The following is a 57,523-nucleotide window of genomic DNA, read 5'->3' as shown; positions in this document are numbered from 1 at the left end:
AAACAGGCCAATGAACTCATTGTAAAGTGCTATTACAAGAAACCTGAAATAGTAGAAAATAACGATTCCGTGTACATAAACGATTTCTGGGAACATGCAATGGTTCCAGTAAGAGAACTTCAATTTGATCACACGGAAGGTAAGTTGTACTTAGTTGATTCAAAACAGTTAAGAAAAGATGCTGAATCCCTAGTTATTAAACGAAGAAATGAGATACGTAAACAAAAAGAGGCAGAAGCAGAAGCATTGAGACAGCAACGGTTAAAGGAAAAACAGCTTAAAGAACAAGCAAGAGCAAGCTTTTCTTACCAAATAAAAGAAAATCTGCCTAATCATTCTCGTCAGTATACACCTTCAGAACGGCGCCAGCGCCTTAAGGCAACGCTCTCAAATAGAATATTTGATAGTCTTGAGAAATCACAAAACTTGGATAGCTTGTGTTGTCCAAAATGTAAGAATAAAGATCACTTCTACCACAAAGCATGTTTTGTTTACTGTGAAGTTTGCCGAAGCGAAGTTAAATATTGATTTTAGCATCGTTCATGTGAACCAAATCAAATAATAGAAAGCCCGTAAGCCTATAGCCTTACGGGCTTTTTTTTGTTTGCCTTAAAACCGAATCGCCTGTTTTGCTAATGCCTCTTTACCACGTTTATGTAACCACAGAGAGCAATAAGCATGAATGCAAAAACAAAAGGCTATGTGATCACCGGAGTGATTGCGTTAATTGTCGCGGCGGGCGTTGTCTGGGCGTCAAATAATGTTGATGCCGTTGAAGAGCAGATCGGTTAAGGGGGCAATATGGAACTATTAAGTACTAACTTTGCACCACGTCCGAAAGAACTTGATCCCATTGAAGGTGTTGGTTGGGGTAATCGTGCCTCGCTGCGTCTGGTATCCGGTCCGACTTATCACAGTATCGAACTTGTGACAGATATTATCGATCCTAAAGACATTGAACGCGTTGAAGTGTCATTGAATGGTTCGGCCAAATACAGCGTAACGGGTGAAACCCTGATTGCACTGCAAGCGCACCGTAAGAACTACGCCCAAGACGGTCGCTATACCATTTCATTTGGTGACGCGACATTGCGTACTAAAATCGGTGTCCGTCAAACAGACCTCGTAACCTTAGCCAGTGAAATTTGGTTTGTTCACATCACATTGAAGAACAAAGACACATCGGTAAAAGCGCCATCAATGCGTGCACGTGCTCATGTTCTGCCAGCACAGTCCGAGCGTTACTACATGCCGCGTTTGTATGAGCTGACTTGGTTTGCGTCTGCTTCTGGCCGTACGCCGTTTGATTTTTCAGAACGCAGCGCCGCACTCAACCTCAAGCGTATCCACTTCAAAGATGATTCGATTCAGCGTATCCGCCTAATCCGCGACAACCTTGAAGAAATGAACATCACCAAAGCCGATAACGCGTTTGATCTCGCGCAATCCAAGAAAGAGCAAACACCTGGTTGGTTCAGCCTCGATTTTATCCGTTACGGCTTTGGTGCCGATGGCATGTTAAACACCGCGGCCCGCAGTCAGTTAGCGTTTGAACTGGATAAAGCCGAAGTGGGCAGTATTCCGGTCATTGTTGAAGCGGTTGAGCAAGTGAAGGCACTTCCGGCCAAAGCATAAGGGGGCGGAATGAGTTTATTTGATAGCTGGGGCGAAAGCCTCAGCGGGTTAACAGATTCCATTGTTAACGGCGGTGAGCAGCTGGTCGATGCATGGTTCGACGGTGAGGCCGACAAAGTGCAGTCAGCCGCGCCGGAAGAAAACCGACCTAAGCAAGAGGCCGCACAACAGCCAACAGGCCAGCCGATTATCTACGGCGGGATGAATACCAATACCATGATGTTAATGGGTGGCGGTTTTGTGCTGCTGATGATGTTCATATTCCTGATGATGAAGGGGAAATAATGCCATTAGCATTTTTATTCTGGCCTGCATTGGCGGGTACGGTGGGGTATGTCGGCGGCCTGTTCAGCGGTGAAGTATTCGCCCGCACCTTCAAGATTTTGATTGCGGTCTTAATGGGCCTTTGGCTCGTCAATATCACGGGAGTGTTGAAATGATCCCCGGTATCGGAGAGTTAGCAAATAGCGGTTCTATGCCGATTGATGCAGGCGGTGGCGCGGCGGGGCCGTCAACGGCTACCTCTGAATCAAACATGGGTTTCAGGGTCGGTGCCATCAATATGGGGGGCAGTTCGCTGTCCAACTGGTTACCTGTTCTGCTGGCCTTGCTTGTGGTCTGGTTTCTAATCAAAAAGGTGGGCTGATGTATTTTCGAATAGTCCGACCGGAAGCCGCCGATTTTGCAGCCAACCTGAATTTATTAAGGCCCGCGTTCGTCGGCTCTGATAACCCCAAGGTGGAATTTAATCAGGTTCAGGAATGGATTCAAACCAATAAGGCCAGCTTTTATCTGTTATCCGGTAAAGGCGTGAAACTCTGGTTTGTTAGCCGGGTGATTGATAACCGCTATCACATTGTTGCGATGACAGGCCGTGGTCTGGTTGATGCTGCCAATTTCATTATTGAGCGCGTCACCACATGCGGTTATGCGTCGATTACGTATCACACCTACCGTCAGGGAATGCGCCGGATATTAAGCCGTTTCGGCTTTGAACAGAAAGAGAAGGTGCGAGATTTTGACGGCATAACAGAAACTGTTCACCAATTGGAATTATTGGGAGGTATGAATGGGTAAGGGAGGTAAAAGCCAAAGTACCAACAACACAACCAGCACCAACGTCAGCGGCCAGAATGCCATTCAAGGCGATAACTTAGGCGTTGCCATTTCTGGCGTTAACAACTCAACTATTAACGCCACCATGACCGACCACGGCGCAATCGAAAAAGCCGCCGAACTGGGAGAGCTGGCACTAAGCAGCAATGTTGACGTTTCCAAAGCCGCGCTAGGAATGGGTGAAAAGGCACTTACCATTAATGCCGATGTGTCAAATAACGCCATGGAACTGGTCACTGGTGCACACGGCGAAAACCTACAGATGATGGCAGGGCTTGCCGGGAATCAGGCCGCGCAAAACGCGGAAAACGCGGAAAACATAGGTGCCATCAAAGAGCTTGCCGCAATGAAAATTGACGGCGGTCAGGTTGCCACCTCTAAACAGATGACCATTGTGGTGTCAGTCGTCGTGTTCATGCTGGCACTGGTATTCATCATGCGAGGGGGTAAATCATGAGTTTCAAGCAACACATGCAGCCGCGCCAGCGGTCACAGTTTCAGGTTGTCGGTGAGTTTATCTATGTTGAGTCGTGCAGCGATACAGTGCTGATTCAAACCGAACGCGGGGAATACCGATTAAAGCCCGGCGCACAGGTTCTTGATAGCCAGCTATCAGGCCGCGTGACCGTCGAGAACCTAGGCGAAGCGGGCAACGTGGAAATTATCTGCGGTTTTGGTCAGTACATTCCACCACAAGACGGTCAAACCGTGACGGTGTCACAAATGCCGCCTGTGGCGGTTGAATCACTGCCAGCGGTCACAGTCAAAGCCTTGCCATCAGTAGCGGTCGAAGCCTTGCCAAAAGTCCAGCTTGAAACAGGGCAAATGGTACGGGTTTATGCAACAACCGCCTTGCTGACCAAACCCGTAGGCGGGGCAACAGTTGAAACCAGTGTATTAACCATTACCAGCGGGCAGGCTGAATTACTGGCTAATTCGTCACGTTGTCACGTTTTATTAAAAGCATCCGCCAGCAATACCGATGTGATCACCATTGGCAACGGTTTTACGTTATCGCCCGGTGAAAAACAGCAGATTGATACCTTTGGTGGCCTGATGTTCTCCGGTACTGATAACAACACAATTGAAATCATTGAGGTCATACGATGACAGCGCAAACATTAAAAGACCGCCTTCCTGCGGGCGACCCGCGTAACAAAATCGAGTTCTTGGCAGAAGAGTTAGACAGGCGTTTGGCGGAATTATTGAAACCTGCTATGCCTAAAAACATCTTACGAAATGCCGCGTTTCTGGCTGCGTGTGATGGTTTTAAAGGTTCGTTATCCCGTTGGGGGCGACCGCACATCGATAAAGATAATCAGAATTCTTTGTCTTATGCTCACTCGTTAGCAGCGCCCGCTTGCCCCAACTGGAACGGCGAAGCAAAACAATTATCAAAGCCGGAGTTTCGTAGTTTTTCGGTGTCTGAAAATGACAGGTTTGGTAGCCGTACTGGAGGTCAGCTTCAGATTTCCTCAGGTTCACATAATCAAGTGTTATATCAGATATTCCGTGCTCCAGCGGCAACGGTAGAGGCACTGAAAAGCACCTGCTGTTATATCCGCCTACGGGGTTCCGGCTATGAGCGTGTGCGCTTTGGGCTGGTTAAACTGAATGAGAATTATGAGGCTACGGGGTATATAGCATCAGAAATCATTCAGGCTGAAATGTGGACTGATGAATATGAAGGATGGATTGACAATGTCACGTTAGAAATGGGGAGCGTGTACGCTTTTTTTGTTGAGCGCTTAGATGTTAAACAGGCGCAGCATACATTCATTGCGAGTGCGGGCGTCTATTTCGGTGTGTCGGGTGAAATCCCCGAGCTGGATACAACTGAAATTGATTTAGATGACCAGTTGTTTTTTAAAATTAAAACCGGGTTAACCGGAGCGGAGTTTGTGGAAAATATGACGTTCCCAATTCCATTGATGAATTATCCGCATGGCATTGAAAAACACCTGACTGTCAACATAGTCGAAACCCATTCCACTGACCGTGTTTTGTCTAAAGATATTCTAATCAGGGCAAATCGGGATACCAATCAATTAGAGCTGACCAATGTAACAGGCGGTAGTGTTGGCATAGGTGGGAAAGAGTTTTCAGTTGAAGCGTATTATTCGAAAAACGTTAACACAATTAACTACTTCAATATGCCAGATTATGTAGCGGCTTAATCATGCGTATGGTTCTTACTTTAACGTTATTTATAGGGATATTAATTTACATGAAGCAAAAACAATCGCCAACTCATACCGATGGCAACTCATTAGACTTGAATGCGCCGCGTGGCGTTCGCAACAACAACCCGCTCAATATCCGAGAATCCAAAGGCGATAAAACAAATTGGATGGGCGAACGGGCCACCAATGACGATTCAGCCTTTGAAGAATTCACCCATGTGAAATACGGCTTTCGTGCCGGGGCGCGAATCCTGCGCAGCTACCAGCGGCGCGGAATCAATACCATTTACGACATCATTCACACGTTCGCGCCGAGTCATGAGAATGAAACCGACCATTACGCCAACTTAGTGAGCGAATGGACAGGCATCAGCAAATACACGCCGATTGATGTGAAGAACGACGACTTAACCGCCAATTTGCTACAGGCCATGGCACGCATGGAAGTAGGGCGCGAATATCCGATTTCTGAGGTTATGCAAGGGGTGAAACTGGCATGAATCCAACAGCAAAACACATAGCCATTAGCGTGGCGGGCGTCGTTATCGGCGCATACACACTTAAATTTTTACGCTATAAGGGATGGTTATGATAGGAATCATTGCATCGCTAATCTCTGGCGGTGTATCACTCTACAAGAATCGGCAAGAAACCAAGGCCAAAGAATCCGAGCGTAAAGATCGTATCAGTGAAGCCAAAACCACCGCGACTATTGAACGTATTCAACAGGGTGACAACAACGCCGCAAAGCTCGACGAACTAAGCATTGCTCAGCGTGGCTGGAAAGATGAATACCTATTGCTCATCACCACATCACCGTTAGTGTTGTGCTTTATTCCTGACATGGCGCAATACGTTGATGCGGGATTTGCCGCCTTGCTTATTGTTCCTGAGTATTACTGGTACGGCTTGTCCATGGTTTACATTGATACCTTTGGCTTTAGACGCATGTTACGGGTAGCGGCTGAGCGTTGGTTAGAAAAAAGGTGGGGGTAGTTAATGGAAACATTTCTGGTTGCAGCGGGAACGGGAATTATCTCTAGCGTTGCAACGGTCGTCGCGTTAAAGGTTGATATAGGCTGGATAAAACAGACCCAGTCTGAACTTAAAGTGCGTATGGACAGCTTTGAAAAACGTTTGCAAAAGTTAGAGCAGAAATAATAAGGCCGCAATCGCGGCCTATCTTTTTAATTAACAGGAACAGTTCCCCAAATCATATTGGTATCATTATAAAGCGCACCTACTAACTGAATAGTTCCGCCATCACTAACAGTAAATGCAGCCCCGTTATAATTCCCGTCATAGCTTGATGGTGTGCAAGCCGTTGCCGTCACAGAAGCCCTGTAATAATGATTATTCTTGGTCAGCGTACCGGAAAAAGTACACATACCATTAATTGCAATATTACCCTCCGAATCAATAGCCCATGTTGAACCGTCATCCGCATTGGTATGTGTGCCGGTGATTTGATTAAGAGCCAGACTGTCCGGTTGTTTAGTGAAAGAATGAACAAATGACGTGCCGTCTATAACCGCCATTGCACTGGCGGTATTACCATCAAATGTAATTGATACAGCTTGCTCAGGATCGTGAACAAAAAGGCCATCAGACCAAAGACGAACACCTTTAAGGGCTAAAGTCTCGTTATTTACCGTGGCCGAATCAAACGAGTAAAGATTGTTAGTGGAATCGGCAGCTAAAACACCGTTAGCAATTGCGGTATCGATAACCATCACAGCATCAGCTGATTTATAGATACCGTTAGGTTGAATCGTTGGAGACGGGCCCGGTCTTGGTGTCGGCGTGCTTGATGAAGAACCACCTCCACATGCAGCCAGTAAAGCGGTAGATATTGCAACAACAACCAGTTTTTTCATTACTATATTTCCTTATATTCGCGCGAAAATTGGCAGGGATCATACCTATAAAGCCAAGAGGGATTAAATCAGTGATTAATTATTTGGACTTAGTTAACACATTGTTTTTACGCTTTTTTCGATAAAGTTTCTTTTTCTCCTTCGTCACAGTGTCACATTCTGGCTGTTGTATCCGGCGGCCACCACGAAACGGCAACGGTGTAACCACATTCGAGCGCACCGGAACATAGTCCAGCTCATACATACGCTTAAGGGCGTGATACTCATCAAACCGGAGCGCCCAAGATTCAAGCTCTTTAGGGCTAAATCGACGTCCTTCGGGGGTGACGATTACGCAATAGTCCTCATCAACACGAAAACCTTTCCAGCGCGTATCGTCCGGCAGATAGCCGCGGGAACGAATCAGCAATAGCTTTTCGGCCATCGGATTGACATCAATTTTACCCGTCAGCCAGCGCTTGACGGTGACGGGTTTTACATGAAACCACGCTGACGCCTGGTGAATATCATCAAAAACACGCCAGAACAACTGGACAAACGATTCATGCAACATGATTTACCTCGCAATTCTATTTTGATTTTTAACGTTTTTTCCGATTGGTGAGGTATGGTTTAATCGATGGAAACGATTAAAGTGTAAAATCCCGCGTTACGTTGTGAAATGATGGCATTCACCAGAAAGTGATAGTAAATGGATACAACCATTTGAAAGTTTAAGTTTCTTTTGTAAGCGACTGATATCAAATCTAATTAGCTTGAGATTTAACAAATATTACAGTGATGACCCAAACCCTTGAAATATTGTTAAATTTACACCTTCCAGTGCGCATTATGTATATTATGTTAAATTCAGCATTAATGATTATATCTTAAGTTACCTCTCAATGCCTCTTATTTTCTCGCACTTCTCTTTCTATCAAACACTACTGTACAATTTAACAGTATTGGCTATTTACCATAAAATAGGTAATTAACACCTTACTTTAAGCTCTTCTGCAAATGGTCAGTTTGCATTGATCTTCAAGTTCGTTGTTAATTACAGAACTTGCAATCAATGCGATCAGTAGATTGGTACAACTCATCAACCATGCTTTGCTATTCCTTTTGGCTATCTTTAGCTGTATCAACACAGCGTTGGCTACTTTGATAATTCGATTTCATGGCATCAGCTACCTTAATTGAGAATATTTAAAGCATCTGGTATTTGCTAAGCACCTGGTTGAGTTCTGCTGAACGTATCGGCTTGGCTAAGAAATCGTCCATGCCCGCTTTTTGGCATTCGTCTTTATCTGATTGCATCGCATTAGCCGTTAACGCAATTATTGGAATGTGAATTTCTCTTTCTCGTAACAATCTCGTGGCTTGTAATCCATCCAGTACTGGCATTGAAATGTCCATAAAGACAATATCAAATTGCTCATGTTCATTTTGTAATGCTCTAACTGCTTCGTCGCCATTATTCGCAATTTGTACGCGGTGACCACGTTTTTCAAGCATGAGTTTCGCGACAAGCTGATTGGTATTACTATCTTCAGCAAGCAAAATGTTAAGCGAGCGTTCTGACGCTGATAACTGCTGTGGTAACTCTTTAATCGTAGTTTCTGTCACAGGTATGATCGGAATCGAAACGGTGAAACAGCTTCCTACACTTAACGCGCTGCAGAGCGATATTTTCCCGTTCATCTTATTAATCAGGTGCTGGCTAATTGCGAGCCCCAATCCCGTGCCGCCAAAGCGTCGAGTAATGCTGCCATCGGCTTGAACAAATGGATTAAACAGAGTCTTCTGGGCTTTGGGCGCAATTCCTATACCTGTATCGCTCACCGCAATTTCAACCTGTTCATCAACAGCTTTAACGACTACTCGAATAGAACCCGAGTTTGTGAACTTGATAGCATTGCCAATCAGATTGAACATTACCTGTGCCACCCGGTTTTTATCCCCAAGCATACTAATGGGTACTGATGAATCTATTTTCGAGGTTAAAGCGATTCCTTTCCTATTCGCTTGATCTCTTAATTGATTAACGACGAGATTAATACTGTCTGCAAGACACATTTCAGCATTAAATAACTCAAAATTACCAGATTCGATACGAGACAAATCTAAAATATCATTGATGATCGTAAGAAGCAGTTGAGCCGATTGATCCATTTGGTTCACCCACGCGACTTGTTCATGATTGAGACCTGAATCAGATAACGTGTCCATCAAACCTAATACCGCATTCAATGGCGATCGGATCTCATGGCTCATCATGGCCAGAAACTCTGATTTGGCGGTGTTGGCGGATTCGGCTTGTTTTCGTGCTTGCTGTAATTCAAACAAACGTTGTTTGCGATGGGTAATGTCTTTGGCTGTTCCCCGATAACCAACTATTTTTCCTTGTTTATTGAAATACGGGGTACCACTCAAACTAATCCACAAGCCACCTTCATGTTCGGGTAATTGCCACTCTAAATCTTCGAAAGCTGCTTTATTTTCTAATTTTTGTAATAGCTGATCCCGTAACTCTAATTGCTCACCAAATATTTCAAAAATGCTATCATCATCAATGATGTGGTTTGCTAAATGAGGTGCTGATATATAGGTAAATTGATAATCGGTATCAATTTCCCAAAACCAGTCACCGACCGTTTTCGCAAAATCTTTGAATCGTTGCTGGCTATGAGTCAGTTCTTGCGTTCGGGCCATGACAAGTGATTGAAGACGCTCGCGATAATCAATATCAATAATTGCACGTTCTAGCAAAGGACGAAAACTGTCCAATACCCGGCGACAATGCGGTGTAAACTGACTTCGCTCAGAATGGAAAAAAAGGAGTAATGCATCCCCTGTACTTACTTTGACCCCTGTCATCAAAGCCGATTGACAGTGATTAAGCATGTCTGAACTCAATATTTTAAATTCATTAACATTTTGGGGTGAAAATAACGCCACACTTTCACCTTTGAGACAGCGGGAAAATGTGTTTTCTACCGTCCAGACACTCGATTCGAACACCTGACAAGTCGTTACTAGCTCTTGTAGCGGTGCCGCTTCATCGTCACGCGTAAGAACCAGAGCATGCTCGAAACCAATATATTTTCGTAGTACGGCCAATAAACTATTAAATACCTGTCGTTTATTGTTGGCTCCGGCCATGGCGGATATTCCAGCAAGAATAGCTGAATTTTCATCCCTTAGTTGCTTTTCTCTGTCCTGACTTCGTAATAAATCAAGCAATGTCTCTTGTAGTTTCTCTGATTCAAAACTTGGCATTTATTAATCCCTATGAAATAAAACGGCTGAGATCATCAAATTGCCGTGTGCATTTTCGCCACCAATAAATTGCCCTTGTTCCCCGTATGTGAATGGACAAACAAAAGGTGCGCTATGCATCGCCCGATTAACATAATGGGCGACTTGATTCATTCTATGTTGTACTTTTAACATGCAACCGGCACAGTAGATGGTAATCCCGCCGATGGGATCTAACTTTTGACTATTATTGATATCATTAGCCGAATCGATAACCCTACCCGCTCTGGTAACCAGGCGTTCTTCAGTGCCTTCCATCAAATAGAGTCGCTCACCTTCCTCGACCGTAGCAAACAGCTCAATTCCCCCTCTTTTTGTGACTTTTCTGGGGTGAGCGAGTTTGAAATAAGGTAAATCATGTACATTTCCCACCACTCGGCCTAAGGGACTTAAGCTACTTTCGCTAATTATGCTCTCGGTATTGTCATTGTTTGAGTTTTTACCCAGCCAACTCTGATACTTTTTAATCGCGGGTTGGTTATCCAGTTCAATAATTTCCCGCCCTTCGACACGAGTCACTATGGCTGACATACCGGTAGTAGCATAACCAGAATGAAACGAATAGCTCACTTGACAGGAAGGATAAAACACACATAAAGCTACACCTTGTTGCGTGCTTTGCTCATGAGTAAATAGCTTCCAGTTCCCTTGTGCAAAGTCATCTGCAGCACTTCCGCCGATAATCGGAACCGAGGTACCAAGCTCATGTTCTATCCCCTTAATAATTTCTTCTTCGTTTCCTGGTGTTGCATGCAGCAAGATTAATGCCGGGAGCTCACCTGGCCGACCACTATTTTCAATTGCACGTAATACCGCTTGGCGAGCCATGTCGAAGGGGGCTTGATTGGTTGAGACGATGGCAGTGCCAAATGCACCGGTGTAGTCATTCATTGCCCATAATGCAATGCCTTTGCCACGGTTATAGCCTTCATCTGTCATTATTCCCTGACAAGATGAACACCCTAATATCTGTGCGTGAGGATAGGCTTCCTGCAAGCTTGTCTGGAGCAAGCTCTCATCATAATTTTCGGAAAAATAGACTAATACCAGCTTAGGGTTCGCTACTTTCAGATTTAGTTTGCTTATAGCATCTGAAATAGCATGTTCTGATAAATGAAAGGCAGAGAAACTGGTGGCTATATCCATTTTTATTTACTGTTAATTATTACTTTGTCCCATAATAGACACTTTTTACTCATCAATCAGTAAGTAATGTCATTTTATGACTAAAGTCTGATGTCTGTTAGCCGCTAATGAATAACATCATAGAAAACTGTCGAAAATGAAGGGAATCAATGACTAGCAAAGTGGTTTTGGTGACTGGTGGTGCTCACGGCATTGGCAAAGGTATTTGCAAAATGCTCGTTAAGAGCAATGCGATTGTCATCGCGATTGACATTAATGAAGAAGACGGATTTAAGTTGGTTGCAGAAGAGCCTCGGATCCGATTTCGTTGTGCTGATGTTACCGTTGAATCAGAGCTTTCTGCGGTGATTAGCGAGATTGGTTCGCAGTTTGGTCAATTAGATGGGCTGGTCAATAACGCCGCAATAGCCAATCCTTATAATCCTCCTTTAGATCTATTAGATATGTACGATTGGAATCGGGTGCTGCAAGTCAACTTAACTGCGCCTGTAATGTTAACCAAACTTTGTCTGCCGTTACTGAGAGAATCAAAAGGCTCGGTGGTTAATATTAGCTCAACTCGCGCACAGCAGTCTGAACCGAATACAGAAGCCTACAGTGCATCCAAAGGGGGGCTGGTTGCATTGACTCATGCCTTAGCAAACAGTTTAGGCCCAGACATCCGGGTCAATTGCATCTCTCCGGGCTGGATCAATACGACAGATAAAACATTACGCTCTGTTGATGAACAGCAACACTTAACAGGGCGTGTCGGCCACGTTGATGATGTCGCTTCTATGGTAACGTTTTTGCTCAGTGAGCAATCTGGATTTATCACCGGACAAAATTTCACCCTGGATGGCGGGATGACGAAAAAGATGATTTATGCCCAATAAACATGATGAAATTAAGGCTTGGAAACCAAGCCTTAATTTCATACGAATTAGTGATGTAACCGTCTCGATTCTGAATCATTTTATCACGGTAAATTTTACAATAACCTTCTTACCACCCTGCTCAAGATTCATCGCCCAGTCCATTTGAGGGTGAACACAAGCCGGAACACTAAAATGTCCTAGCCAAACGTCCCCTTTTTGTTCAAAAACCACTGGTATCGTCCCCATAAACATATTTATACCTTCAACGGTAGCCGTCGGCTTAACATTTACGTTACCAATTTGTACAATAAGGGGAGATTCCGCAATGGCTGGTGTCGGTGACAAAGTGATTTCCAGCTCTTGTTGTTTCTCTTCAAACACACAGGTTCCTGCTTTAATCTGGCATTGAATAGCATTTTCATCTGCTGGTTTCGAATCATTATATGTAATTGTTCTCCATACAAATGCTGCAATTAAAACTGTCATTAAAAATAAAATTTGAATTAATCGAGCTTTGGTTAGTTTTTCTGCTGCCATTATTTTCCACGCTTCCCGTGTTACAGGTGTCAAAGTTTTCACATAAATGTTGCTTAACCGTAAATGACGTGTGGGCATTAAGCTGTCATTCAGTTGTTAAGTGAAGTATTATTGGCATTGAAAATGCCACTTTTACAATAAAATAGCAATTTGATTGTTGAGTTGTTCAAAGAAACAACAAGACATTTAACAAGCTTTGGGTGGCATTGCGACAACTAGTTGTTCGCACAAGGAAAGTAAGAGTGTAGTTGAACAATTCAAAGTGGAAGCATGCAATATGAGCCAAGTAAAGCAGCTTGAAGAAAGCTACAACTATACGGTCGTACGTCAGTTTACCTTAGTTACCATACTATGGGGAATTGTCGGTATGGGCGTTGGTGTATTAATTGCCGCTCAGCTGGTGTGGCCAGCGCTTAATTTCGATACCCCTTGGTTGACATACAGCCGTCTGCGTCCATTGCATACTAATGCAGTGATCTTCGCATTCGGTACCAGTGCGTTATTTGCTACGTCTTATTACGTAGTTCAGCGTACTTGTCAAACAAGACTATTTGGTGGGAAGTTAGCAGCGTTCACCTTCTGGGGCTGGCAAGCAGTTATCCTTTCCGCGGCAATCTCACTGCCGATGGGTTGGACCTCAGGTAAAGAATACGCAGAGCTGGAATGGCCGATTGATATCGCTATTACAGCTGTATGGGTAGCCTATGCCATTGTCTTTTTCGGTACCATGATCAAAAGAAAGACCTCGCACATTTATGTTGCGAACTGGTTCTTCGGTGCCTTTATTTTAACGGTAGCAGTACTTCACATTGTGAACAGTTTGGCTATCCCCGTCTCTATGACTAAATCCTATTCGGTTTATTCAGGCGCTGTGGATGCGATGGTTCAGTGGTGGTACGGCCACAACGCGGTAGGTTTCTTACTTACAGCGGGCTTCTTAGGCATGATGTACTATTTTGTCCCTAAGCAAGCGGGTCGTCCGGTTTACTCATACCGCCTATCTGTTGTGCACTTCTGGGCACTGATTTCGTTGTATATCTGGGCTGGTCCCCACCATCTTCATTATACTGCCCTGCCTGACTGGACTCAGTCGCTAGGTATGGTGATGTCGCTGGTTCTGTTTGCACCATCTTGGGGTGGCATGATCAACGGTATCATGACGCTTTCCGGCGCATGGCATAAGCTACGTTATGACCCAATCCTCCGTTTCTTAGTGGTTTCATTGTCTTTCTACGGTATGTCTACCTTCGAAGGCCCTATGATGGCGATTAAAACGGTCAACGCCCTCTCTCACTATACTGACTGGACCATCGGTCATGTTCACTCTGGTGCGTTAGGTTGGGTTGCAATGGTATCTATCGGTTCTGTTTATCACCTGATCCCTAAACTGTTTGGCCAAGGTCGTATGTACTCAGTAAAACTGATCAACGTTCACTTCTGGCTGGCAACGATTGGTACGGTTCTGTATATCGTAGCAATGTGGATTTCAGGTGTTATGCAAGGCCTGATGTGGCGCGCAGTCAATACAGACGGCACCCTGACATATAGCTTCGTAGAGTCTCTACAAGCATCCTATCCGTTCTACTTTGTTCGTTTTGTTGGTGGTTTCATCTTCCTGAGTGGCATGTTCCTAATGGCGTACAACGCCTATAAGACCATTTCTGCGCCGGAAGAAAGCCTACAAGCAACAGAACAACCAGCATAAGGAGTTCGACATATGAGCAATCGTCATGAAATTGTAGAAAAGAATGTCGGCCTTCTGGCGATCCTTATTGTTATCGCCATCAGTTTTGGTGCGCTGGTAGAAATTACGCCGCTTCTTTATCAGGAGCAGACGACAGAGTCTGTTGAAAATTTGCGCCCTTATACGGCGTTAGAAATGGAAGGTCGTGATATTTATATCCGTGAAGGCTGTAACGTTTGTCACAGTCAGATGATTCGTCCTTTCCGCTCCGAGACAGAACGTTATGGTCACTATTCCGTTGCGGGTGAAAGTGTATGGGAACACCCGTTCCTATGGGGCTCAAAACGTACTGGTCCTGACTTAGCCCGCGTTGGCGACCGATATTCTGATGACTGGCACCGCGTGCATTTGCGTGATCCTCGCGCTGTTGTACCTGAGTCAAATATGCCTGGCTTCCCTTGGTTGGAAAAGAATGAGCTTGATGGAAAGTTAACGTCTAAAAAGCTTGTTCTTTTCCGAGATACTTTTGGTGTTCCGTACACTGATGAGCAAGTTGCTAATGCCGGCGAAGACGTGAAAGGCAAGACTGAAATGGATGCTGTTATTGCTTACCTTCAGTCACTTGGTCACGCGATGAAATAGGGAGATACCAAATGGATATTATAACCATTCATAGTATTTGGACTGTTGTGTTGTTCATCAGCTTCATTGGTGTTTTCTTTTGGGCATACAGCAAGCGCCGCAAATCTGAATTTAATGAAGCTGCAAATTTAGTGTTTGCAGATGAAGATAAAGATTTGCTTACGCGTGAGAATGACAGGAGTCAGGAAGCATGACTACGTTTTGGAGTCTATGGATTAGCGTCATCACTATTGGCAGCCTGGTTGCTATTGCTGGCCTGCTTTACTGGTGTAGCAAAGATACCATGGGTGTTGAAGAAGGCGAAGATATGGGGCACGAATACGACGGTATTCGTGAAATCAATAACCCACTGCCTAAGTGGTGGTCATACATGTTCTGGGCCACATTAGTCTTCAGTGTACTTTATTTATTCCTTTATCCGGGATTAGGTAATTACAAAGGCTTTTTAGGTTGGCAAAGTTCGGACCAGACCGTTCGTTCTATTGCAGAGTCTCGCGTATCTGTCACTAACGCTCAACAAGACAAGCGCTTGGATCAATATGCCAAAGAGTTGGATGAAGCTGAATCAAAATTCGGTGAAACATTTAAAACTCTGGCATACGACGCGTCAGGTAACACCCTGCTTCCTATTACTGAGATTGCCGGTAATTCAGAAGCGATTAAAGTTGGCCAGCGTCTGTTTATTCAGAACTGTTCGCAATGCCATGGTTCTGATGCCCGAGGCCAAGCTGGCTTCCCTAACCTAACCGACGATGCCTGGTTATACGGCGGTGAAGCTGAAACGATCAAAACAACCATCATGAATGGTCGTATTGGGGTTATGCCTGCCTGGGGAGATGTGCTGGGCAAAGATGGGGCTAAAGAAGTTACTAGTTATGTACTTAGCCTGTCTGGCCGTAAGGTGAATACCAAAGAGGCAGCGGCGGGTAAGCAACCCTTCGTTGTTTGTGCAGCCTGCCACGGTACAGATGGTAAAGGTAATCCTGCATTTGGTGCCCCTGACTTAACGGATAACACTTGGTTGTATGGCGGTTCTCGTCGCGCGGTTGAAGCGACGGTTATGCATGGTCGTCAAGGTGTGATGCCAGCATGGAACGGTGTATTGGATGAAGATAAAATTCAGCTTATTTCTGCCTATGTATGGAACTTGAGTAACAATACCGACAAGTAACCTTTATTGTTAATAATCAGTTACATGTTAATGATGAGATTAGCAATAATCACTGAGACATAAAACTTGGCCCCTGTTATTTTCAGGGGCTAATACCCTCTATTCTTCAAAGGTAATCATCATGCAAAAACCATGGTATAAGCAGTTTTGGCCTTGGTTCGTTATTGCTATTCCTGCAACCTCGGTAATTTACAGCCTGACCGCTGTGTATATCTTTTCCCAAAACCAGGTCGATCTTGTTGCAGAGAATTATTATAAGGAAGGCAAAGCCATTAATGTTGATCTTTCTCGCCTGAGAGTCTCTGATGCATTAAAGCTGAAAGCTTCCGTTAATGTTGACGAAAACAGTATCGTATTGAATTTTGATAAAGGTGATCTCGCAACCTATCCAAACTTGCGTGTTACCTTTACCCACCGTACCTTGGCCAATAATGACTTCACCCAGATGGTCAGTGCCGATCTGAAAGGGACTTATCGCTTTAACGCCCCTGAGCCCCTGCTGGGCCCTTGGTTTGTTGAGCTTGAACCATTTGATGGCGATTGGATGTTGCAAGGTCGTGTTAACTTACCAACGTCCGACCCGATTTCGTTGTACGGGCAGGTCAAGGAATGACAAAAGAAACAAACAGATTTATTGACTGTTACCACTGCGGTGATCCTGTTCCGCAGGGTTGCCACTATAAAGTTGAGATACTGGGCAAAATGCGTGATATGTGTTGCCCTGGTTGTGAAGCCGTCGCTACCACCATCGTTGAAAGCGGGCTGACCTCCTATTATGAATACCGTACCGCTCCGGCTGAAAAAGCCGAATTAGTTCCGCAAAAACTGAAATCGTTATTACTGTATGATCATGAAGAAGTTCAGCAAGAATTTGTTCGTGATGTAGAAAACAGTAAAGAGGTCTGCCTCTCTCTTGATGGTGTTTCATGTGCGGCATGTGCCTGGCTCATCGAAAAGCAATTGATGCGTGAATCGGGGGTCGTTTCGATTCGGGTCAATACCACTACTCACCGCGCCTTACTAAAATGGGATCCTGTAAAAGCCAAACTCAGTCATCTTCTTTCCGCCATTCATAAGCTGGGTTACAAAGCCGCACCTTTTGAAGCTGATGCTCAAGAGCAGCAATATCACAACGCCATGAAGCAATACCTTTATCGCTTAGGTGTTGCCGGTATTGCGACCATGCAGGTCATGATGCTCGCGGTTGCTTTGTATTTTGAAGTATTCGGTGATTTAGATACCGAATTCAGAAACTACCTTCGTTGGGTCAGTTTAATTTTCGCCACGCCAGTACTGCTCTATTCCGCCTTCCCTTTTTATATGAATGCCTGGCGTAATATAACAGCCCGAACCCTGGGCATGGATGTTCCTGTCTCGATTGCTTTATTGTTTGCTTACGTCGCCAGCTTATATGCCACCGTTATGGCGAAAGGCGAAGTCTTCTTCGAGTCCATCTCGATGTTTACTTTCTTCCTCTTGCTTGGCCGTTTTCTTGAAATGCGCGCCCGCCGCCATGCCGCAGCAGCTAGCGCTAACTTATTGAAATTGGTGCCGGCAATGGCGACGCTGAAAGATGGTTCTCAGGTGGCTGCGAAAACATTGAAGATCGGTGACGTTGTCACAATCTTACCAGGTGATAGCTTACCTGCCGATGGTGAGATCTTAGAGGGCGAAACAACCATTGATGAATCCATGTTAACGGGAGAACCGATGCCGGTCCCGCGCCGTGTCGGTGAACAAATCTTTGCCGGAACCATCAATGGTGAAGGTAACATTACGCTTAAAGTTATGAAGGAGCGTCAGAATTCGCTGATTTCCAACATTGTCCGTCTGCAAGATGAAGCACAGATGTCAAAGCCGAAGGTGGCCGTTATGGCCGATGTCGTGGCACGTTACTTTGTCGCTGGGATCTTAATTATTGCGGCGGGTACATGGCTGTACTGGCATCAATATCAACCCGACGATGCACTTTGGATCACCCTTGCGGTTTTGGTTGCGACCTGCCCTTGTGCCTTGTCACTAGCCACGCCAACGGCATTAACATGTTCGACGTCAAGTTTAGGCCGATTGGGCATTCTGCTTCGCCGTGGTCACGTGCTCGAAACACTATGTAAGATCAACCAGTTAGTCATTGATAAAACAGGTACGTTAACGGAAGGCAATGTTCGCCTTGTTGATACTCAGCTATTTGGTAAATTCACACAGCTACAGGCACTGTCTTTTGCTGCAGAGTTGGAGAAATTTGCCAACCACCCTATTGCCAAGGCATTTGCTGCTTACCGTGGCCGATCTATCGAAGACGAAGATACCCGATACGGTTTTGAGTCTGTTGAAAATGTGATTGGTTGCGGTTTGAAAGGTCAGCGTAATCGTCAGGAGTGGCGAATCGGGCAACTTCCGTTTGTACTGGAAAACAATCCTGACGCTGAAGTACTGATAAATAGCGCGGATAATAGCTATCAGGTCTGGATGTCATGCGATTGCCAATTGGTGGCTGCATTCAGATTAGACGATCCAATTCGCCATGATAGTGTAGAGCTCGTTCAGCAATTTCAGGCCGCTGGTATTCAAGTCACTATGTTAACGGGTGACAACTCTATCAGCGCTCAGACTGTTGCAGATAAACTCCAAGTCAATAAGCTAGTATCAGGTGTCACACCAGAAGGAAAACTTGCTTATTTGCGTAGCCTTGAGACTACCGATGTCGCCCTTATGATTGGTGATGGTGTCAATGATGCCCCCGTGCTGGCCGGTGCCCACCTTTCTGTCGCCATGGGCGGAGGTACGGATGTCGCAAAATCATCGGCAGATATGGTGCTGTTAGGGGATCAGCTCTCACGAATTTTACGTGCACGACAGCTGGCTTTGCGCACCAAAAAGATCATCCGCGAAAACCTGCTTTGGGCCTTGGGTTATAACCTCGTTATTCTGCCACTGGCGGTTGCTGGTTTTGTTGCTCCTTACATTGCCGTGGTTGGCATGTCAGCCAGTTCGATCATTGTTGTATCAAATTCTTTAAGGTTATTAAAAGAAAATGGCTAGTCTTTACATATTAATACCGATTGCCATTGTGTTTGTCTGCATTGCTGTTGCGATCTTCTTATGGGCAGTAAAGTCCGAACAGTTCGAAGATCTGGAGCGTCAGGGCTATAGTATTCTGTTTGATGAAAACGAACCCGATGCTAAATCGACGGCGCAAGATCAGAAATCAGACCATCAGGCAGATGATCGCATAACCAAAACAAATAACACAGGCACGCCATCGTGAACATCGACCTCTATGCTGCCTTTATCATTGGCCTGATGGGCGCCGGGCACTGTTTTGGTATGTGCGGCGGTGTGGCCGCGGCACTCACCTTAGGCATGCCGGGACAACATATGCCTGGGCAAAAACGGCATAACCGCTGGCTCTACCTTGTCTGTTATAATTTTGGCCGATTGATCTCCTATGCCATTGCCGGTGCAATTATTGGTGGCGCTTTCGCGGGTATGGCAGCTTATAGCGGTTATGCGACGGCCTTGATCTCGTTGCGAATATTCGCGGCTATTATGATGATCTGTCTTGCGCTGTATTTGGGGCAGTGGTGGCAAGGGTTAACCAAGATTGAACATGTAGGGCAATTTTTCTGGCGCTTTATCTCACCGACAGCGAAATCATTATTACCGTTAAAATCCCCGCTGTCTGCCCTCCCTTTTGGCTTGCTTTGGGGCTGGTTACCGTGCGGATTAGTCTACTCAACACTCAGCTGGGCAGCCGTATCTGGCAGTGCCTTTGGCGGAGCCAGTGTTATGCTGGCATTTGGCTTAGGGACACTACCTGCAATGCTCCTTGTTGGTTCAGTTGCCGAACAGTTGAAGCGTTTATTGAGAAATCTATTTTTCAAACGTGCAAGTGCCTTACTGTTACTGACTTATGGCATCCATACTGGTTACATTGCAATCAAACAATTATTGTGAGGTTTTTTAATACTCGTAATAATGCTTCATAATATGTTAAAATATTGACCTACATCAAATTGGTTAGCAGGATTATGATTTCAGACAAACTTACAACCAAACGTATCCAGTCAGGTGGATGTGCTATCCACTGCCAGGATTGCAGTATTAGTCAGTTGTGTATTCCATTCACACTGAATGAGTCTGAGTTAGATCAATTAGATCACATTATTGAGCGTAAAAAGCCGATCCAAAAGGGCCAGGAGCTTTTTAAAGCGGGCGATGAACTTAAAGCTCTTTATGCGATTCGTTCTGGTACAATCAAGAGCTATACGATTACAGAACAAGGTGATGAGCAGATCACTGCATTCCACCTTGCCGGTGATCTTGTTGGTTTTGATGCCATCAATGAAATGATGCACCCCAGTTTTGCCCAGTCGCTTGAAACGTCGATGGTATGTGAGATCCCATTTGAGATCCTTGATGACTTAGCTGGCAAAATGCCGAAACTTCGTCAGCAAATCATGCGACTGATGAGCAATGAAATCAAAGGTGATCAGGAAATGATACTTTTGCTTTCAAAGAAAAATGCAGAAGAACGTTTAGCCGCATTCCTGTACAACCTTTCGCTACGATTTTCTCAGCGAGGTTTCTCTCCTCGTGAGTTCCGTCTGACGATGACCCGTGGTGATATCGGTAATTATCTTGGTTTGACGGTAGAAACAATCAGCCGTTTATTAGGCCGTTTTCAAAAGTCCGATATGCTAAGTGTTAAGGGAAAATACATCACTATCATTGATCACGATGAGCTTTCGCGTCTTGCTGGTGTAAGTAAAAAGAACACGTAATTGTCTGTTTTATCTGTTTGCAAAAAAAGTGATACATCATTAGAGATGTATCACTTTTTTTATATTTATCGGTATATGCACTCCACTTAATCCCTTCTATACGTTACAGTTAATATACTAATCGGGTTAGTCTTGCGTTGAATCAGAGCTATATGTCTGATTAGTATTGATGCCAACACATGTTGTGTCAGGGGGCAGTTATGAAAAAATACAATAATATTCTTGTTGTTGTCGATCAAACTCAGGACCATCAACCGGCCTTATCTCGTGCCGTTCATCTTGCCAGCAAGTCTTCCGGTGTGAAAATTACCGTCTTTCTTGCTATCTACGATTTTTCTTATGAAATGACCTCCATGCTTTCTGCAGAGGAACGCCAGGCAATGCGCCGTGGCGTGGTGGTGCAGCGTGAGGAATGGTTAAAAGACATTATTCGTCCGTATCAGAATGAAGGAAATGATATCGACGTTCTGGTTGTCTGGCACAATCGTCCATACGAAGCCATCATAGCCGAAGTCTTCAGCAGCCATCATGACTTGTTGATTAAGGCGACTCATGAGCATGACAAAATTGGCTCTGTTATTTTCACCCCGACGGATTGGCATTTATTACGCAAATGCCCCTGCCCTGTATTAATGGTGAAAGATCACAGTTGGCCTGATAATGGGAAAATTCTTGCGTGTGTGAATCTGGCTGCTGACAGTGAAACGCATGATGCCCTCAACGACGCGATTGTGAATGAAGCACAGTCCATTGCTGATATTCTTGGGGCAGAAGTCAATCTGTTAAACGCTTACCCGGCAACCCCGGTCAATGTCACCATAGAGTTACCTGAATTTGACCCTGCCTCATACAGCGATGCGGTTCGCGGTCATCACTTAATATCGATGAAAGCATTACGCCATAAACATAGCATTGCTGAGGAGCAGACCCTGGTTGTTGAGGGGTTGCCTGAAGATGTCATTCCAAAAGTGGCAGAAGAGTTAGATGCTGAATTAGTGATCCTTGGTACGACAGGACGAACAGGCTTATCAGCCGTATTTATTGGCAACACCGCCGAGCATACAATTGATAGCTTAAATTGTGATTTACTGGCGCTAAAACCTGAGGGGTATGTTAGTCCATTAGCGCCAAATATCGACTAGTTGGACCCACCAAGCTAACGCCTCTTTTCAGAGGCGTTTTGCAATCTTTATAGCCAAACCCCTCAAGATTCAGTGTTCAGTGTGCGTTGTGAAATTTCACCACATCCCATCACCTTTTCACCATCCATACAGTTGCACTAAGCAAAATCTGCCCAGTGCGTTCAAAAAAAGCACAGTCGATACCAGTCATCACAATTAACCCGATTGGCATAATCAGGTAAAACTTCCCAGAAGCCGTGTAAAAGCCGTATAATCCACGGCCTAAAAGTCTACTAATCCACTAGTTATTTAGCTGTCCGCTTTTGGACGGTATGAGATTTGATAATGAATCAAAAAGATACAAGAAAAGAAACCCTTGAGTTCAATAAGCTGCAAAAAAAGCTTCGACGTAATGTTGGCAATGCCATCACTGACTACAACATGATTGAAGAATCTGATGTCGTCATGGCATGTATCAGTGGCGGGAAAGATTCTTTTGCAATGCTTGATATTTTATTGAGCTTACAAAAAGCGGCCCCTATCAAATTCGACGTTATTGCCGTTAACTTGGATCAAAAGCAACCTGGGTTTCCTGACCATATCTTGCCAAACTATTTTGAATCTCTTGGTATCCCCTATTATATCGTTGATAAAGATACCTATTCAGTGGTTAAAGAAAAAATCCCTGAAGGCAAAACCACGTGTGGCCTTTGCTCTCGCTTAAGAAGAGGTACGCTGTACTCCTTTGCTGAAAAAATTGGTGCAACAAAGATTGCCCTGGGTCACCACATGGACGACATCGTTGAAACCATGTTCCTTAATATGTTCCATGGTTCACGCTTGAAAGCAATGCCGCCGAAGCTTCGTTCTGACGACAAGCGTAATGTGGTTATTCGCCCACTAACCTATTGCCGTGAAAAAGATTTAATCGCTTTCGCCGAGCAACGTGAATTCCCGATCATCCCATGTAACCTGTGTGGCTCTCAGGAAAACCTTCAGCGACAAAATATCAAAGCAATGCTTATTGACTGGGACAAGAAAACACCAGGTCGCGTTGAGAGCATCTTTAAATCCATTCAGAACGTCAGTCCGAGTCAGTTAGCCGACAGAAATCTGTTTGATTTCAATGAGCTGCCATTGGATCGTACAACAGAAAGAGCTGAATACGAGTTTAAAGAAGCAGAAGTTTCATCTTCGAACATTGACGAGTCGATGTTTATTGATGTGACAAATATCTAACATAGTGCCCATTATCGTCAATTGAGAATGCTGAAGCACCTAAAGTCATCCCGGAATCGAGGAACAAGATATCCGGGATCCAGCTCTAACCGCGTGCTCCTTAGATTCCGTATAAGTTCGTTCCTCACTTTACGGAATGACGAAGTTTGTGGCTGAACTCGTCAAAACATCTTTGATGAACAAAAAACATCTATCCCCATTAAGTAACATATCAATAGCTTTTTTTATGGATATACACCCGATTTAAATCAGAATAAACATCCAATATTGAGGTTATTACATCATATTGACGATATTTAATCGTGATTGATAGAAATAATCATCACAATACATCCTTTACCTGTAAAGGCATTTTTTATTTCTGCATTTATCGATAGTCTTAGTGGTTAACGCTTTTAAGTCTATGCAAGGACTGATGATGACTTACTACCAAAAACTAGAACAACATTATAAAAAATATGCCCGTTTAGGCCATCTTAGTGCTATCTGTGGTTGGGACCAGGCTTCAATGATGCCAGCTGGCGGTAATGAAGCCCGTTCAGAAGCCATGGCTGAATTGGCAGTATTGTCTCACCAGTTACTCACTGAACCTCAATTAGCCGATTGGTTTGATCTTGCAGAGCGCGAATCCCTTGCAGGTGAAGAACAAGTTAGCCTGAAAGAGATGAAACGCAGCTGGCAGATGGCCAACCTACTGCCAGAATCTCTGGTTCAGGAACAATCGCTGACGGGTTCAAAATGTGAACATGCATGGCGAACACAACGCGCTGAAAACAACTGGCATGACTTTAGTAAGAACCTTGAACCTGTCGTCGAGCTTGCGCGAAAAGAAGCTCAGATCCGCTCAGAAGAGACCGGATTAAGCCGTTATGACGCCTTGCTTGATCTTTATGAGCCAGGTATGACGACCAAAGAGTTAGATCAACTGTTTGCTGATTTGAAATCATGGCTACCATCATTAATTCAGCAAGTACAAGAGAAACAGGGTACTGAAACGGTTATCACACCTCAAGGTCCATTTCCGATTGAAGCTCAAAGAGAAATCAGCCTGGAAGTGATGAATAAACTGGGCTTCGATTTTAATCATGGCCGTTTGGATATCAGTGTTCACCCATTTTGCGGCGGTGTTCCTACCGATGTTCGCATTACAACTCGTTATGATGAAGACGATTTCACTTCTGCGCTGATGGGGGTGATCCACGAAACGGGTCATGCTCGCTATGAGCAAGGTCTTCCTGCTCAATGGCATAACCTGCCAGCGGGTGAAGCCCGTTCGATGGGCCTTCATGAATCGCAAAGTTTATTCTTTGAGATGCAGCTGGCACGCAACGAGACCTTCATTGGTTTACTGGCGCCTTTGGCTCAAGGTGCTTTCATGCGCCCAGATGATCAGGCATTAACCAGCGACAACCTGGCGCTTGTCAGCACCCGTGTTAAGCCTGATTTTATTCGGGTTGATGCTGACGAAGTCACCTACCCGGCCCATATCATATTACGGTATGAAATCGAGCGCGACTTGATTGAGGGTAATATCGAGGTGGCTGATATCCCCGAACTTTGGGATAGAAAAATGAATGAATACCTTGGGTTGTCTACCAAAGGTAATTATACCGATGGCTGTATGCAAGATATCCACTGGACTGATGGCAGCTTCGGCTATTTCCCGTCTTATACCTTGGGCGCAATGTATGCGGCGCAGTTCATGGCCGCAATGCGTAAAGAAATGAACATCGAGAACCTGATCCGCGAGCGCAACCTGACGCCGATCTTCAACTGGCTTGATAAACATATCTGGAAGAAAGCGAGTACGCTCTCGACAGATCAAATCCTGATTAATGCAACAGGTGAGCGCCTGAATGCAGAATACTTCAAAAAACATCTTATTGATCGTTATCTGAAATAATCGCGCCTCAATCATAATGTGGAGGTTGTTAATCAACCTTCACTTAGTTGTCTTTATACGAATGACTTACCAATTTTGATCTGGCGGCAACTATGCCTGCACAGCTACTAAGCACAACTTTGACATATGCCAGCTCCTCCTGTCTTTGTTCTGTTCTTGTGATTAAATTCCGATAGATGCACTACCAAGCGGATAATGCGTCGCCAGATGATCTCGCTCGAAAAGTTAAGCAAGTGATAATTCGGATCCGACTACTTAATATGTATGTGATCAAGAAAACAGAAGCTCATTGTTTAACGCCATATTTTCTTACCTGCCTAATTAATAGACTGAACTCTGTGCCAGCCTCAGTGCAATGAGGCTCCTTATCACTCTCTAATTAGGTGTAAATTATGGAAAGACTCAACGTTAAGCCTATTTTGGCCGCAACAGTCCTCGGCCTTTGTAGTATGCAAGCACAAGCGGTGCTCCCGCCTTCTGATACTTGGCCAGCACAAGTAATTGGGGTTAATACCTATCAGTTAGATCCAGCACTGTTTATGCCGACCGGAAAAATACGTCTCGGCCAGATGGACTTTGAATTATCTCAAGCTGAAATTGATCAAGTCACAGAGCAATATAAAGCCCAAGGGCAAGATGTTGTTGATCAGCAAATACGTATTTTAAAACTGAAACGTCTGGTCTGGCTGGCACCTTACTCTTTCCAACTGCCTAATGAGCGCCCTCACTGGGCTATGGCAATGGCGCATGCCGCCGCATTGTTTAAAAATGTTACAGGGATCGATGACCCTTATCATGATGCCAACCTCTATGCAGCCAAATCGTTGCAAGAAGCAGGAATGGGCGCAGATTATGCCAATGTTCCTGGTTATTTCACCTACCCAATTCTGCCTAAATACCAAGATGTCGATGCAACACAGCCAGACATTAAGGGGATTTGGAACACCTTGAGAGGAGGGCGAACAAAACACGATGGTTTCTTCCAGCTAGAGGGGCATATGTATTCTGCCTATGGCGAGCTTATGCGGATGTTCCCTAATCGCTTTTATAAAGATCTTTACCCGACCGATGACTATCACGCCGTCACTCCGGCAGAAAAAACATCACCGCTATATAATCAGATTTTCAAACCTGAACCGGGCAAAAACAGTTTTGTCCCGAGTGCTATCGGCGCGTCTTACTACAATATTTTCGCATACTATACCGTGGCACGTTCGGCACAGGAGTTTGGCCTGTTTGCCAAAGATGCTAAAGATCCACAGGCACTGACCAAGATCATTTCTGTCGGTTACAACCGGGGGCTAAGCTCTGAGAGTCTGGCGATGTTCCCGCTAAAACCGGAGCGTCGTGACGCCTGTATGCAGAAAGCAAACATCGACTCTTGCTTCGATCTGACTGGCGATGGTTCTGGTGGTTTTGGTATCAACTACTTATATCAGGTGCCGTATAAAGCCAAGGCATTAAAGGAAATCGCTGATACCAGCGGTCCGGGCTACCCAGGCTACTACACTGCAAATATTAGTTGGCAAACGATTATTACCTATCTTGATGCTTTGACTCCGCTTTATACCAAAGAGGAGCTTCAAGCGGCACAAGATAGCGCTTATATCGCGTTCAATAATATCCAGCAAAATGGCGTGATTGACTTTGCCAATCAGTTTGGTGATGTACTGGATGCAATTTTGCTGGCCTTGCCGGTTGATACTCCGTGGAGTCAGTTATGTAATAAAGATGGCAGTATTTATGATGCATTTGATCGCAACGGTAACTTTAAAGGTCAGGAATCAACCTACAAATGTTTACCAGAAAGTGTTGAAAAACCGCTATATTTAGAAAAACCTGCCGGCGATGTCCCCCCCGTCGCTTATGCTGGTGCTGATATCAAGGTAACCTCGATTGGATCTGTCGAATTAACTGGAGCGTTATCTCATGACAGAAACGGAGATGCGTTAAGCTTTAATTGGTCGCAAGTCTCGGGCCCCCCCGTAACGTTGACAAACGCTAATACAGTGAAGCCTAGTTTTGCAGTGACAGATCTGACAACGGCCACTTATACCTTTCAGTTAGCGGTGACGGCTAACGGTAAATCGTCTTCCGATACCATTACAGTAACGGTTGAAAAAGCGTCGTCTGGCGGCGGAGAGGCCATATGGCAATCAAGCGTCATTTACAACAAAGGTGATAAGGTGACGTTTAACGGTGAAGAATACACAGCCAAGTGGTGGACCCAAGGGGATCAACCGGGAGTCTCTGCGGTGTGGGTAAAAACGTCTGCGTAGGTGTAACTAATCTATTGCCACAGCTAAACACCGTCAGGGCGGTGTTTTAGCTGTATAATACAGGATGTGTGCATGTGGCGTCTCGTTCTATCCCATGCACTAATAAGCTTATCTTTCTCAACTTTCCTGGTTTGCTCAAGATAGAGCAGGTTCTTGTCGAGTTTCACCTTGTACTCTTCCTCTAGTACATCAAGAGTGTCTATCACTTGGTTTTCATTTTTATCCCAAATCACCATAAGAGCATTGAGCAGGTTTTGAGTTAGGTCGGGAAATTTTTCCTGTAACATGCGTAAGCCTTTTTTAAAATTGTCAGGTAGTTTCTCTGTGTTAATTTTGAATTCATAACGACATCATTCATCAAACATAAGTATAATTTTTGCTGTTAGTCGTATCATCAGGTTGCCCCTCATGACAATTCATAACCTTTAAATGATTTTCACTTAATTAACTCATTGTTTTCTCCCTACCCCTATAGTTAGGCATTATACCCATTAGCCATAAATGCTTGTATTTATATACACGCAAAAAGACTTTAGTCACTGACCTAAAGTCATTTCTTAATGACTGACCACCATCACGTTATAAATTTAATCGCAAGTACATGGCAGTGATTAATTCAATATAAATTACCCTACGACAGGTTCAAAAAAGTGCATAATGAATAGTTGCAACTGAATGGTTAATATCTTCATGGAAACGTTGGATCCAATCAAAAAAAATACATTACGTCTCCTTTAGATAAACAACTTAGCAAAAAAATATTTGGTTAATTTAAAATAAAGAACAACGGAATCCATCATACTGTGCATCCAGACTACATGATAAGAGCTGGTTCTAGCCGCGCCTCTTTATTCAACCTTCCAACCAGACATCGTTTAGCGACTCAACAGCTAAGCGGCGGCATTTCCCTGCAGTGGTACCTTAACACTTATATCAATATTACGGTCTGCGGCGGCGATAGTTTCCGGGCGATGCGCAATTTGGATCACTGGCAGATTGAGTTCTCTCACGGCCTGAATAACCTTTTTCTCGCTGGTAACATCCAGATGACTGGTTGCTTCATCTAGAATTAACAGCCGGGGTCGCTTGTAAAGTGCGCGGGCAAAAATAATCCGCTGTTTCTGGCCACCGGAAACGGTATTACCCATCTCTCCCACCAGAGTCTGGTAGCCCATGGGCATGGCCTCGATCTCGCCGTGAATATTGGCCAGCCGGGCACATTCTATGGCTCTGTCCATATCCATTTCCTGCGAGAAAAAACAGATATTCGACAAAATAGATCCATTGAACAACTGATCATCCTGAAATACCGAACCAATGTCGGTACGCAAATCGGACAAATTACAGTGGGACACATCATGGCCAAAAATCCGCACCTGTCCGGATTCCGGTCCATACAGTCCCAGCAGGAGTTTTGCCAGTGTGGTCTTTCCACACCCGGAACGGCCTGTGATCGCCACTACTTCTCCGGGAGAAACACTGAATGAGAGCCGTTCAAACAGCAGCGGACTGTTTTCTGAATACCGGAAACTGAGATTCTCAACCTGGACCGCCGCTACGTCACGCCCGCTCGCTGACGGCAAAGCAACGTCTTCTTTCAGCTGCTCTTTGTCGGTTAGTACAATATCTGCCAGGCGCTCTGTGTGCACTGACAACATGCGAAATTCGAAATAGTTATTGATTAACTCAGTGACACTGCCAGAAAATCGGCCCTGAAAGGATAAAAACGCAATGAGCATGCCTGCCGTAAACTGACCATCGAGCACCAGCTTGGCACCAAACCACAGCACCCCGGCAGTAGATATCGCAGTGAGCCCTTCCATGATCACGCTGTAGATCATCATCAGTTTGGACTCATTCAGCTGAGCATTTCTGCGCGCAATGTTCAGGTTTTTCCAGGCGTTCTCTCGCCAGCCCATGCCGCCATTGATCCTGACGCTCAATATGCCGTGCAGTGTTTCCAGAAAGTTACTCTGCTCTTTGGCATTGGTCGACCAGATGTCCTCTTCCGCTCGTTTAAAACTGTCGAACCAGGCAAAACGCATTACCGCGTAGAGGATCACGGTAGTAATGCTGATCATAGTCAGCAGCGGGCTATAAAACAGCATGATTATCAAGGTGCCCGTTACCAGGATCAGATCGAGCAGTGCCTGAATGATGTTATTGGTAATAGCGTGCTGAATAGTATTAAGCGACTCAAACTTGGCCGAGATGTCACCCAGTTCCCTCTTTTCGTACCAATCGATGGGGAGTCGGATCAGATGGTGGAACACATTCGCTGCCCACTGCATATTAAAGTTGACCGAGAGGTATATGGTGAACCACTGCCTCGCCAGACTGACCAGGCTCTGAGTCGCCGCCAACAACAGCAGAGCAATGATCACAAGATCAAGTAGGTTGTGATCAAAACTCACCAGCACTTCATCAATGATCACCTGATTGACGAGTGGCGACACCAGAGCCAGTACTTCCAGCGCAACGGCGAAAATAAAGATCTTACTCAGTGCACGTTTAAAACCCAGCGTTTTACCGATCAGATCGCGGATACGGACTTTTTCCCGTACATCGGCTTTCTCAAAGTCATGTGTGGGAGCCAGCTCTAATGCGATACCGGTAAAGTGCTTATTCATGGCTTCCCAGGAAAGTTTGGTCACCCCTGAGGCCGGATCGTAGAGCTCACAGTATTTATCAGTAACTTTGCTCAAAACCACAAAGTGGTTCATATCCCAGTGCAGAATGCAGGGCAAAGTCAGCTTTGGCAGATCCTCAAACGTAGCGTGCAGTGGGCGTGAGGAGAGCTTAAGGCTCTGAGCACAGTTCATCACATCGGCTAGTGTCAAGCCATGCTGAGAAAAGTGATGGCGAGCTCGCAGCGCGGGCAAGTCTATTTTGAAACCATGCCAGTCCGCTATCATTGCCAGACACGCGATGCCACATTCTGCTGACTCGGTCTGCCTGACCAACCTGAGTTTTTTACGCCATGCCCAATCGAGGTTTTGTATCTGGATCATTCATTTATTCCTTGCATCCGGGCAATGGGCCCCAATAGCCACTCATACAGCTTTCTGGTTTCGACATTGATATCAGCACTGACACGCATACCCACTCTCAATGGTTCTTCCCTGCCATAAACCCCAATGGTTGACTTACTGAGCGACACTACGATTCGGTACAGCGTTTCTGCATCAGAGCGAATGGTCTGATCCTGAGCTTTGAGCTCCGCCGGTGTAAGCGTCGATTGGGAGATCTGGACCACGCTGCCTTTCTGCATGCCAAACTTTTCGTGCGGATACGCATCAAATCGCAGACGAACTGGCTGGCCTGGACGTAGGAAACCGATCGATCGACTGGGTGCATACAGCTCCACCTGCAGTTTTGCTTGTTCGGGAATGATGTTAAGCAACACTTCTCCCTGGCTAACCGACTGGCCGATCTCGGCACGCAGGGTGGTAATCTTGCCGCTGACTGGCGAATGGACAACCGTCTCAGAAGCGGAGGTCAGCTCTATCTGTTGTTGTTTCAAACTGTCAATTTGTCTTTCCAGTTCCAGCGTGCGGAGGTTGCCCTGTAGTGACATGTAATCGATCTGGTGCTGAGCCGCTACACGTTCCCGCTCCAGTTGCTGGGTCATAATTTTCCGGTTCTCCTCATCCACTTGTAGACTGACCAGACTGGAAAGATAATCTTTAAAAGACAGTTCTGAAATATAGTTGTTTTTTAGCAACTTCTGGTAACTATCACGGGCTTCTTTTTTTAATTGAGTTCGCTGTTTCGCAAACTCCAGAGACTGCTGGACACTTTTGATCTCCAGATCCAAGCGGTCAATTTTACTGATCAGCTCATCAATGCGGGACTGAGTCACCAATCGCTCATAATCGCGCTGGCTTTGCAGTGAATTGAACTGATGCTCCAGACTACGCTTTAAACGTAGGTTGATGCTCTCACCGCTAGTATCAAACACTTCGCTGTTCACCCGAAATAAACTGGCAGATTTTCCAATCTGCTGCCCGTCCTCCACGTCGATCGCCTCTAGCACACCATTCTGCGCTGCTTTAACGGCAATCAGACCGGTCGATGGCACAATCACGCCTTCAAGCTCCGTTTTTTTGGTGTAGCTGCCAAGAGCAAGCAGGATAAGAATGGCCCCAATCACTACTATGCAGCAAACCGTTACAATGCGCTGATTGAGGCCGGATAGAATCAGGATCTGCCCTTGCTCTGTCTGGTGCTGCTGCTGGAGATATTCTTCACGAAATATTTGCTGAGACATAGAAAGTTACTGCATTTTCTGTGGGCTGAAAAACAGGGGTGCGGTAACCCCTGTGAACAACAGCAGGCCTACACCTGCGTCTGGTTTCTATCGGTTAACGATAACGACCTTCTTCGTTTGAGCCGCCGCCACCTATTAGGCGACCTTCTTCATCGCGACCGCCGCCACCTATTGGGCGACCTTCTTCATCGCGACCAGCACCAGAAACCAGTTTGATCTGGTCTTCATTTAATTCAAACATAACGTTTTCCTTATTAATTTAAGTCCCTACTAACATTGATGATTGTCGGTAAGTCATCACAAGTTTTACTTCCTAGCGCCAGCCGAACCCACGTCGATCTTACAAACCAGCTCAGATTGGCCGCCGCCACGAAACCAAGAAAAGAAGCCTGTTGAAAACCTGTTCAGTCGTCACCAGGCTCTTTGTTACCGCTTAGCGGTAATACCCCTCTTCACCTTTTTGAGGTGGCCAATTGATCGGACAAGAGGCCTGACACCAATTTGAGCTGTTCATCATCCAGTTCAAACATGGTGCTTTCCTATTTTAGTAACGACCTTCTTCACCCACGTATGGCGGACGTGGCGGACGCGGTGGGCGGTTTTCTTCATTACTACCACCGTTAACACCTCCAGGGTTTGTTGGACGGTTCTCTTCTGACGCGCCTGCACCTGATACCAGATTGATTTGCTCTTCAGTTAACTCAAACATAATGTTTTCCTTATATCGTTTAAAAATGGCAGCCATAGTGCGCTGCCGACACCTAGACCGTAATTAGCCTAATTCTTTGAAAAAGTCCTTTAGCAGAAAAGGCCGTTATCGGGTCAGCCACTTTTTGTCCCTGCCGGTGATCTCATCCAGATAGCCAAGAATGTTGGGGATCCAGGTAATGAAGCGCAGTAAGTGAGTAAATAGCGGCAGCATTACCATCTCAGCCCGGTTGAGGTTGTGGGCATTACCGGTTTTGGCGATAAAGAAGAAGATAAAGACCGATTCCACAAGCAGAGCTGTTGCCATCACACTGAATGGCAGCCACAAATCGAGTACGGCAAACAGCGGCATAGCAATAAAGATAGGTGGGAACAGGAACTCGGTGGCCGAGATAAGAAACCAGGGCAGTGACACCAGCCCCATGAAAGGCGACACTTTCCAGGTTTCCCAAAATGCTTCAACACGTCCACGAGACCAGCGTCGGCGCTGGCGAAACAGCGCATTGTTGTTCTCCGGACATTGTGTGGTTGCAATAGCCTTAGCGGTGTAACCGGTCCGGTAACGGTGAGCCAGCGCCTTCCAGCACCAGGAAATATCTTCGACTAGCCATTCGCTCCAGCCACCTAATTCACGCACAGCACTTGCCCGGTGCGCAACAAAAGCCCCCGCCAGAACCGGAACGACACCAAGCTGATCCTGAGAGGTCCGAATGGCTCCGTGCACACCGATGTGTTCATAAAACTGAGACTTACATAACAGGTTGCTTTCCCGGTTTTTAGGCACCACGTAACCACAAACAGCCGCATAGTCCGGGTGGCTCCATATTTTATTTGCCAACGCTAAAATGCCGCCGGGTTCAATGAAAGTATCACTGTCCACCACGATGTAAATCTCGCCACTCGCGACCTGCTGCTCTAACGCAAAATCCAGCGCTGTTCCCTTTCTGCCGGTATTTTCCGGTTTACTTAACAGTACATATTCCTGCTTTCTTTCTTGCTGCAACCATTGAGAAACATAAACAGGTGTATCGTTTGTGGATCCATCATCAATAATCAAGACTTGAATTCTAGACAAGTATTCCTGTTGATCAATTTTCTCTAACGCTGAAAGAAGAAGCGCCTTATCCTCATTGTAAAATGGCACAAACACAGTGACTAAAGGCAAATCATCACTGATGGTCTCAGGCTTCCAGTGAAAGAGGAATATCGCCATCAACGCCATAACACAGATAAGTTCGACAAGAAGAGGAGCCGCGATTATTATTGATAATGTTTCCATTTAACTTGCCTTCTAATAATAATTAACTTAAATACAGAGAAATGAAATCACTAATTTCTTTCCTGGAGCCACAATGACCTTGCAAGCATGGATCGGCAAATATCGTAAATCTAGAGTATTTAATATGTCTGTATTTAAACTTAGGCTTTGCCTCTGGATAACCGACTAGCTTAAGCGCGGATTGCACCTCAGCAGCGAACCTTTCCTGATTAAAGTCACAATCGGCCAGACGAGAAACATGCCATTTATCTTTTCTCAGTTCCTGCTTAATTTTCATGCCAATTTCGATCAGTTCAGGGGTCTGCTCCGGAATACCACACTCAATTGCGGTATAGCGATTTTCCTGCTCTTCCAAGGTCAGGTTAAATTTATCCAACAGCGCCTTTTGCTGTTCTCCATTAAGTCCGGATTCACTGTGTTTATTCAGGTGATAAAAAAATGTTTCCAGCCACTCATTAATCCCAAGATGGTCATCCCAGGTAGCCCCAAGGCCTGAAGTCAAGAGCACATTGGAAAAGTCACCGATCCCGGATACCGTGCCCAAATCCAGAAAACGTCCATCCAGAGCAATATTTGAACTGGTCAGCGAACCATGGGGTATCCCTTTGATCCGGCTCACGGCAACCTGGGTTGCAAAACGGGTGACAAAGCGTTCCACCACATCATAAACCGGGGTGTTGCTTCCGCTCTGTTTACGCTCGTTGCTTTCCAGTAGCTTCACAGCGGATTGAACGTATTTATGCGTGGCATCACGCAGGCGTACATAATCTTGCCGTGGCCAGAAATTGAGCGCTGGCTCAAAGTGGGCTGGCCGGGTTGCCACTTCTCTGATCATGATAGAGCAAGGCTGTTCGACTTCATCACCAAAGGTATTGTCACCAGTAATCATCTGTGGTGTCCGGATCACAGCAATAATTCTTAATGCTCCATAAGGAAGCTCCTGATGGCAAAGCTCACTCCAGATCGCTTCACTGATCGCCTCGCTCAGTGGCAGCTTACCGGAAGAATGCCCTTCATCAACGTTCACCGCTACCAGCGGGTTAACACCGTTACCTTTGATCTGCAACAGACCATTGAGTCCGCAGCGTGCACTGCCCCCGTTACCTGCATCACCCGTATTGCCGTAGCGATCAGCGAGAAAGATTCTGCTATCGGTCAGATCCAGTTCAGCATCATCGGCATATCCCCGGCTGACATAAGCAAAGTTGTCCAGAAAAATCGGCTCTGCCTGCTCCATATCTATGCTGTGCTCTTCAAGCCAACTTTTATTCATCCAGGCAATTTGTGCGTTCTTGACTTTAAATGCTGGATAAGAAACAAAACTGTCTTCCGGTAGACTATTACCATAAAGCGCAGTATTGTCGTGACTGGGAACATCATAAGTTAAAAGAATGTTATTTTTCATGCTAGATTACCAACTATATACTGGCTCAGAGCTGCCGGGTTCACGGTAGTAAAGACTTTTTACTCCCACCTTTTTCAGCTCTCTACTTATTCTGATCAGCTTTTTTACAAATGTTTTTTCCGGATAAGGTAAACACACATCAAAAACAATTAGATTCGCTCCTTCATTCCACTGTGAAGGATGGGGAACAAAGGTTGGATTAGTCAGGTATTCATCGAGTGTTTTATCGCTAACCCAGGCCCAGCAGGCATACCCGCTCGGACTCCTTTCAAATTCACACTGTAAAAGCTTAACTTGCTCATGATTAATGGCAGGTATCATCCAGTGATAAAATGATCCAATTGTTATTTTCTTTCTTTTTTCATTTTTTGCGTAGACGTAACACAAATCACCTAACAGTGCCTGCCTTGGCTCAAAAAATATTTTCCGTTGAGTTGTTTCAAGAATGATCGAATTCCAATCATGGATTGTTGGTATATCACCATCTATTTTCATAGCATCACTTTATTGACATGAATACATTAACCCCTGCCAACAAAAACTTATCAGCAGAACAATCAAGATTAATTTAGGTAAATTTTTCTGAACAAAATAATCAATTAAATAAAGTCAAAATAAAAGTAGGCAATAAAAGAAACTCGACCAACTTCTAACTTTTAAAAGTAAATTAAAGAAACAATAATAAAAAACGACAGAGAACCTGTTTCTAAAAATCTAAATTAGAAATGACTCCCAATTTATAAAAAAATTACTTACAAGAAATGTTTTTTATAATTACCAATTCAATCAAGTAATTTAAGCACTAGATATTTACATCTGGTATGAAATTTTAATAATAAATTCATTATTCACATCGGTTATTCCACAATGGAACTCAGGGCGACCGAATGAGTTGATTTTTTGTTTCGATAATGAACTGTATATATGTTAATTGTACGGTTATATATCCGTTTCAAGTAATAGGTGTTGCTGATTGCTGTTTGATAATTAAATTAAAAGATAATTGGTGGCGCATGCTATAAGTTAACATTTTGTTTCCATTAATAACATAATAACTTATGCGGTTGCCCTGTTTGTTTAACATCGCCATCCTACACAAACACTTTAGAACAAGCACAATTGAGTAAAAGGCTGGAATATCCCAATCTGAATTACTCAATCAATTATACCAATTTGATCTCCAGCACCGAATTCACCGAGCTGCCGTTCCATTTATAGGTAAAGTGTTTGGTCTGGCATACCTTATCCACCAAATTAGGTTTAAATAACGCATAGCAATCGTAGCCCTGATGACGAACAGATTGATATAAAATACCATCCCCTTTTTTACTTTTTACGTTATTAGCAATGGCCTGTGAGTGGGTATAATTGGTCGGGTGATAAACCTGTGAATCAAGACACTCTTTACCAGTCAAATCTGTCAATTTAGCCGTAAACCAGGCATCAATACAGCGTATTTGAATATCTTGTGCCGGCTCGCTGGTATAACTCATTATCCGTTCTATATGGTACACGGTTTCTTTAATTGCAGTGTTTACATCCGGTGAGGCATAATAAGCACCATAGTCTGATGTGTTGAATCGGGCCCCATCAGGATTGATGTGAGTGAACGCCGCCATAACAAAGCTACAGTGTGGAGTACCCACTAAACGATCTTCTGGGGCAATCCCCGAAAAGTCGCCGACTTCTTCAGCTAAACGAGGATTAGTGATCGCTTCAACGGCAAATATAGCTTCAAGCTGTACAGGATCAGACACATCTTCATAAAGGTTAATTGGTGGATATTTCGAAGGGATCAGTCGATAACAATGCTGATTTTCGTAGGATTTAATCGGATAACACATCTACGACTGCCCACCCCGCCATGCATTCAAACGTGATGCCACCTGATAAAGGTCGACCACACGCCCTTGAGTCATCACATCCATGGCGGAAAATCCCGCAAAAAACGGATGGGTATTAGGTTTCTGTACCCAGTTATAAATGCTGTCTTCTGCTGTGAACATGATGCGTAAGCATTTATGGATGTTAAGTATGTAGCTCATACGCTCAAGAAGATCTTTCGAGACCTTGGCTGATTCCGGATGGCTCCGGTATTTATTAAGGGTTGAACGACTGGTTAAACCTAATATGGCTATTTGTTGCGCCTGAGTACAAGACCATTTGTCCAGAATATTGAAGACCACAGGTAAAACGGTATTTCCGGCTTCTGGTTGTGGCTGGTGGTGAGTTGCCTTTAAGGTATTCATGGCTATCCTCTCCGTTAATTTTTTTTGACTGTCTATTTATAGACAGTTTTTATTTAAAAGTCCACTTATGCCGATTGAGGTGTAGATTATTTGCTGACGTGATATACAAAAAATGCCAGTCAGAAAACTGACCGGCATTTTTAGATATCGTACTTACCTAAAAAATACTAATGCATAAGTAAGTTATTGATATTTAACTGCTGTGTTCTCTGCAAGCTTCACAATAACCTTCACCGCCTGCTCCATTCCTTCAACGGTAATGAACTCATGGATACCGTGGAAGTTATAGCCGCCCGTGAAGATATTTGGACATGGCAGCCCCATGAAGGATAAACGGGCACCATCGGTACCGCCACGAATCGGCTTAATATCTGGTTTCACATCACAAGCAATCATCGCTTCTTTTGCTAATTCAATAACATGTGGATGTGGCTCAACCATTTCGCGCATATTGAAATAGCAGTCTTCTAAAATAAGCTCTACGCGCCCTTTAGTTAACTGGCTGTTCAGCTCATCGACTTTTTGCTGCATGAACGCTTTACGATGTTCTAAACCTTCACGATCAAAGTCTCGAATGATGTAACCCAGCTCGGTCTTAGCCACCGCAGGTTCCATTGATTTCAGGTGATAGAAGCCTTCATAACCTTCGGTACATTCAGGAGTTTCTTCTGCTGGCATCATCAGCTGGAACTTCGCAGCGATGTTCATGGCGTTAACCATTTTATCTTTTGCTGTGCCCGGGTGAACATTAACACCGTGACAAATGACATCCGCCGAGGTTGCATTGAAGTTTTCGTATTCCAGCTCGCCTATCGGGCCGCCATCAATGGTATAGGCCCATTGTGCACCGAATTTTTCAACATTAAACAGGTTGGCACCACGTCCAATCTCTTCATCTGGGGTAAAACCGATGCTGATATCACCATGTTTAATTTCAGGGTTAGCTTTTAGATATGCGATAGCCGTGATGATTTCAGCAATACCGGCTTTGTTATCAGCACCCAGTAAGGTTGTACCGTCAGTGGTGATGATATTGTGACCGTGTAACTTATTAAGGTCCGGGTACTGAATTGGCGATAGCACTTCATCACCAGCACCCAAAGCAATATCCCCACCCTTATAGTTTTCAACGATCTGAGGTTTTACCTCTTTGCCCGATGCATCCGGTGCAGTATCCATATGAGCAATGAAACCAATGCTCGGCACGTCATGTTCAACATTTGATGGCAAACGCGCCATTAAGTAACCATTTTCGTCCAGCTCTACATCACACAGCTCAAGTTCGATAAGTTCTTTCTTTAATTGCTCAGCAAGTACAGTTTGCCCATCGGTACTCGGGCAATGGGCAACTGAAGGGTTAGATTGAGTATCAAAGCTCACGTAGCGTAAAAATCTCTCAATTAATTGGTCCATGTCCCACTCTTTAGTTAAATATTCCAGAAAAGCATCAAAACGAAGCATCGTTAAGAATTGGGGGCCAGTATCAAACAATTGAAGGGCAAATGGCTTGAGTTGAGTCAGTTTTTGGTGGAATCAGTGAAAAAAGCAAACATTAATTGAAGAATATATAATTTTAATGAGAAACCACTAAGTATATAACTTATTGGCTTCTCTTACCGATGTGTTTGTAGCACTCAACCTATTTCAGATTAGCAACTTTCTTCGGCTTTTCATCATTACCAACCTTGTCTTTCTTTTCGCTGTTAATGGCAATCACGGTTTCTTTGCTAGTTGGATGAGTTTCACCTAAGAAGCTGCCCCCGCGTTCAATACTTAAATCATCACAATAAATCGTCCCGCTTGCTTTACCTTCTTGTAAAATTTCAATGGTATTGGCGTAGCAAGTACCGTCGTGTAATCCGTTGATCACGACATGATTAGCGATGATTTCACCTTTTACCCGGCCTTTCGTGCTGATAACAAGTGTCTGTTCCGTGCGGATTTTACCTTCAACATAACCGTCAACCTGCATATTACACGTTAATTCAATGTTTCCGGTGATTGAACAGCCTTGTGCAATGATAGTTGAAGTTGTGTACTGGCTTGTACTTGCAGAATTTTTACTAAAGAGTCCCATCGAATACTCCGTTCATGGTCAAATAATACTTCAAAGTTAGCCGAGTCCCAGTCTATAAATGACTTTGGGTTTAACGCTCGGCCAAGAAAACGAACTTCATAGTGCAAATGAGGCCCGGTGGATATGCCGCTATTACCTGTTCTGGCAATAATGTCGCCCTTATGAATAAAGTCGCCACTCTTAACATTAAATGAGTCTAAGTGTGCGTATAAGGTCATAAAGCCATAGGCATGAATTATCTTAATTAGGTTGCCGTAACCTTTTTTGCTTGGGCGTACAAGTTCAACAACACCATCAGCAGGTGCTCGTACTGGCGTACCTGTTTTAGCGGATAGATCAATCCCAAGGTGACGGAGTTTCTGACCTTTAACCGGATGGACTCGTTTTCCAAAACCTGAAGACATACGTTGATATTTAATCGGGCTACCATTTGGGATCAGCTGTAACATTGATAACCGTACTACAGAGTTAACCGCAGCAGTGTCTAGCCGATCATTTAATGGCAGTTCATTTTCAGATTCGATGCCAAGTGCCTGTTCGAGATCGCCGACACGTCCTGTGACTTGTTCCAGTTCATCATTTCGCTCTGCGAGATCTTGTTGTAACGTTCGACGAAAGCCCTCTAACTGCGTAATCTCAGATGCTAATTGATCTGACTGAGCATTTAGCTGTTGCTGACTTTGTCGAGACTGTCCGATCTCAACCACCAGGTAATTAATAACAAACGCAGTAACGATAATCGTCATTGCAATACACAGAGATGCCGCAGCTAAGTTTCGTTTGAAAAATTTACCAAATTGAAAATGGCGTGACCCGTTAATATTGGATACTGATATAACCAGTTGATCTTTCATTGTTACGCATAATTAGTTATCTCGACTTTACATAGCGACCAACCACGCAGATGCTTAATGCCAATCGTCATAATTCTCAGATCCGTGATGAAAACTACAATATTCCTCCAATAAAAAAGCCTCTTAACCAGTAATGGAAAGAGGCTTTCTTCTTAGAACATAAGTTCTTATATACCCAAGTTACCTCGAGATGCAGGATTCAGAGTGATACCAGCCAGTTCGATTCAAGAAAAATGTACGAAGGAATGACTGGTCATTTCGAGTGCATTTGACGCAGAAGTGGGCTGGCTGGATCACTCCCGAAGGGCGAGTTTTCCAGGCACTAATGTTGCGTTGCTGATTTTTGATGTAGAGCGACTATATCTGCAAATCAGCGTCTGACCTTAGCGCCTGGAAATTCTCGCTGAAACGAGCATCTTGAGGCTACTTGGGTATATCTCAGACATTAACTACCTTGAGGGATCCAGGGGGTGACTTTGACGATTGGTTGTGGGAATTGTAAGACTTCATCTTGTGATAAATCTGCTAACTTAATAACTGTTTTAGATTCGGTAAAATGTACAACTACCCCTTCGGCTTCAGGCATAAACCAAGATGCGAACATACCACCAAGATCGGAAAGCATATTATTCATTTGAGGAACCAGTTGCGCGATTTCGTTTTGGCTCAAGCTTGTATCAAAATCCTTATTGGCAATAACTTGCATCGAGACATCACACGTAATTCCATCATCAATCACAAATGTGACATCAGGGTTAGCCTGGCGAAGGTTTTTATCAACCGGAACCACTAACTCATTGCTCTCGGGGATCACCAACTCTTGATAATGTTTCTCTTTTCGCATCGAAGCCTTTTGAATCTTACAGACTTCACCATCTGCCTGATTAACAAGAAATAGCGCGATACGAACATCATCATGGCCTTCTTTTACATTCTGCTTCAATTTACTATGAAGCGTGCTGTAGCGAATTTCAATATTCTGGGCGTTAGCGTCTTGAGCATATACAGTGCTTGTGGCAAACAAGCCGGCTAATAGCCAATGGGGCAACTTCATCCTTAACCTTGGCTCCAATACTTATTGTTATGTCTGATCATGGTTTGAATTTCATCAATATACTCATGACCACGTTCAGAATACCGGCTTAACCCTTCAGCCAGCTTTGTACCTGTGATTGTTAGTCCGGCATTACGCTGCTCTGCGCGAATTTGACGCAGTTCAGTATAAGCATTATTACGATTTACATTCATGAAATAGGCATTAACAGAGCGATAAGCCGATTCAAACACGGCAACTTCATGGGTAAAGCCTTCTGTGCGAGAGGCCGGAACTAAACCACACCCCTTACGATAGCACCACTGACCGAAATAGTTATTACCTTCGACGGCGAAGCGTGATGTTCCCCAAGCTGACTCATTGGCGGCCTGGCTTAGTACTAACTCTTCAGGTAAGACATCAACACGAAGCAACATAGGTGAAAGCCAGTCACTTGTGACGTTGTCACCAGTGAGTGGCAGTTGGTACATTTTGCCCAGTCTTCTTGCATAATCAAGCTGTTCGCTGTCGATAGTTTTTTCTGACTCAGTCGTTGACTTCAGCTTCAACAGAAAATCACGTTCTTTACTCACACGCTTGTTTTCCTGCACGACGGCTGGCCGTAAGTGATCAAAAAAAGCCGCTTTTTTCTGGTTAATATCTGCAATCTCAGAAAAATCGGGGGCAGAAGATAAAGAAGCCTCTGCTTGAGAGGCCTCTTTATCTTCACGTGAATCTGATATGTTTCTAAATGGTGCTTCCCCACATCCTGTCAGAGTAAAAATCAAAACTACAATGGCCACTGTATTCTTTAATATCACGCCGTAAATACCTTATCGTCTTTATCCGTCTTATGCTGAGCATCATTACCACTGTTATTATCATCCCCCTTCTTCACAGTTGTCACCTGTAGGGTAATGCCGAACAGGTTTCGGTAAATAATACCCTTAACATTGAAGAAGAATGGAATGGTCCAAATCAGCCCTAATCCCGCAGTGGCAAAAGAAATAAAGAACATGATAAGGACAACAAGATAAATGGCTGTCATAGGCATTATTTTTTTCAATGTTGCTATAAGTGAAATTTGTATCCCCTTCAGCGGCGTGACGCGTTTTTCACAAACCAGAATAATCGCCATGCTAAAGCCCATAGAGAGTAGCAATCCAATAAGAGGGAAAATTGCATTGCCAATCCCTTGGATTGAAGATGTCAGTAACATGGTAATGATGGACACTAGGAGAAAAGGAAAGCCTTTCACTAAATGGCTTGGTTTTGTCGGCAGTCCGACTGCATGGTTCAGCGCCATTAGGCTCACACCGACGAACAATGGTGCACTTAAAACATCCGACCAGAAGTTAGCCATATAACCTGCCTGAACCAGTTCGGCTGTCATTTCCTGACCACTGACAATCACGTCGAAAAACACAGCCGCGTTACCCAGTTGCACTTGTAAGCCAACCAGCAATAGCGCAGCTTGCGCAAGGAAAAGGCCAATTATGGCAGGAATAAAGGATAAGAAGTGTCTTGCCGTCACTTTCCAGGCTTCTTGCAATACAGCAACCGCCTGAAGATCAACATCACCTTTTAAGGCTTTTTCAATCGAGCCGCCAACGTGGAAGCTTTTATTCATTGCGTCTTTCATATACGTATCATTCTGTCTGAGGAACGCTTATTGTACGCTAGCCGGGCGCTTTTAAAAATCAAGCCATTGTAAAATATGCTATCGATTGGTCAAGCTGCTCAAAATTCGAACAATACTTTCCGTGTTGCCTCAAATTTGTAAAATCAAATCCCCTCTCTGTTAATCATCGTAGCTTATTTATTAACTATTTTCTTCACGCAAGAGTGATGCATAGAACAACAATTCTTCGGGTTCTAAAACGCCCGAAATCAGCCTCAGATAAGGACATAATTGTCCCTTGTACGACTGCAATACAAGGCATTGCATCAACAAGAAAAAATGCGTAAAAAAACACTTTATATTGCGCTTTTAGAAGACTATTATTCGCCACCTAAATGAGCCATTAATAACGGGGTCCTAACCATAAACCCCAGGGTGGAGATAACGTAGAATTGAACGTCGCAAAAACATCTAAGAAACCAGTCATTGAACTTAAAGGTTTAAGCAAAAGCTTCGACGGTAAGCAAATCATTTCTGGTCTGGACCTGAATGTGAATGATGGTGAGTTTCTCACGATCTTAGGTCCTTCTGGCTGTGGAAAAACCACAGTACTTCGCCTTATTGCTGGTTTTGAAAACGCTGATGCTGGTCAGGTTATTATTGCCAACAAGGATGTTACTGAGCTCCCCGCCGAACAGCGCCATGTGAATACGGTATTCCAGAGTTATGCTCTGTTTCCACATATGACCGTGTTTGAGAATGTTGCGTTTGGTTTGCGCATGCAAAAAGTAAGCGAGAGTGATATTGAACCTCGAGTTATGGAAGCATTGCGTATGGTGCAACTTGAAAAGTTTGCCCCTCGAAAACCTCATCAATTGTCCGGTGGTCAGCAACAACGTGTTGCGATCGCGCGTGCCGTTGTGAACAAGCCAAAAGTATTATTGCTGGATGAATCCCTTTCCGCATTGGATTACAAACTCCGCAAACAAATGCAAATTGAGCTTAAACAGCTTCAGCGTAAATTAGGTATCACGTTCATTTTCGTAACCCACGATCAGGAAGAAGCCTTATCAATGTCCGACCGCATTATTGTTATGCGTGACGGCAATATTGAACAAGACGGTTCACCTCGTGAGATTTATGAAGAACCAACCAATCTATTCGTTGCTCGCTTTATCGGTGAGATCAATGTCTTTGACGCCATTGTAACGTCTCGTCTTGATGAAAAACGCATCATGGCTGATGTTGAGGGCCGTGCGGCGCAAGTACATTGTGATCTTGATGTCACTGCGGGCGATAATATTAAAGTATTGTTGCGTCCAGAAGATATTCGCCTTGAAGAGATCAACTATGGCGAACAAGCTGTTGGTATCATCGGCTATGTCCGTGATCGCACCTATAAGGGTATGACATTAGATTCAGTGGTAGAACTGGAATCCGGCATGTCAGTAATGGTAAGCGAATTCTTCAACGAAGATGATCCTGATGTCGACCACTCTCTCGATCAGAAGGTTGCAGTTACCTGGGTAGAAAGCTGGGAAGTGGTATTGGCTAATGAACAAGAAGCTTAATCTCCAAAACATCATCATAACGGTTATCGTAAGTTGGTTGGTACTGTTTGTATTTATGCCAAACTTGATGATCATCGGAACCAGCTTCCTGACCCGAGATGATGCAAACCTTATCGAAATGACCTTTACCTTTGATAACTACATAAGGCTGTTTGATCCGTTATACGCCAAGGTCATGTTGCACTCTTTCTATATGGCGGTCGTCGCAACAATACTGTGCCTGCTGATTGGTTATCCGTTTGCTTATGCCATTGCGAAAATGCCCGAGAAATGGCGACCATTCATGCTTTTTTTGGTGATCGTACCATTCTGGACCAACTCATTGATCCGTACCTATGGTTTGAAAATCATGCTGGGTACCCGCGGGATCTTTAATAATACCCTGCTCTATCTGGATATTATTGATAAACCGATACGCATTATGTACACCGAATATGCGGTAATGATTGGTCTTGTTTATATCCTGTTACCATTTATGGTACTCCCGCTCTATTCGGCGATAGAGAAACTCGACAATACCTATATCGAAGCGGCACGCGATCTGGGCGCGAATAAATTTCAATCCTTCATTAAAGTGATTTTCCCGTTAACCATGCCAGGTATTATTGCAGGCTGTTTGCTGGTACTGCTTCCTGCATTGGGGATGTTCTATGTCTCTGATCTGTTGGGTGGTGCGAAGAATCTGCTCATTGGTAATGTCATTAAGAGTCAGGTATTGAATGCCCGTGACTGGCCTTTTGGTTCTGCAACCAGTATCGCCTTAACCGTAGCTATGGCTGTCATGCTGTATGCCTATTACCGCGCTGGAAAATTACTCAACCGTAAAGTGGAGCTGGAATAATGGGACGCGCATTTAAGTTCAGTTTTATGACTTTGGTGTATGCCTTCCTATATACACCGATTATTATTTTGATCGTGAACTCCTTCAATGCCAGCAAATTTGGTATGAAATGGGGGGGATTTACCACCAAATGGTATGAGCAGCTAGTTAATAACGATAGTTTAATGCAAGCGGCGTGGCACTCTATCAATATTGCCGTTTTCTCGGCTACCGTTGCTGCAATTATCGGCAGCCTAACAGCCGTTGCCTTATTCCGTTACCAGTTCCGTGGTAAGACATTCGTAAACGGCATGCTGTTCGTGGTAATGATGTCACCTGACATTGTGATGGCGATTTCGCTGCTGGCACTGTTTTTATTGCTGGGAGCAGAGTTAGGTTTTTTAACCCTGTTACTGTCCCACATTACCTTCTGCCTGCCGTTTGTGGTCGTCACCGTCTATAGCCGGCTCAAAGGGTTTGATGTGAAGATGCTGGAAGCGGCTCGCGATCTGGGTGCCAGTGAATGGATCATTCTCAAGCAAATTATTTTGCCCTTAGCAAAACCCGCGGTAGCCGCAGGTTGGTTATTGAGTTTTACCCTGTCACTGGATGATGTCATTGTCAGTTCATTTGTAACGGGTCCGACTTACGAAATTCTGCCATTGAAAATTTACTCAATGGTAAAAGTTGGCATTTCTCCGGAAGTGAACGCCCTGGCGACCATCATGTTGGTGGTCTCTCTGGTACTCGTGATCTGCTCGCAATTACTGGCCAGAGAGAAGATAAAATAATCTTCGTTCTTCGGAGATCTAATCTCACGATCTAAATTTGGCCTAAGCCAAATAAATGCAAGTGGCTATTCTGATTAGTCACTTGTTTTTTTAACACCCTAATGGGGTTTTGGAGTTGATACAATAATGAAAAAAAGGTCCGCTTTTCTGACCGGTGCAGCATGTGCAGCCGCTATATTTACAAATACAGTGAGTGCCGCTGACAAGGAATTAGTCTTTATGAACTGGGGGCCGTATATTTCTACGGAACTACGAGAGCAGTTTACTAAAGAAACTGGTATTAAAGTGATTTATTCAACTTACGAGTCGAACGAGACTATGTATGCTAAGTTGAAAACACACCCCGAAGGCTATGATCTAGTCGTGCCATCGACTTACTTTGTTGCGAAAATGCGTGATGAAGGCATGTTACAGAAAATCGATAAATCTAAACTGACTAACTTTAAAGAGCTGGATAAGAATTATCTCGACAAGCCTTTTGATCCTAGCAATGACTACTCTATCCCTCATGTGATTGCGATGACCGGTCTGGCGGTAAATACGGATATGTATGATCCCGCAGATTTCGACAGCTGGGCTGACTTGTGGAATCCTGAACTTAAAGGCCAACTTATGCTAATGGACGACACGCGAGAAGTCTTCCATATTGCATTACGTAAGCTTGGTTATTCAGGTAACACCACCGATCCTAAACAGATTGACGAAGCCTACAAAGAACTAAAAAAACTAATGCCGAACGTCTTAGTATTTAACTCTGATAACCCAGCCGCCCCGTATCTAGCGGGCGAAGTGGGTTTAGGTATGCTTTGGAATGGTTCTGCGGCTGCAGCGCAAAAAGAAGGCCTGCCAATAAAGCTGATTTGGCCTAAAGAAGGGGGGATTTTCTGGGTCGACAGCCTTGCTATTGCTAAAAATGCGAAGAACGTTGATGCTGCACACAAAATGATCGATTTCTTGCTTCGCCCAGATGTAGCCGCAAAGATTTCAGAAGATACCGGTTACCTAACGGCGGTAAAAGCGTCTAACGCAAAATACAAAGATGATCCTACCCTTTTCCCACCACAAGAAGATCTTGATCGTGGTGAATGGCAAGATGCTGTGGGTAAAATGAATATCCGTTACGAAAATTACTTCCTAGAGCTTAAGGCCGGCCAGTAATTTTAATTTCATAGATCAAATGATCCCACTAAGGTAACCACGTTGTTTTTTGAAACCAGTTGTTAGTTAACTCTTTTCTTTAAGCTAGCTTGTTGGTTGCCTTTTTTATTGGCGTAGGTACAACATAAATTGGCCACAATCAGGTTTTTCTTTGTTATGACAATATTGTAGGTAAATGCAGGCACCATCTTTAATCTTTCAAGCCGGTAACACTCTACTGCACTAACCTGTTATGCCTGTAGCAATTCGCCAGAACACGTTTCCAAATACTGCTCCTCCGCCACTTTAAGGCAGCCGTTGACCCATAAACTCTGTAATCCGGTTGAACACTGTTGCGGCTGTTCAATGGTCGCGTGATCACAGAAATCGGAGCCAAACATGGCAATATCGGCATAGTAGCCCGGTGCTATTTTTCCGCGCTTGTCGAGTGAAAATGTCTCTGCACTCAAGGCCGTCATTTTATGAACTGCCTGCTCAAGAGACAGCAACTGGCGCTGTCCGACAAAGTCGTGGATTATTCGTGGAAAAGTACCACTGACCCTCGGATGAAGTCTGCCTCCTAATATCGTATCAGTACCGACCATTCCCCGTGGGTGCTGAAAAATCTGCTCAACTAACGCCTCATCCATAAAATAGTCGATCATCCGGACATTACCCCGATCTCTGACAAGAAGATCAAGGACAAAGTCAACCGGATGCTGCCCGGTCTGTTGTGCGCAGTCGGCAATACTCCGCCCCAACCACTGTTGAGATGCCTGGGTTTCAACTTCACAAACCAGAATATTCCCCCACCCTAATAATGCAGGCAGATTATCCCACGGCTCACCGGCCTGAGGTAAAATCCGCTCTGCAAACCAATCACGAACTTGCTTTCTTACTGCCGGTGTCTGCAGTGCACTCATTAAGGCATCAGGCGCGTACTGGCGAATAAGCGTTGGTGGTAATACAGAAAACAGTGTTGTACTACCATAATGATACGGATACTGGTCAAACGTTAGCTCATGTTGTTCGATGAGTGTCAGTAACTTATCCAATTTACCGGCATTACGACGACCAATCAGTTTCAGGTGAGAAATATGAAGCTGGCATCCTGCTTGATGCGACAATGCGATCATCTCTTGTAAAGCTTCCAGGATCTCGTCACTTTCACTGCGCATATGTACAACCAGCGGCTTGTGATGTTTGGCGGCAATCTGAGCGACAGTAAGTAACTCATTGCGATCACTAAATAGCGCAGGATGATAGATCAAACCCAAACTAATACCACGGGCACCGGCAGCCAGCGATTCATCAGCCAACAGAGCCAGTTGCCGGAGTTGTCTCTTATCCATCGGCATACTGCTGTTACCACAAATCTGATAGCGTAATAAACCATGTGGCAGAAAGGGGGACAGATTGACTTCCATCCCCTGTTGCTTAAGGGCATCACCGAAGCTAGGAAGATCATCCCAGGTCCAGTCAACAGGGGGATTGCCGATGATCAACCGTTCCCTCAGTTCTGGCTGGAGAATTTCAGGCACAGGAGTAACACCAAGGCCGCAAAGACCGATGAGTTCAGTGGTTATTCCTTGCAGCACTTTGGGTCTGAACCCTTGCGGCAGGAAGGCCGCCAGATCGGTATGGCTGTGGACATCAATAAAACCCGGAGTAACAAATGCGCCATCAGCCTCAATAATGAGATCAACGTCTGCCGTAATTACAGGTGCGACATCTGCGATCACCTGGCCGTCAATTAACACATCACCGTAAAACCCGGCATGCCCTCTGCCATCAATTACGGTGGCATTCTTTATCAACTGGCGCATCGTTTTTTCTCCGTAATAAATTGCAGGCCATGTTGGCGCGAAAGTACAACCTGAGGTTCAATGCAATAAAGAGAACCATTATGTATGACAAATCCAGCAATTGAAATAACCTACTGATTTTTATCCCAACTTTATTTCTATCCCCAAAAGGAACAAAGCACACCGTCCGCATCAGAATCCGCATATCATCTACTGTGATCGTACTATTCTTCTGCTATAATCCCCGAGCAATAACCGGAAATAATTCATCAGGTTATTGAGCTAGTATTTTATTTCGAACAATTAGGAGAAGCGGTTTAGTACTGGTAATTTCGTCCGGTACATTCGCTAGAGATAATTCTCAGCCTTTCGATCAAAACATCCTGTTAAGTTAGGAGCAATAACAATGAATAAATGGTCTTCTTTAGTGGCCGGCGGCGTATGTGCTGCAGCAATGTTCACCAACGTGGCAATGGCCGCAGATAATGAACTCTATTTCTATAACTGGTCTGAATATATTCCTTCAGAAGTACTGGAACAGTTCACGAAAGAAACGGGCATTAAAGTTATCTATTCGACTTATGAGTCGAATGAAACCATGTACGCCAAACTGAAAACACATGGCGAAGGTTATGACCTGATCGTTCCATCCACTTATTACGTATCGAAGATGCGTAATGAGGGTATGTTACAAAAAATTGATCACTCAAAGCTCTCTTATTTCAAGGAGCTTGATCCTAACTACCTGAACAAACCTTTTGATCCAAATAACGATTACTCAATTCCTTATATCTGGGGTGCTACTGGTATTGGTGTGAATACCGATATGATGGATAAAACCCAGATCAACAGCTGGGCTGACTTCTGGGATCCTAAATGGGAAGGCCAGTTGATGATGATGGATGATTCCCGTGAGTTCTTCCACATCGCACTACGCAAGCTGGGTTATTCAGCTAACACCCAAAACCCGGAAGAAATCAAAGCTGCCTATGAAGAGCTGAAGAAACTAATGCCAAATGTATTGGTATTCAACTCTGACTACCCTGCTAACCCGTATATGGCGGGAGAAGTTTCTCTGGGCATGCTTTGGAATGGCTCAGCGTACACCGCGCGTCAGGAAGGTGCCCAAGTCGATATCGTATGGCCAAAAGAAGGTGCCATATTCTGGATGGACAGTCTGGCAATTCCAGCGAAAGCGAAGAATACAGAAGCCGCCCACAAAATGATCGACTTCCTGCTTCGTCCGGAAAATGCAGCAAAAGTAGCCGTAGACATTGGTTATCCGACACCAGTCGCCGGAGCAAAAAAACTGCTACCTGCAGACTTTGTAAATGATAAGAATGTTTATCCGTCGCAAGAAGTATTAGATGCTGGTGAATGGCAAGACAGTGTAGGCACCGCAAACACCATTTATGAAGAGTACTTCCAGAAGCTGAAAGCGGGTCAGTAATAACGGTTTGATCGTTATAAAAAAGAGGCTCCAAGTGGAGCCTCTTTTTATTAACCCTTTAACCTCGGTTAGATCGCGCTGAACCTGATATTCCTAAAATCTCATCGATAAACTCAGGTACCAATTTCGATGCCGGGCCGTAACGCTTTTCAGCAAACTCGCTCTCTACTTCGCTCGGTTCTAAGTTTAACTCAATAGTGTGTGCACCATGCATCGCCGCTTCATGAACAAAACCGGCGGCAGGGTATACGGCACCGGATGTACCGATAGAGATAAACAGATCCGCTTCCAGTAACGCTTCATGAATACGCCCCATACCAATTGGCATTTCACCAAACCAGACTACATTTGGGCGTAGCGGAGCGGGCATTTGGCAACAGTGGCAATGGTCATCTACCGTGATATCTCCCCCCCACTCTACGCTTTGACCCGTTTGGCTACACTGTGCCTTCAGCAACTCTCCATGCATGTGAATAACGTTTTGGCTTCCCGCCATTTCATGCAGGTTATCGATATTCTGGGTAACGATAGTCACTTTTCCATCGAACTCTTTGGCGAGCTTTGCCAGAGCAAGATGCGCAGCATTCGGGGAGACAGTACCACTTTTGAGTTGCTGGCGACGTTGGTTATAGAAATTCTGCACCAGAGCAGGATCACGATGATAGCCTTCAGGCGTTGCGACATCTTGAATATGATGGCTTTCCCATAATCCGTCCTGATCACGGAACGTTCGAATGCCTGATTCCGCAGAGATACCCGCACCAGTTAAAACAACAATATTTCGGTAAGGAAAAAGCATGCGTACTGTCCTCATGTGATCATTATTCTCTATTTATACCATTGTTATTCCATGGTTTTAAGCCATTAGATATAAGACAATAGTCTTATATCTACGTTAAAAACCAATCGACATAATAGCATATTCTATATGCCATCCCCCCTTTCAGCGGATCTGTCTAGCGGAATCTTCTGCTTACTGAAACGGTTTATTGAAACGATGTTTTATATGTATTTATGGATTTGGTGTTATTTTCAACCATATCAGTAAAGTTATAGTGCGTCAGATGTAAAAAGGTAACACATCGCAATCTAATTCTGTTTATTATGCTGACTTATCCGTTTTTTCTATGGTGTTATTCTTCCAATAACATAGAATTTCACGCCTCAGTTAAAAACAGGATTGAGTCGGTTTCTTTAACAATCCATTGTTCATTAAACACTCTTTAGACTGGCCCATTGAAATTGATAATGTAGCCGTCGTAAGAAACTCATCTAATTGGATGCTGTTTTGAATCCAGCATCCTACTAGATGTAATACTTGAATTGATATTATTAATACCAGCAGGAAATCTCTGATGTCCAAATTGCCCAAAATAATAAAAACGAAATCTGCTGTAAATCAGACAATGACAGTTGATGTCATGGATGAATATGGCGACATAATGTCCAAAGAGATCGCCTGTGAGCACCCTTTAACCGTTTATCTGAACTGGATTGAAGTGGTAACTCTGATGACTTTAGGTGAGCGCCCTGCTGCTCTTGTCTTAGGTTATTTAAAAAACCAGGGATTTATCGAAGATATTGACGCGATTGAATCGGTTATTATCGACTGGGATACCAATTCTGCAGCGGTCATTACAAAAGAAAACACCGCCGGGATGGAAAAGAAACTGGGTAAGAAAACTGTAACCTCGGGATGTGGCCAAGGCACCATGTTCGGTAACGTCATGAAAAAGCTAGAAGGCGTGACGCTGCCCCAACCCACAATTCCCCAATCTAAGCTCTATGGTTTATTGGAATCATTAACCCATCATAACGAAACCTACAAAGCAGCAGGTGCCGTACATGGTTGTGCAGTATGTAAAGACACCAATATTCTGTCGTTTGTCGAAGATGTCGGCCGTCATAACGCTGTCGATACGCTGGCCGGCGAAATGTGGCTGAGTAGCGAAACCGGTACCGACAAAATTTTTTATACCACGGGACGTCTAACCTCAGAAATGGTGATTAAAGTCGCGCAAATGGGTATTCCTGTTTTAGTGTCTCGTTCTGGTGCCACCCAAATGGGCTACGACCTGGCGCAACAACTCGGCATTACTATGATTGCCCGCGCTAAAGGGCATCGCTTCCAAGTCTATAGCGGTATAGAAAATCTGGTGCTGGATGTTAAGGGTATGGCATCTGAACACACACTAAAAGGAAACGCCTGATCCTACCTTTCCAGAACTTATGAATACCAAGCAGATTGCCGAGTAAGCACTTGAAGAGTGGCTTAATGCTCATGCGCTTAGCTGTTGCGGTAAACAAGTCTGGAGTGCCAACTAACGCGTTTCTATCCTTGGCCTGCGCGCAGGCCTTTTGTATGCCAGCTTTATAGCTCAAACCTATATTGATAGCAAAATGAATAAATAATTTTTACTTCCTTTCCGATAAAAGCAATCATTCTAGATAATGAAAATTAAACCGCCCAACCAATGCAATCATCTATAGCTTCCCCCTTTGCCTAAAGCTCGGCACCGGCAGCTTCATATCTTGCAAGCATAACCGGCCTTTTTGTGAGCAATTACCCTAAACAGTAAAATTCCAGCTGGGAATATTGATCCACTCCTAATTTTTATCAATACGACTTTGAGCTTTTGTGCTACCAGGTGCACACTGTAGGGGTGTCGTCCGACCAGTATTATGGGTACAGCTAAGAGCAGTGTCTAACCACATTTTGTCGGTAGAAACTATATTATTAATAATAAAATTGCACTACCAAGTCTCATTCGCGCAATACACATGTAAGGATACATTATGCAAGTTTCTGTAATTCATGATTACCTAGAAGATCTCGATACCATTTTGCGTTTCTTTAGTGAAGAAGAACTCATCACTGAGAAATACCTGAGCCTTGGTGCAAAAAGTGTGCGTATAAACAGGCTTGAAGAAACAGACGATGGCTTCCTTGTTGAAACTCAGCGTGATATGCCGGCGAATGTACCAGGGATGCTAAAAAGCATTCTAGGTAGCGATAACACCATCAAACAAAGTGAAAAATGGTGCTGGCAAGAAGACGGGAATCTTCTGTGTGAGATGAAAGTAGATATTATCGGCGTTCCCGCAACGATCAGTGGCCAGATGGTATTCAGTGAACCGGCCAGCGGCCCTGCCACTCAGAACAAAGTGGCTGTCACCATTAGTTCATCGCTACCATTTATTGGCAGCGCCCTGGTGTCGTTTATTAGCGATGATATCAGGCAGCAAATGCAGGCGGAATACGATTTCTTACGTGAAGCCTTACCGCAGCTAGCTGAATAAAATAGAGAGCATCTGTCTCGTCTTAATTGAACAGATTAAACAGATCAGCTCCTTTGCTACTAGCGTACAGTTTGCAACATAAGAGCAAAAACAGAACTTTTTTTCACAGCAACAGTCAGACAAGGAAGGATAATGAAAACCCGTGATCGGATTCTGTCAGTCAGTCTAGACCTTTTTAACCGCGATGGGATCGCGCAAACCAGTACACTGATCATTGCCTCAGAGATGGGTATCAGCCCCGGAAACCTGTATTACCATTTCCGAGGCAAAGACGAGATTATTACAACTTTGATTACCGAGCTGCAAAACTCGTTAACCACTATAAGTAATAATTACCCTAACCAGGTTAAAGATTTCGATGACTACTGGCCTTTTATGCACACGGTAATGGCATTGTTTACCCATTATCGCTTTCTGTTCAGAAATCTTGATAATTTGAACGGCCATAACCCGCAAATTAAGCGAAAGATTCGTACACTGATCTTAAAGCTGCGCCAGCTGAGCAATGACATGCTTGCTCAGCTAATCACTTTAGGGAAACTAAAGTGTGATAACAACAGCCTGCCATTGTTAGCCGATAACCTACTACTGGTTAGCCTTAACTGGCTTAATTATCAGACATTGCTAGATGATAAATACAGCGAAAGCGAATTGATTCGTTCTGGTGTATTACGCCTGATCTCAATGGTAGAACCTTACCTGACAGAGTCAGCGGAATCAGACTTCTATACTCACCAGGATTTACTCAACGAACTTGTGAATTAACCTCATCGTGAGTTGCATTTGATAACGCCGTGATAATCTCACGGCGTTATTTATATAAAGGCCATTGATACAAAATAATTAAACTAACGTTAACATAAGCAAAACTGTTATTAGAAAACATCCCCAGAAAATCCATTGACCAACTAACACATCGTTCAAATCTTAACCGCAAAACCAGAGGTAAGCTTTCTCTAAATATTACCCCCATAGGCGTAACGCCATTTATTTGACTTGGTAACGCCTATATTTTGACCGCTATTTACTTTACCTCGGATTAATTAGAAACGATATGAAACAATGCTCACTTTAGGTTTGAGATATATCTAGAAACTTGATAAATGTATAATTTTTCCTAATAACAACTACAAAAATAATGACTTCCTGTCTAAATCATTATTTAATACGCCTATAAGAAAATCTAATGTTGTACAAGGAATGCAAGTTCAGCTTATTCATATTCAACAAGCAATGATAGTCCTAAGCCACGTCATGCTCGTTAAACACGCTGAATTGTTGTTAGCTAGCCTCGCGGCTGGATTAAAAAAATCTATTTTCAAAGGTTAACCATTAGTCAATGCTTAAAAAAGCCATTTTCCTGCTATCGATAAGTGCTGCTTTCTGTGCTCAAGGGGCTTCATTACTAACTGAAAGCGAACTAGAGCAGATAAAGCAAGTTAAAGAACAGTACAACAATACGACTGAGTTGAAGGAACTCACTGAGGTCAACAGCAGTATCTTCACTTATACAAACCAAACTGCGCAGTTGGAATCTGCCATTATTCGTGGGAAAAAGACCTACCATGAATTCCAACTGAAAATGAGTGAAGAAATGCTTTCAGGGACAGAAGAAAGCACGAATTACTATTTTGACTCGATGAAAAAGGTGTCAAAAGAGATTAAGTCTGATCAAGAGAAGATTAAGACTAACACTGCTCTTATTGCCCAGAATAAAAAGAAAATCGACAAGCTTAATGATGCGATCCGTGAGTCAAATAAAATCTACAACGAGAAGCTCACTTCTCTCAAAGAGAATGCGGTATCTCGAATCAAGAAAGAGTTTGCCAGCCCCATTCCGATTAAGTTAAACGGCAAGCTTAAGTGCTCTCCTTATCAGTCTATTCGTGAGTGCTTTGAAAATAAGCAGACCAACAGCAAATTAGTCAATGACGCCATTGCGTCCCGTTTTGGTCAGATCAACATCAAGAGCAATGTTAACAAGTTCAATGTCGATTCTGCTCAGATGGACTACGATGGGAATGTCACTTACAACGTTTCATTCAACTTGTTTGTTCAGTACAACGAAGATATCAATGTCCAGATCATCAAGGAAATTGGTGTGGAGTCGTTCGATGTTAAGTTAGTCAGTAATCAAGCAGCAAGCTTCTACGTTAATGGCCTCCCCGTCGGTGAAGGCGTAAATGTGATGGTTAAAATTCCTAAAGGCCAGCATTCGATTCTCGCGAAATACAATGGCCAACAAGAGTCTACAGTACAAAATATCACCGATGCGGTCAGCCTGACTTACAATTTTGAAAGCTAACCGTTTTGAACGCTGATTAAAGCAGCAAGTTAGAAACCGGGAAATTTGATCCCGGTGCAAAAAAACAGATCGCTTACCGATAGAGACATGAGAAAGCCAACTAACTCCTTAGTTGGCTTTTTTATTGTATTCCATTGAGTTATCGATATTTTATATTTAATTACTGTTGCTTTACAGCACGTTCACTCGCATTGGAGTAGAAGAAAAGCAAACAATAGCCTTTGATTTTTTGTTATCTTTACACCCAAGGTTACTTGGGTATATACCGATTGATTTAACACTACATTGCAAGGATCCATTGTGGGCAGAGCGCTACTTTTCCATTTATTCTTATTCAGTGTCAGTTTTACCGCCACTGCAAAGATCAACTCGGCCAGACTGGATCCGGAAAATATCCAAACTGCGTCAGTCAGTACCTATGTCACTGACATACAATCTGGCAAAACCCTCTTTAAGAAAAACGCCGATGTGGTGATGCCAATAGCCTCGCTCACCAAGCTCATGACCGCCATGGTGGTGCTAGATGCAAAATTACCTCTGAAAGAAAAAATCACATTCACGGCGTTAGATAAAGAACGGATGTATAACGGCTACTCTCGTATCCGAATGGCGTCGCAACTCAGCCGCGGTGAAACTATTCACATTGCGCTGATGTCATCGGAAAATCTGGCGGCAGCGGCACTCGCCGGAAATTACCCTGGCGGTTACGATGCCTTCATTGAAGCAATGAACAATAAAGCAAAATCACTCGGCATGGCAGATACAACCTTTGTTGATAGTTCAGGTCTTAGCCCGGAAAATGTCTCAACCGCTGACAACTTAGCAAAAATGGTTCATGCCGCTTATCAGTACCCGGAAATTCGCAAATACAGCACCACAGCCGTTCATACCGCTTACTTCAAAAAACCAAAATACAAACTGGGTTATACCAATACCAATCTATTAGCGCGTGGCAAAAAATGGGCGGTAGAGCTGAGTAAAACCGGTTACCTGGATGTTGCCGGGCACTGTTTGGCTATGATCACTAAAATCGAAGGCAAGAAGATATTAATGGTCATGCTTGATACTCAGGGGAAGTTGACGCCTGTAGGTGATGCAGGACGCATCAAGAAATGGTTGCAAACGGGTAACAGCGGTGACATTTCGGATTCTGCCATTCAATACCAGAAAACAAAGCTAACTGAACTGACAGACTAAGCCAGCTTGAGTGCTATCAATGAAGCCAGCCTAATTTAGCTGGCTTTTTTTTTGCTGGGTGTGGTGGGTTTAATCGCTTTAAATCGTTCAACAACGAATGACGCCATTAGTTTGATTGCTTCTTGTGCTTCACTCAGCTGATAAAACAGCGGATAAACATGAGGTACACCTTTCACC

Annotated in this window: 60 protein-coding genes (2 of these 60 running past the window's edge); 36 read left to right on the top strand and 24 right to left on the bottom strand. The window is 44.2% G+C overall.

What is annotated here, in order from left to right; translation table 11 throughout:
* The 12 genes from C9I89_RS07110 to C9I89_RS22460 all read left to right on the top strand — a co-directional run.
* Nucleotides 1-528, top strand: partial view of a DUF6035 family protein gene (locus C9I89_RS07110; RefSeq protein WP_107282649.1) — the final stretch only. Its footprint begins 666 nt before the window's first position; only the last 528 of its 1,194 coding nucleotides appear in the window; its start codon lies off the left edge, out of view; it ends in the stop codon at nt 526-528.
* A gap of 273 nt (nt 529-801) precedes the next feature.
* Nucleotides 802-1,635: a major capsid protein P2 gene (locus C9I89_RS07105; protein WP_107282648.1), complete on the top strand. Its 834-nt coding sequence runs from the start codon at nt 802-804 to the stop codon at nt 1,633-1,635.
* Nucleotides 1,636-1,644: 9 nt separating this feature from the next.
* The gene (locus tag C9I89_RS07100) at nt 1,645-1,920 is read left to right on the top strand and encodes a hypothetical protein (RefSeq protein ID WP_107282647.1); all 276 of its coding nucleotides are present in this window, start codon (nt 1,645-1,647) and stop codon (nt 1,918-1,920) included.
* Nucleotides 1,920-2,075 carry a hypothetical protein gene (locus tag C9I89_RS22465; protein ID WP_170107647.1) on the top strand — a complete coding sequence of 52 codons (156 nt, stop codon included), beginning with the start codon at nt 1,920-1,922 and terminating at the stop codon, nt 2,073-2,075. Before C9I89_RS07100 ends, C9I89_RS22465 begins: the two co-directional genes overlap by 1 nt.
* Nucleotides 2,072-2,281 (top strand): hypothetical protein, encoded by a 210-nt coding sequence (locus tag C9I89_RS07095; RefSeq protein ID WP_107282646.1) that lies wholly within the window; start codon nt 2,072-2,074, stop codon nt 2,279-2,281. The genes C9I89_RS22465 and C9I89_RS07095 overlap by 4 nt, the downstream gene beginning before the upstream one ends.
* Nucleotides 2,281-2,712, top strand: a complete 432-nt coding sequence (locus C9I89_RS07090) for a hypothetical protein (protein ID WP_107282645.1) — start codon at nt 2,281-2,283, stop codon at nt 2,710-2,712. The genes C9I89_RS07095 and C9I89_RS07090 overlap by 1 nt, the downstream gene beginning before the upstream one ends.
* The gene (locus tag C9I89_RS07085; protein WP_107282644.1) at nt 2,705-3,208 is read left to right on the top strand and encodes a chemotaxis protein; all 504 of its coding nucleotides are present in this window, start codon (nt 2,705-2,707) and stop codon (nt 3,206-3,208) included. Before C9I89_RS07090 ends, C9I89_RS07085 begins: the two co-directional genes overlap by 8 nt.
* A complete protein-coding gene (locus C9I89_RS07080) occupies nt 3,205-3,861 on the top strand; it encodes a hypothetical protein (protein WP_107282643.1) in 657 nt (218 codons plus the stop codon). The genes C9I89_RS07085 and C9I89_RS07080 overlap by 4 nt, the downstream gene beginning before the upstream one ends.
* Nucleotides 3,862-3,920: 59 nt before the next feature.
* Complete coding sequence (locus tag C9I89_RS07075) at nt 3,921-4,928, top strand: hypothetical protein (protein WP_146155052.1); 1,008 nt, start codon at nt 3,921-3,923, stop codon at nt 4,926-4,928.
* A 50-nt stretch (nt 4,929-4,978) separates the two neighbouring features.
* The gene (locus C9I89_RS07070) at nt 4,979-5,434 is read left to right on the top strand and encodes a virion protein (RefSeq protein ID WP_107282641.1); all 456 of its coding nucleotides are present in this window, start codon (nt 4,979-4,981) and stop codon (nt 5,432-5,434) included.
* A gap of 88 nt (nt 5,435-5,522) precedes the next feature.
* Complete coding sequence (locus C9I89_RS07065; protein ID WP_107282640.1) at nt 5,523-5,930, top strand: hypothetical protein; 408 nt, start codon at nt 5,523-5,525, stop codon at nt 5,928-5,930.
* Between the two features lie 3 nt (nt 5,931-5,933).
* Nucleotides 5,934-6,095: a hypothetical protein gene (locus C9I89_RS22460; protein ID WP_170107646.1), complete on the top strand. Its 162-nt coding sequence runs from the start codon at nt 5,934-5,936 to the stop codon at nt 6,093-6,095.
* Nucleotides 6,096-6,121: 26 nt separating this feature from the next.
* Here C9I89_RS22460 and C9I89_RS07060 read toward each other — a convergent pair whose 3' ends face one another.
* From C9I89_RS07060 to C9I89_RS07045, 4 genes are all read right to left on the bottom strand, one after another.
* Nucleotides 6,122-6,811 carry a putative periplasmic lipoprotein gene (locus C9I89_RS07060; protein WP_107282639.1) on the bottom strand — a complete coding sequence of 230 codons (690 nt, stop codon included), beginning with the start codon at nt 6,809-6,811 and terminating at the stop codon, nt 6,122-6,124.
* A 79-nt stretch (nt 6,812-6,890) separates the two neighbouring features.
* Nucleotides 6,891-7,364 carry a phage protein gene (locus C9I89_RS07055; protein WP_107282638.1) on the bottom strand — a complete coding sequence of 158 codons (474 nt, stop codon included), beginning with the start codon at nt 7,362-7,364 and terminating at the stop codon, nt 6,891-6,893.
* A gap of 635 nt (nt 7,365-7,999) precedes the next feature.
* Nucleotides 8,000-10,072 (bottom strand): PAS domain-containing sensor histidine kinase, encoded by a 2,073-nt coding sequence (locus C9I89_RS07050; protein ID WP_107282637.1) that lies wholly within the window; start codon nt 10,070-10,072, stop codon nt 8,000-8,002.
* 3 nt (nt 10,073-10,075) lie between these two features.
* Entirely contained in the window at nt 10,076-11,257 is a 1,182-nt protein-coding gene (locus tag C9I89_RS07045; RefSeq protein WP_107282636.1) for an FIST signal transduction protein, read from the bottom strand.
* Nucleotides 11,258-11,406: 149 nt separating this feature from the next.
* Here C9I89_RS07045 and C9I89_RS07040 point away from each other — a divergent pair, with 149 nt between their 5' ends.
* Nucleotides 11,407-12,132 (top strand): SDR family oxidoreductase, encoded by a 726-nt coding sequence (locus C9I89_RS07040; RefSeq protein WP_107282635.1) that lies wholly within the window; start codon nt 11,407-11,409, stop codon nt 12,130-12,132.
* A 75-nt stretch (nt 12,133-12,207) separates the two neighbouring features.
* Here C9I89_RS07040 and C9I89_RS07035 read toward each other — a convergent pair whose 3' ends face one another.
* Complete coding sequence (locus tag C9I89_RS07035) at nt 12,208-12,651, bottom strand: hypothetical protein (RefSeq protein ID WP_107282634.1); 444 nt, start codon at nt 12,649-12,651, stop codon at nt 12,208-12,210.
* A 277-nt stretch (nt 12,652-12,928) separates the two neighbouring features.
* On the opposite strand from C9I89_RS07035, the gene ccoN reads away from it, so the two are divergent.
* From ccoN to C9I89_RS06970, 13 genes are all read left to right on the top strand, one after another.
* A complete protein-coding gene (gene ccoN, locus C9I89_RS07030) occupies nt 12,929-14,356 on the top strand; it encodes a cytochrome-c oxidase, cbb3-type subunit I (RefSeq protein ID WP_107282633.1) in 1,428 nt (475 codons plus the stop codon).
* A gap of 12 nt (nt 14,357-14,368) precedes the next feature.
* Nucleotides 14,369-14,977, top strand: a complete 609-nt coding sequence (ccoO, locus tag C9I89_RS07025) for a cytochrome-c oxidase, cbb3-type subunit II (protein WP_107282632.1) — start codon at nt 14,369-14,371, stop codon at nt 14,975-14,977.
* 11 nt (nt 14,978-14,988) lie between these two features.
* Nucleotides 14,989-15,171, top strand: a complete 183-nt coding sequence (locus C9I89_RS07020; RefSeq protein WP_107282631.1) for a cbb3-type cytochrome oxidase subunit 3 — start codon at nt 14,989-14,991, stop codon at nt 15,169-15,171.
* The gene (gene ccoP, locus C9I89_RS07015; RefSeq protein ID WP_107282630.1) at nt 15,168-16,148 is read left to right on the top strand and encodes a cytochrome-c oxidase, cbb3-type subunit III; all 981 of its coding nucleotides are present in this window, start codon (nt 15,168-15,170) and stop codon (nt 16,146-16,148) included. The genes C9I89_RS07020 and ccoP overlap by 4 nt, the downstream gene beginning before the upstream one ends.
* 121 nt (nt 16,149-16,269) lie before the next feature.
* On the top strand, nt 16,270-16,761 hold the full coding sequence (locus C9I89_RS07010) for a FixH family protein (RefSeq protein WP_107282629.1): 492 nt from the start codon (nt 16,270-16,272) through the stop codon (nt 16,759-16,761).
* Nucleotides 16,758-19,190 carry a heavy metal translocating P-type ATPase gene (locus tag C9I89_RS07005; protein WP_107282628.1) on the top strand — a complete coding sequence of 811 codons (2,433 nt, stop codon included), beginning with the start codon at nt 16,758-16,760 and terminating at the stop codon, nt 19,188-19,190. The genes C9I89_RS07010 and C9I89_RS07005 overlap by 4 nt, the downstream gene beginning before the upstream one ends.
* Nucleotides 19,183-19,416 (top strand): cbb3-type cytochrome oxidase assembly protein CcoS, encoded by a 234-nt coding sequence (gene ccoS, locus C9I89_RS07000; protein WP_107282627.1) that lies wholly within the window; start codon nt 19,183-19,185, stop codon nt 19,414-19,416. The genes C9I89_RS07005 and ccoS overlap by 8 nt, the downstream gene beginning before the upstream one ends.
* Nucleotides 19,413-20,105, top strand: a complete 693-nt coding sequence (locus tag C9I89_RS06995) for a sulfite exporter TauE/SafE family protein (RefSeq protein ID WP_107282626.1) — start codon at nt 19,413-19,415, stop codon at nt 20,103-20,105. Before ccoS ends, C9I89_RS06995 begins: the two co-directional genes overlap by 4 nt.
* 74 nt (nt 20,106-20,179) lie before the next feature.
* On the top strand, nt 20,180-20,932 hold the full coding sequence (locus tag C9I89_RS06990; RefSeq protein ID WP_107282625.1) for a fumarate/nitrate reduction transcriptional regulator Fnr: 753 nt from the start codon (nt 20,180-20,182) through the stop codon (nt 20,930-20,932).
* Nucleotides 20,933-21,132: 200 nt separating this feature from the next.
* Nucleotides 21,133-22,074 carry a universal stress protein UspE gene (gene uspE / locus C9I89_RS06985; protein WP_107282624.1) on the top strand — a complete coding sequence of 314 codons (942 nt, stop codon included), beginning with the start codon at nt 21,133-21,135 and terminating at the stop codon, nt 22,072-22,074.
* A 324-nt stretch (nt 22,075-22,398) separates the two neighbouring features.
* Complete coding sequence (ttcA, locus tag C9I89_RS06980; RefSeq protein WP_107282623.1) at nt 22,399-23,292, top strand: tRNA 2-thiocytidine(32) synthetase TtcA; 894 nt, start codon at nt 22,399-22,401, stop codon at nt 23,290-23,292.
* A gap of 418 nt (nt 23,293-23,710) precedes the next feature.
* Nucleotides 23,711-25,195, top strand: a complete 1,485-nt coding sequence (locus C9I89_RS06975; RefSeq protein WP_107282622.1) for a carboxypeptidase M32 — start codon at nt 23,711-23,713, stop codon at nt 25,193-25,195.
* A gap of 392 nt (nt 25,196-25,587) precedes the next feature.
* On the top strand, nt 25,588-27,474 hold the full coding sequence (locus C9I89_RS06970; protein ID WP_107282621.1) for a PKD domain-containing protein: 1,887 nt from the start codon (nt 25,588-25,590) through the stop codon (nt 27,472-27,474).
* A 23-nt stretch (nt 27,475-27,497) separates the two neighbouring features.
* On the opposite strand, the gene C9I89_RS06965 is transcribed toward C9I89_RS06970, so the two are convergent.
* From C9I89_RS06965 to C9I89_RS06900, 16 genes are all read right to left on the bottom strand, one after another.
* Nucleotides 27,498-27,761: a hypothetical protein gene (locus C9I89_RS06965; RefSeq protein WP_107282620.1), complete on the bottom strand. Its 264-nt coding sequence runs from the start codon at nt 27,759-27,761 to the stop codon at nt 27,498-27,500.
* A gap of 603 nt (nt 27,762-28,364) precedes the next feature.
* The gene (locus C9I89_RS06960) at nt 28,365-30,485 is read right to left on the bottom strand and encodes a peptidase domain-containing ABC transporter (RefSeq protein WP_107282619.1); all 2,121 of its coding nucleotides are present in this window, start codon (nt 30,483-30,485) and stop codon (nt 28,365-28,367) included.
* Nucleotides 30,482-31,744 (bottom strand): HlyD family secretion protein, encoded by a 1,263-nt coding sequence (locus C9I89_RS06955; protein WP_107282618.1) that lies wholly within the window; start codon nt 31,742-31,744, stop codon nt 30,482-30,484. Before C9I89_RS06955 ends, C9I89_RS06960 begins: the two co-directional genes overlap by 4 nt.
* A 94-nt stretch (nt 31,745-31,838) precedes the next feature.
* Nucleotides 31,839-31,985 (bottom strand): hypothetical protein, encoded by a 147-nt coding sequence (locus C9I89_RS22455; protein ID WP_170107645.1) that lies wholly within the window; start codon nt 31,983-31,985, stop codon nt 31,839-31,841.
* A 303-nt stretch (nt 31,986-32,288) separates the two neighbouring features.
* Nucleotides 32,289-32,453 (bottom strand): hypothetical protein, encoded by a 165-nt coding sequence (locus tag C9I89_RS22450; RefSeq protein ID WP_170107644.1) that lies wholly within the window; start codon nt 32,451-32,453, stop codon nt 32,289-32,291.
* Nucleotides 32,454-32,558: 105 nt separating this feature from the next.
* Nucleotides 32,559-33,731 carry a glycosyltransferase family 2 protein gene (locus tag C9I89_RS06950; protein ID WP_107282617.1) on the bottom strand — a complete coding sequence of 391 codons (1,173 nt, stop codon included), beginning with the start codon at nt 33,729-33,731 and terminating at the stop codon, nt 32,559-32,561.
* A 22-nt stretch (nt 33,732-33,753) separates the two neighbouring features.
* Nucleotides 33,754-35,136, bottom strand: coding sequence for an MchC protein (locus C9I89_RS06945; protein ID WP_245905424.1), 1,383 nt, complete (start codon nt 35,134-35,136; stop codon nt 33,754-33,756).
* A 6-nt stretch (nt 35,137-35,142) separates the two neighbouring features.
* Nucleotides 35,143-35,631, bottom strand: coding sequence for a toxin-activating lysine-acyltransferase (locus C9I89_RS06940; protein ID WP_107282616.1), 489 nt, complete (start codon nt 35,629-35,631; stop codon nt 35,143-35,145).
* A gap of 668 nt (nt 35,632-36,299) precedes the next feature.
* Nucleotides 36,300-36,980, bottom strand: a complete 681-nt coding sequence (locus tag C9I89_RS06935) for an RES family NAD+ phosphorylase (RefSeq protein ID WP_107282615.1) — start codon at nt 36,978-36,980, stop codon at nt 36,300-36,302.
* Nucleotides 36,981-37,385, bottom strand: coding sequence for an MbcA/ParS/Xre antitoxin family protein (locus C9I89_RS06930; RefSeq protein WP_107282614.1), 405 nt, complete (start codon nt 37,383-37,385; stop codon nt 36,981-36,983).
* Between the two features lie 183 nt (nt 37,386-37,568).
* Complete coding sequence (gene pepT / locus C9I89_RS06925) at nt 37,569-38,798, bottom strand: peptidase T (RefSeq protein WP_107282613.1); 1,230 nt, start codon at nt 38,796-38,798, stop codon at nt 37,569-37,571.
* A gap of 226 nt (nt 38,799-39,024) precedes the next feature.
* Nucleotides 39,025-39,357 carry a bactofilin family protein gene (locus C9I89_RS06920; RefSeq protein ID WP_245905423.1) on the bottom strand — a complete coding sequence of 111 codons (333 nt, stop codon included), beginning with the start codon at nt 39,355-39,357 and terminating at the stop codon, nt 39,025-39,027.
* Nucleotides 39,358-39,365: 8 nt separating this feature from the next.
* A complete protein-coding gene (locus C9I89_RS06915; protein WP_107282611.1) occupies nt 39,366-40,316 on the bottom strand; it encodes a M23 family metallopeptidase in 951 nt (316 codons plus the stop codon).
* A 445-nt stretch (nt 40,317-40,761) separates the two neighbouring features.
* Nucleotides 40,762-41,370 (bottom strand): DUF2987 domain-containing protein, encoded by a 609-nt coding sequence (locus tag C9I89_RS06910; protein WP_107282610.1) that lies wholly within the window; start codon nt 41,368-41,370, stop codon nt 40,762-40,764.
* 2 nt (nt 41,371-41,372) lie between these two features.
* Complete coding sequence (locus tag C9I89_RS06905) at nt 41,373-42,152, bottom strand: glucosaminidase domain-containing protein (RefSeq protein WP_245905422.1); 780 nt, start codon at nt 42,150-42,152, stop codon at nt 41,373-41,375.
* 14 nt (nt 42,153-42,166) lie between these two features.
* The gene (locus C9I89_RS06900; RefSeq protein WP_107282609.1) at nt 42,167-42,991 is read right to left on the bottom strand and encodes a hypothetical protein; all 825 of its coding nucleotides are present in this window, start codon (nt 42,989-42,991) and stop codon (nt 42,167-42,169) included.
* A gap of 431 nt (nt 42,992-43,422) precedes the next feature.
* Between C9I89_RS06900 and potA the strand changes: the two genes are divergently transcribed.
* The 4 genes from potA to C9I89_RS06880 all read left to right on the top strand — a co-directional run bounded on the left by potA (nt 43,423) and on the right by C9I89_RS06880 (nt 47,310).
* Complete coding sequence (potA, locus tag C9I89_RS06895) at nt 43,423-44,541, top strand: spermidine/putrescine ABC transporter ATP-binding protein PotA (RefSeq protein WP_107282608.1); 1,119 nt, start codon at nt 43,423-43,425, stop codon at nt 44,539-44,541.
* Nucleotides 44,525-45,382, top strand: coding sequence for a spermidine/putrescine ABC transporter permease PotB (gene potB / locus C9I89_RS06890; protein ID WP_107282607.1), 858 nt, complete (start codon nt 44,525-44,527; stop codon nt 45,380-45,382). The genes potA and potB overlap by 17 nt, the downstream gene beginning before the upstream one ends.
* The gene (gene potC / locus C9I89_RS06885) at nt 45,382-46,152 is read left to right on the top strand and encodes a spermidine/putrescine ABC transporter permease PotC (protein ID WP_107282606.1); all 771 of its coding nucleotides are present in this window, start codon (nt 45,382-45,384) and stop codon (nt 46,150-46,152) included. The genes potB and potC overlap by 1 nt, the downstream gene beginning before the upstream one ends.
* A gap of 126 nt (nt 46,153-46,278) precedes the next feature.
* Nucleotides 46,279-47,310, top strand: coding sequence for an extracellular solute-binding protein (locus tag C9I89_RS06880; protein WP_107282605.1), 1,032 nt, complete (start codon nt 46,279-46,281; stop codon nt 47,308-47,310).
* Nucleotides 47,311-47,540: 230 nt separating this feature from the next.
* Here C9I89_RS06880 and C9I89_RS06875 read toward each other — a convergent pair whose 3' ends face one another.
* Entirely contained in the window at nt 47,541-49,115 is a 1,575-nt protein-coding gene (locus C9I89_RS06875; RefSeq protein ID WP_107282604.1) for an N-acyl-D-amino-acid deacylase family protein, read from the bottom strand.
* Nucleotides 49,116-49,500: 385 nt separating this feature from the next.
* On the opposite strand from C9I89_RS06875, the gene C9I89_RS06870 reads away from it, so the two are divergent.
* Nucleotides 49,501-50,544, top strand: coding sequence for an extracellular solute-binding protein (locus C9I89_RS06870; RefSeq protein ID WP_107282603.1), 1,044 nt, complete (start codon nt 49,501-49,503; stop codon nt 50,542-50,544).
* 58 nt (nt 50,545-50,602) lie between these two features.
* Here the strand turns inward: C9I89_RS06870 and cobB are convergent, their stop codons facing one another.
* The gene (gene cobB, locus C9I89_RS06865) at nt 50,603-51,343 is read right to left on the bottom strand and encodes a Sir2 family NAD+-dependent deacetylase (RefSeq protein ID WP_107282602.1); all 741 of its coding nucleotides are present in this window, start codon (nt 51,341-51,343) and stop codon (nt 50,603-50,605) included.
* Between the two features lie 556 nt (nt 51,344-51,899).
* Here cobB and fdhD point away from each other — a divergent pair.
* The 5 genes from fdhD (at nt 51,900) to pbpG (ending at nt 57,346) form a co-directional block, all read left to right on the top strand.
* On the top strand, nt 51,900-52,754 hold the full coding sequence (gene fdhD / locus C9I89_RS06860; protein WP_107282601.1) for a formate dehydrogenase accessory sulfurtransferase FdhD: 855 nt from the start codon (nt 51,900-51,902) through the stop codon (nt 52,752-52,754).
* Between the two features lie 586 nt (nt 52,755-53,340).
* Nucleotides 53,341-53,844, top strand: a complete 504-nt coding sequence (locus C9I89_RS06855; protein WP_107282600.1) for a DUF2505 domain-containing protein — start codon at nt 53,341-53,343, stop codon at nt 53,842-53,844.
* 132 nt (nt 53,845-53,976) lie between these two features.
* Nucleotides 53,977-54,609, top strand: coding sequence for a TetR/AcrR family transcriptional regulator (locus C9I89_RS06850; RefSeq protein WP_107282599.1), 633 nt, complete (start codon nt 53,977-53,979; stop codon nt 54,607-54,609).
* 574 nt (nt 54,610-55,183) lie between these two features.
* Complete coding sequence (locus tag C9I89_RS06845; RefSeq protein ID WP_107282598.1) at nt 55,184-56,149, top strand: hypothetical protein; 966 nt, start codon at nt 55,184-55,186, stop codon at nt 56,147-56,149.
* A 300-nt stretch (nt 56,150-56,449) separates the two neighbouring features.
* Nucleotides 56,450-57,346, top strand: coding sequence for a D-alanyl-D-alanine endopeptidase (pbpG, locus tag C9I89_RS06840; RefSeq protein ID WP_107282597.1), 897 nt, complete (start codon nt 56,450-56,452; stop codon nt 57,344-57,346).
* Between the two features lie 35 nt (nt 57,347-57,381).
* Here pbpG and C9I89_RS06835 read toward each other — a convergent pair whose 3' ends face one another.
* Nucleotides 57,382-57,523 carry the end of an alpha/beta hydrolase gene (locus tag C9I89_RS06835; protein ID WP_107282596.1) on the bottom strand. It continues 803 nt past the right edge of the window, so 142 of the gene's 945 nt are visible here — the last part of the coding sequence; the start codon falls outside the window, past its right edge — the gene reads right to left on this strand; its stop codon occupies nt 57,382-57,384.

It is taken from the genome of Photobacterium lipolyticum, assembly GCF_003026475.1.
Classification (GTDB): domain Bacteria; phylum Pseudomonadota; class Gammaproteobacteria; order Enterobacterales; family Vibrionaceae; genus Photobacterium; species Photobacterium lipolyticum.
This window is presented reverse-complemented; position numbering and strand designations above follow the sequence as displayed.

Excerpts from the sequence above, each read along its gene's own strand:
- C9I89_RS07105 (WP_107282648.1), top strand. The coding sequence starts at position 802 with ATGGAACTATTAAGTACTAACTTTGCACCACGTCCGAAAGAACTTGAT.
- C9I89_RS22450 (WP_170107644.1), bottom strand. The coding sequence starts at position 32,453 with ATGTTTGAGTTAACTGAAGAGCAAATCAATCTGGTATCAGGTGCAGGC.
- fdhD (WP_107282601.1), top strand. The coding sequence starts at position 51,900 with ATGTCCAAATTGCCCAAAATAATAAAAACGAAATCTGCTGTAAATCAG.
- C9I89_RS07020 (WP_107282631.1), top strand. The coding sequence starts at position 14,989 with ATGGATATTATAACCATTCATAGTATTTGGACTGTTGTGTTGTTCATC.
- ccoN (WP_107282633.1), top strand. The coding sequence starts at position 12,929 with ATGAGCCAAGTAAAGCAGCTTGAAGAAAGCTACAACTATACGGTCGTA.
- C9I89_RS06915 (WP_107282611.1), bottom strand. The coding sequence starts at position 40,316 with ATGAAAGATCAACTGGTTATATCAGTATCCAATATTAACGGGTCACGC.
- C9I89_RS06850 (WP_107282599.1), top strand. The coding sequence starts at position 53,977 with ATGAAAACCCGTGATCGGATTCTGTCAGTCAGTCTAGACCTTTTTAAC.
- cobB (WP_107282602.1), bottom strand. The coding sequence starts at position 51,343 with ATGCTTTTTCCTTACCGAAATATTGTTGTTTTAACTGGTGCGGGTATC.
- C9I89_RS22460 (WP_170107646.1), top strand. The coding sequence starts at position 5,934 with ATGGAAACATTTCTGGTTGCAGCGGGAACGGGAATTATCTCTAGCGTT.
- C9I89_RS07040 (WP_107282635.1), top strand. The coding sequence starts at position 11,407 with ATGACTAGCAAAGTGGTTTTGGTGACTGGTGGTGCTCACGGCATTGGC.
- C9I89_RS07085 (WP_107282644.1), top strand. The coding sequence starts at position 2,705 with ATGGGTAAGGGAGGTAAAAGCCAAAGTACCAACAACACAACCAGCACC.
- ttcA (WP_107282623.1), top strand. The coding sequence starts at position 22,399 with ATGAATCAAAAAGATACAAGAAAAGAAACCCTTGAGTTCAATAAGCTG.
- potC (WP_107282606.1), top strand. The coding sequence starts at position 45,382 with ATGGGACGCGCATTTAAGTTCAGTTTTATGACTTTGGTGTATGCCTTC.
- C9I89_RS07045 (WP_107282636.1), bottom strand. The coding sequence starts at position 11,257 with ATGGATATAGCCACCAGTTTCTCTGCCTTTCATTTATCAGAACATGCT.
- C9I89_RS06940 (WP_107282616.1), bottom strand. The coding sequence starts at position 35,631 with ATGAAAATAGATGGTGATATACCAACAATCCATGATTGGAATTCGATC.
- C9I89_RS07100 (WP_107282647.1), top strand. The coding sequence starts at position 1,645 with ATGAGTTTATTTGATAGCTGGGGCGAAAGCCTCAGCGGGTTAACAGAT.
- C9I89_RS06990 (WP_107282625.1), top strand. The coding sequence starts at position 20,180 with ATGATTTCAGACAAACTTACAACCAAACGTATCCAGTCAGGTGGATGT.
- C9I89_RS07010 (WP_107282629.1), top strand. The coding sequence starts at position 16,270 with ATGCAAAAACCATGGTATAAGCAGTTTTGGCCTTGGTTCGTTATTGCT.
- C9I89_RS22465 (WP_170107647.1), top strand. The coding sequence starts at position 1,920 with ATGCCATTAGCATTTTTATTCTGGCCTGCATTGGCGGGTACGGTGGGG.
- uspE (WP_107282624.1), top strand. The coding sequence starts at position 21,133 with ATGAAAAAATACAATAATATTCTTGTTGTTGTCGATCAAACTCAGGAC.
- C9I89_RS06935 (WP_107282615.1), bottom strand. The coding sequence starts at position 36,980 with ATGTGTTATCCGATTAAATCCTACGAAAATCAGCATTGTTATCGACTG.
- C9I89_RS06950 (WP_107282617.1), bottom strand. The coding sequence starts at position 33,731 with ATGGAAACATTATCAATAATAATCGCGGCTCCTCTTCTTGTCGAACTT.
- C9I89_RS06870 (WP_107282603.1), top strand. The coding sequence starts at position 49,501 with ATGAATAAATGGTCTTCTTTAGTGGCCGGCGGCGTATGTGCTGCAGCA.
- C9I89_RS06930 (WP_107282614.1), bottom strand. The coding sequence starts at position 37,385 with ATGAATACCTTAAAGGCAACTCACCACCAGCCACAACCAGAAGCCGGA.
- C9I89_RS06920 (WP_245905423.1), bottom strand. The coding sequence starts at position 39,357 with ATGCAGGTTGACGGTTATGTTGAAGGTAAAATCCGCACGGAACAGACA.
- C9I89_RS06945 (WP_245905424.1), bottom strand. The coding sequence starts at position 35,136 with ATGAAAAATAACATTCTTTTAACTTATGATGTTCCCAGTCACGACAAT.
- C9I89_RS06970 (WP_107282621.1), top strand. The coding sequence starts at position 25,588 with ATGGAAAGACTCAACGTTAAGCCTATTTTGGCCGCAACAGTCCTCGGC.
- C9I89_RS07090 (WP_107282645.1), top strand. The coding sequence starts at position 2,281 with ATGTATTTTCGAATAGTCCGACCGGAAGCCGCCGATTTTGCAGCCAAC.
- potB (WP_107282607.1), top strand. The coding sequence starts at position 44,525 with ATGAACAAGAAGCTTAATCTCCAAAACATCATCATAACGGTTATCGTA.
- C9I89_RS07035 (WP_107282634.1), bottom strand. The coding sequence starts at position 12,651 with ATGGCAGCAGAAAAACTAACCAAAGCTCGATTAATTCAAATTTTATTT.
- C9I89_RS06955 (WP_107282618.1), bottom strand. The coding sequence starts at position 31,744 with ATGTCTCAGCAAATATTTCGTGAAGAATATCTCCAGCAGCAGCACCAG.
- C9I89_RS06845 (WP_107282598.1), top strand. The coding sequence starts at position 55,184 with ATGCTTAAAAAAGCCATTTTCCTGCTATCGATAAGTGCTGCTTTCTGT.
- C9I89_RS07095 (WP_107282646.1), top strand. The coding sequence starts at position 2,072 with ATGATCCCCGGTATCGGAGAGTTAGCAAATAGCGGTTCTATGCCGATT.
- C9I89_RS07065 (WP_107282640.1), top strand. The coding sequence starts at position 5,523 with ATGATAGGAATCATTGCATCGCTAATCTCTGGCGGTGTATCACTCTAC.
- C9I89_RS06880 (WP_107282605.1), top strand. The coding sequence starts at position 46,279 with ATGAAAAAAAGGTCCGCTTTTCTGACCGGTGCAGCATGTGCAGCCGCT.
- C9I89_RS22455 (WP_170107645.1), bottom strand. The coding sequence starts at position 31,985 with ATGTTTGAATTAAATGAAGACCAGATCAAACTGGTTTCTGGTGCTGGT.
- C9I89_RS07005 (WP_107282628.1), top strand. The coding sequence starts at position 16,758 with ATGACAAAAGAAACAAACAGATTTATTGACTGTTACCACTGCGGTGAT.
- C9I89_RS07060 (WP_107282639.1), bottom strand. The coding sequence starts at position 6,811 with ATGAAAAAACTGGTTGTTGTTGCAATATCTACCGCTTTACTGGCTGCA.
- C9I89_RS06960 (WP_107282619.1), bottom strand. The coding sequence starts at position 30,485 with ATGATCCAGATACAAAACCTCGATTGGGCATGGCGTAAAAAACTCAGG.
- C9I89_RS06965 (WP_107282620.1), bottom strand. The coding sequence starts at position 27,761 with ATGTTACAGGAAAAATTTCCCGACCTAACTCAAAACCTGCTCAATGCT.
- ccoO (WP_107282632.1), top strand. The coding sequence starts at position 14,369 with ATGAGCAATCGTCATGAAATTGTAGAAAAGAATGTCGGCCTTCTGGCG.
- C9I89_RS06900 (WP_107282609.1), bottom strand. The coding sequence starts at position 42,991 with ATGAAAGACGCAATGAATAAAAGCTTCCACGTTGGCGGCTCGATTGAA.
- C9I89_RS07070 (WP_107282641.1), top strand. The coding sequence starts at position 4,979 with ATGAAGCAAAAACAATCGCCAACTCATACCGATGGCAACTCATTAGAC.
- C9I89_RS07050 (WP_107282637.1), bottom strand. The coding sequence starts at position 10,072 with ATGCCAAGTTTTGAATCAGAGAAACTACAAGAGACATTGCTTGATTTA.
- ccoP (WP_107282630.1), top strand. The coding sequence starts at position 15,168 with ATGACTACGTTTTGGAGTCTATGGATTAGCGTCATCACTATTGGCAGC.
- C9I89_RS06875 (WP_107282604.1), bottom strand. The coding sequence starts at position 49,115 with ATGCGCCAGTTGATAAAGAATGCCACCGTAATTGATGGCAGAGGGCAT.
- C9I89_RS06910 (WP_107282610.1), bottom strand. The coding sequence starts at position 41,370 with ATGAAGTTGCCCCATTGGCTATTAGCCGGCTTGTTTGCCACAAGCACT.
- C9I89_RS07080 (WP_107282643.1), top strand. The coding sequence starts at position 3,205 with ATGAGTTTCAAGCAACACATGCAGCCGCGCCAGCGGTCACAGTTTCAG.
- pepT (WP_107282613.1), bottom strand. The coding sequence starts at position 38,798 with ATGGACCAATTAATTGAGAGATTTTTACGCTACGTGAGCTTTGATACT.
- ccoS (WP_107282627.1), top strand. The coding sequence starts at position 19,183 with ATGGCTAGTCTTTACATATTAATACCGATTGCCATTGTGTTTGTCTGC.
- C9I89_RS07055 (WP_107282638.1), bottom strand. The coding sequence starts at position 7,364 with ATGTTGCATGAATCGTTTGTCCAGTTGTTCTGGCGTGTTTTTGATGAT.
- C9I89_RS06975 (WP_107282622.1), top strand. The coding sequence starts at position 23,711 with ATGACTTACTACCAAAAACTAGAACAACATTATAAAAAATATGCCCGT.
- C9I89_RS06855 (WP_107282600.1), top strand. The coding sequence starts at position 53,341 with ATGCAAGTTTCTGTAATTCATGATTACCTAGAAGATCTCGATACCATT.